This window comes from Sorangium sp. So ce295, from assembly GCF_051527405.1.
Lineage (GTDB): Bacteria > Myxococcota_A > Polyangia > Polyangiales > Polyangiaceae > Sorangium > Sorangium cellulosum_B.
The window spans coordinates 7,333,139-7,390,154 of the sequence record NZ_CP150324.1 but is presented as its reverse complement, the minus strand read 5'-3'; the positions used below and the strand labels follow the sequence as shown (position 1 = coordinate 7,390,154).

The 57,016-nt window shown below is 70.4% G+C and carries 45 protein-coding genes and 2 pseudogenes (2 of these 47 cut by a window edge); 15 read left to right on the top strand and 32 right to left on the bottom strand.

What is annotated here, in order from left to right; all coding sequences use genetic code 11:
- Positions 1 to 311 carry the 3' portion of a DUF4150 domain-containing protein gene (locus WMF11_RS28050; protein ID WP_012237562.1) on the top strand. 82 nt of this gene lie to the left of the window's left edge, so the window shows 311 of its 393 coding nt (coding positions 83-393); its start codon lies beyond the left edge, outside the window; its stop codon occupies positions 309 to 311.
- The gene (locus WMF11_RS28045) at positions 308 to 2,002 is read left to right on the top strand and encodes a hypothetical protein (protein WP_437972885.1); all 1,695 of its coding nucleotides are present in this window, start codon (positions 308 to 310) and stop codon (positions 2,000 to 2,002) included. Before WMF11_RS28050 ends, WMF11_RS28045 begins: the two co-directional genes overlap by 4 nt.
- 58 nt (positions 2,003 to 2,060) lie before the next feature.
- Here the strand turns inward: WMF11_RS28045 and WMF11_RS28040 are convergent, their stop codons facing one another.
- The 5 genes and pseudogenes from WMF11_RS28040 to WMF11_RS28020 form a co-directional block, all read right to left on the bottom strand.
- The gene (locus WMF11_RS28040) at positions 2,061 to 2,765 is read right to left on the bottom strand and encodes a CTP synthase C-terminal region-related (seleno)protein (protein ID WP_437972884.1); all 705 of its coding nucleotides are present in this window, start codon (positions 2,763 to 2,765) and stop codon (positions 2,061 to 2,063) included.
- A 7-nt stretch (positions 2,766 to 2,772) separates the two neighbouring features.
- The gene (locus WMF11_RS28035) at positions 2,773 to 3,117 is read right to left on the bottom strand and encodes a hypothetical protein (protein WP_437979424.1); all 345 of its coding nucleotides are present in this window, start codon (positions 3,115 to 3,117) and stop codon (positions 2,773 to 2,775) included.
- Positions 3,114 to 3,281 (bottom strand): hypothetical protein, encoded by a 168-nt coding sequence (locus WMF11_RS28030; RefSeq protein WP_437979423.1) that lies wholly within the window; start codon positions 3,279 to 3,281, stop codon positions 3,114 to 3,116. The genes WMF11_RS28035 and WMF11_RS28030 overlap by 4 nt, the downstream gene beginning before the upstream one ends.
- A 119-nt stretch (positions 3,282 to 3,400) precedes the next feature.
- Positions 3,401 to 3,703, bottom strand: a pseudogene (locus tag WMF11_RS28025) (DUF6055 domain-containing protein); the annotation flags it as partial.
- Positions 3,700 to 4,791: a DUF6055 domain-containing protein gene (locus WMF11_RS28020; RefSeq protein ID WP_437972883.1), complete on the bottom strand. Its 1,092-nt coding sequence runs from the start codon at positions 4,789 to 4,791 to the stop codon at positions 3,700 to 3,702. The gene WMF11_RS28020 and the pseudogene WMF11_RS28025, both read right to left, overlap by 4 nt.
- Positions 4,792 to 5,118: 327 nt before the next feature.
- Between WMF11_RS28020 and WMF11_RS28015 the strand changes: the two genes are divergently transcribed.
- Positions 5,119 to 6,039 (top strand): transposase, encoded by a 921-nt coding sequence (locus tag WMF11_RS28015; RefSeq protein ID WP_437902338.1) that lies wholly within the window; start codon positions 5,119 to 5,121, stop codon positions 6,037 to 6,039.
- A 438-nt stretch (positions 6,040 to 6,477) separates the two neighbouring features.
- Here the strand turns inward: WMF11_RS28015 and WMF11_RS28010 are convergent, their stop codons facing one another.
- Complete coding sequence (locus tag WMF11_RS28010) at positions 6,478 to 7,656, bottom strand: DUF6688 family protein (RefSeq protein WP_437972882.1); 1,179 nt, start codon at positions 7,654 to 7,656, stop codon at positions 6,478 to 6,480.
- Between the two features lie 334 nt (positions 7,657 to 7,990).
- Positions 7,991 to 9,835 (bottom strand): hypothetical protein, encoded by a 1,845-nt coding sequence (locus WMF11_RS28005; protein ID WP_437972881.1) that lies wholly within the window; start codon positions 9,833 to 9,835, stop codon positions 7,991 to 7,993.
- A 404-nt stretch (positions 9,836 to 10,239) separates the two neighbouring features.
- Here WMF11_RS28005 and WMF11_RS28000 point away from each other — a divergent pair, with 404 nt between their 5' ends.
- The gene (locus WMF11_RS28000; RefSeq protein WP_437902335.1) at positions 10,240 to 10,932 is read left to right on the top strand and encodes a hypothetical protein; all 693 of its coding nucleotides are present in this window, start codon (positions 10,240 to 10,242) and stop codon (positions 10,930 to 10,932) included.
- Positions 10,933 to 11,016: 84 nt separating this feature from the next.
- Here WMF11_RS28000 and WMF11_RS27995 read toward each other — a convergent pair.
- From WMF11_RS27995 to WMF11_RS27985, 3 genes and pseudogenes are all read right to left on the bottom strand, one after another.
- Positions 11,017 to 11,854, bottom strand: a pseudogene (locus WMF11_RS27995) (ABC transporter ATP-binding protein).
- 4 nt (positions 11,855 to 11,858) lie between these two features.
- Positions 11,859 to 12,596, bottom strand: a complete 738-nt coding sequence (locus WMF11_RS27990; protein WP_437972880.1) for an ABC transporter permease subunit — start codon at positions 12,594 to 12,596, stop codon at positions 11,859 to 11,861.
- A gap of 568 nt (positions 12,597 to 13,164) precedes the next feature.
- The gene (locus WMF11_RS27985) at positions 13,165 to 13,329 is read right to left on the bottom strand and encodes a hypothetical protein (protein ID WP_437902331.1); all 165 of its coding nucleotides are present in this window, start codon (positions 13,327 to 13,329) and stop codon (positions 13,165 to 13,167) included.
- A 2-nt stretch (positions 13,330 to 13,331) separates the two neighbouring features.
- Between WMF11_RS27985 and ssuD the strand changes: the two genes are divergently transcribed.
- Positions 13,332 to 14,471 carry an FMNH2-dependent alkanesulfonate monooxygenase gene (ssuD, locus tag WMF11_RS27980; protein ID WP_437902330.1) on the top strand — a complete coding sequence of 380 codons (1,140 nt, stop codon included), beginning with the start codon at positions 13,332 to 13,334 and terminating at the stop codon, positions 14,469 to 14,471.
- A gap of 24 nt (positions 14,472 to 14,495) precedes the next feature.
- On the opposite strand, the gene WMF11_RS27975 is transcribed toward ssuD, so the two are convergent.
- Complete coding sequence (locus WMF11_RS27975; RefSeq protein ID WP_437972879.1) at positions 14,496 to 14,702, bottom strand: hypothetical protein; 207 nt, start codon at positions 14,700 to 14,702, stop codon at positions 14,496 to 14,498.
- A gap of 280 nt (positions 14,703 to 14,982) precedes the next feature.
- On the opposite strand from WMF11_RS27975, the gene WMF11_RS27970 reads away from it, so the two are divergent.
- A complete protein-coding gene (locus WMF11_RS27970; protein WP_437972878.1) occupies positions 14,983 to 16,557 on the top strand; it encodes a hypothetical protein in 1,575 nt (524 codons plus the stop codon).
- A gap of 77 nt (positions 16,558 to 16,634) precedes the next feature.
- Here the strand turns inward: WMF11_RS27970 and WMF11_RS27965 are convergent, their stop codons facing one another.
- The 4 genes from WMF11_RS27965 to WMF11_RS27950 are packed head-to-tail and all read right to left on the bottom strand — an operon-like array spanning position 16,635 to position 23,383.
- Positions 16,635 to 18,200, bottom strand: a complete 1,566-nt coding sequence (locus tag WMF11_RS27965) for an APC family permease (protein WP_437972877.1) — start codon at positions 18,198 to 18,200, stop codon at positions 16,635 to 16,637.
- A complete protein-coding gene (uca, locus tag WMF11_RS27960) occupies positions 18,193 to 21,867 on the bottom strand; it encodes an urea carboxylase (protein ID WP_437972876.1) in 3,675 nt (1,224 codons plus the stop codon). The genes WMF11_RS27965 and uca overlap by 8 nt, the downstream gene beginning before the upstream one ends.
- Positions 21,864 to 22,538 (bottom strand): urea amidolyase associated protein UAAP2, encoded by a 675-nt coding sequence (locus WMF11_RS27955; RefSeq protein WP_437322925.1) that lies wholly within the window; start codon positions 22,536 to 22,538, stop codon positions 21,864 to 21,866. The genes uca and WMF11_RS27955 overlap by 4 nt, the downstream gene beginning before the upstream one ends.
- Positions 22,535 to 23,383, bottom strand: coding sequence for an urea amidolyase associated protein UAAP1 (locus tag WMF11_RS27950; RefSeq protein WP_437972875.1), 849 nt, complete (start codon positions 23,381 to 23,383; stop codon positions 22,535 to 22,537). The genes WMF11_RS27955 and WMF11_RS27950 overlap by 4 nt, the downstream gene beginning before the upstream one ends.
- Positions 23,384 to 23,653: 270 nt before the next feature.
- Between WMF11_RS27950 and WMF11_RS27945 the strand changes: the two genes are divergently transcribed.
- Positions 23,654 to 24,478 (top strand): TetR/AcrR family transcriptional regulator, encoded by an 825-nt coding sequence (locus WMF11_RS27945; RefSeq protein ID WP_437972874.1) that lies wholly within the window; start codon positions 23,654 to 23,656, stop codon positions 24,476 to 24,478.
- Positions 24,479 to 24,867: 389 nt separating this feature from the next.
- Here the strand turns inward: WMF11_RS27945 and WMF11_RS27940 are convergent, their stop codons facing one another.
- Positions 24,868 to 26,625 (bottom strand): cytochrome-c peroxidase, encoded by a 1,758-nt coding sequence (locus WMF11_RS27940; RefSeq protein ID WP_437902324.1) that lies wholly within the window; start codon positions 26,623 to 26,625, stop codon positions 24,868 to 24,870.
- Positions 26,626 to 27,687: 1,062 nt separating this feature from the next.
- On the bottom strand, positions 27,688 to 28,635 hold the full coding sequence (locus WMF11_RS27935) for a glycoside hydrolase family 5 protein (RefSeq protein WP_437972873.1): 948 nt from the start codon (positions 28,633 to 28,635) through the stop codon (positions 27,688 to 27,690).
- Here WMF11_RS27935 and WMF11_RS27930 point away from each other — a divergent pair.
- Positions 28,610 to 29,446, top strand: a complete 837-nt coding sequence (locus tag WMF11_RS27930) for a hypothetical protein (protein WP_437972872.1) — start codon at positions 28,610 to 28,612, stop codon at positions 29,444 to 29,446. The genes WMF11_RS27935 and WMF11_RS27930 overlap by 26 nt on opposite strands.
- 453 nt (positions 29,447 to 29,899) lie before the next feature.
- On the opposite strand, the gene upp is transcribed toward WMF11_RS27930, so the two are convergent.
- From upp to WMF11_RS27885, 9 genes are all read right to left on the bottom strand, one after another.
- Entirely contained in the window at positions 29,900 to 30,583 is a 684-nt protein-coding gene (gene upp / locus WMF11_RS27925) for a uracil phosphoribosyltransferase (RefSeq protein WP_437972871.1), read from the bottom strand.
- Between the two features lie 26 nt (positions 30,584 to 30,609).
- A complete protein-coding gene (locus WMF11_RS27920) occupies positions 30,610 to 31,812 on the bottom strand; it encodes a questin oxidase family protein (RefSeq protein WP_437972870.1) in 1,203 nt (400 codons plus the stop codon).
- Positions 31,812 to 32,258 carry a DMT family transporter gene (locus WMF11_RS27915; protein WP_437739333.1) on the bottom strand — a complete coding sequence of 149 codons (447 nt, stop codon included), beginning with the start codon at positions 32,256 to 32,258 and terminating at the stop codon, positions 31,812 to 31,814. The genes WMF11_RS27920 and WMF11_RS27915 overlap by 1 nt, the downstream gene beginning before the upstream one ends.
- 3 nt (positions 32,259 to 32,261) lie before the next feature.
- A complete protein-coding gene (locus tag WMF11_RS27910; protein ID WP_437972869.1) occupies positions 32,262 to 32,735 on the bottom strand; it encodes a DMT family transporter in 474 nt (157 codons plus the stop codon).
- A gap of 9 nt (positions 32,736 to 32,744) precedes the next feature.
- The gene (locus WMF11_RS27905; protein ID WP_437902317.1) at positions 32,745 to 33,416 is read right to left on the bottom strand and encodes an HAD family hydrolase; all 672 of its coding nucleotides are present in this window, start codon (positions 33,414 to 33,416) and stop codon (positions 32,745 to 32,747) included.
- Between the two features lie 26 nt (positions 33,417 to 33,442).
- Positions 33,443 to 34,390, bottom strand: coding sequence for a pseudouridine-5'-phosphate glycosidase (locus tag WMF11_RS27900; RefSeq protein ID WP_437902316.1), 948 nt, complete (start codon positions 34,388 to 34,390; stop codon positions 33,443 to 33,445).
- Positions 34,391 to 34,418: 28 nt separating this feature from the next.
- Entirely contained in the window at positions 34,419 to 38,531 is a 4,113-nt protein-coding gene (locus tag WMF11_RS27895; RefSeq protein ID WP_437972868.1) for an amino acid adenylation domain-containing protein, read from the bottom strand.
- A 772-nt stretch (positions 38,532 to 39,303) separates the two neighbouring features.
- Complete coding sequence (locus WMF11_RS27890; RefSeq protein WP_437541247.1) at positions 39,304 to 39,501, bottom strand: hypothetical protein; 198 nt, start codon at positions 39,499 to 39,501, stop codon at positions 39,304 to 39,306.
- Positions 39,498 to 40,472, bottom strand: a complete 975-nt coding sequence (locus WMF11_RS27885; protein WP_437972867.1) for a GAF domain-containing protein — start codon at positions 40,470 to 40,472, stop codon at positions 39,498 to 39,500. The genes WMF11_RS27890 and WMF11_RS27885 overlap by 4 nt, the downstream gene beginning before the upstream one ends.
- A gap of 749 nt (positions 40,473 to 41,221) precedes the next feature.
- Between WMF11_RS27885 and WMF11_RS27880 the strand changes: the two genes are divergently transcribed.
- Positions 41,222 to 42,016 (top strand): hypothetical protein, encoded by a 795-nt coding sequence (locus WMF11_RS27880; RefSeq protein ID WP_437972866.1) that lies wholly within the window; start codon positions 41,222 to 41,224, stop codon positions 42,014 to 42,016.
- Positions 42,017 to 42,018: 2 nt separating this feature from the next.
- On the opposite strand, the gene WMF11_RS27875 is transcribed toward WMF11_RS27880, so the two are convergent.
- Positions 42,019 to 43,752: a pectate lyase family protein gene (locus WMF11_RS27875; RefSeq protein ID WP_437972865.1), complete on the bottom strand. Its 1,734-nt coding sequence runs from the start codon at positions 43,750 to 43,752 to the stop codon at positions 42,019 to 42,021.
- Positions 43,753 to 43,888: 136 nt separating this feature from the next.
- Here WMF11_RS27875 and WMF11_RS27870 point away from each other — a divergent pair, with 136 nt between their 5' ends.
- From WMF11_RS27870 to WMF11_RS27860, 3 genes are read left to right on the top strand one after another with little or no spacing between them, the layout of a single operon-like run.
- Positions 43,889 to 44,524 (top strand): RNA polymerase sigma factor, encoded by a 636-nt coding sequence (locus WMF11_RS27870; protein ID WP_437902312.1) that lies wholly within the window; start codon positions 43,889 to 43,891, stop codon positions 44,522 to 44,524.
- Positions 44,521 to 45,819 (top strand): FecR domain-containing protein, encoded by a 1,299-nt coding sequence (locus tag WMF11_RS27865; RefSeq protein WP_437972864.1) that lies wholly within the window; start codon positions 44,521 to 44,523, stop codon positions 45,817 to 45,819. Before WMF11_RS27870 ends, WMF11_RS27865 begins: the two co-directional genes overlap by 4 nt.
- 3 nt (positions 45,820 to 45,822) lie before the next feature.
- The gene (locus WMF11_RS27860; protein WP_437972863.1) at positions 45,823 to 46,842 is read left to right on the top strand and encodes a hypothetical protein; all 1,020 of its coding nucleotides are present in this window, start codon (positions 45,823 to 45,825) and stop codon (positions 46,840 to 46,842) included.
- A 36-nt stretch (positions 46,843 to 46,878) separates the two neighbouring features.
- Here WMF11_RS27860 and WMF11_RS27855 read toward each other — a convergent pair whose 3' ends face one another.
- A complete protein-coding gene (locus tag WMF11_RS27855) occupies positions 46,879 to 48,198 on the bottom strand; it encodes a pectate lyase family protein (protein WP_437972862.1) in 1,320 nt (439 codons plus the stop codon).
- Between the two features lie 358 nt (positions 48,199 to 48,556).
- A complete protein-coding gene (locus WMF11_RS27850; protein WP_437902308.1) occupies positions 48,557 to 49,507 on the bottom strand; it encodes an STAS domain-containing protein in 951 nt (316 codons plus the stop codon).
- 343 nt (positions 49,508 to 49,850) lie between these two features.
- Between WMF11_RS27850 and WMF11_RS27845 the strand changes: the two genes are divergently transcribed.
- Positions 49,851 to 50,639 (top strand): SDR family NAD(P)-dependent oxidoreductase, encoded by a 789-nt coding sequence (locus WMF11_RS27845; protein WP_437972861.1) that lies wholly within the window; start codon positions 49,851 to 49,853, stop codon positions 50,637 to 50,639.
- 279 nt (positions 50,640 to 50,918) lie between these two features.
- On the top strand, positions 50,919 to 51,395 hold the full coding sequence (locus WMF11_RS27840; RefSeq protein WP_437902306.1) for a hypothetical protein: 477 nt from the start codon (positions 50,919 to 50,921) through the stop codon (positions 51,393 to 51,395).
- A gap of 38 nt (positions 51,396 to 51,433) precedes the next feature.
- Here the strand turns inward: WMF11_RS27840 and WMF11_RS27835 are convergent, their stop codons facing one another.
- The 3 genes from WMF11_RS27835 to WMF11_RS27825 form a co-directional block, all read right to left on the bottom strand.
- Complete coding sequence (locus WMF11_RS27835) at positions 51,434 to 52,996, bottom strand: DUF1552 domain-containing protein (RefSeq protein WP_437902305.1); 1,563 nt, start codon at positions 52,994 to 52,996, stop codon at positions 51,434 to 51,436.
- A 73-nt stretch (positions 52,997 to 53,069) separates the two neighbouring features.
- Positions 53,070 to 54,512, bottom strand: coding sequence for a DUF1592 domain-containing protein (locus WMF11_RS27830; RefSeq protein WP_437972860.1), 1,443 nt, complete (start codon positions 54,510 to 54,512; stop codon positions 53,070 to 53,072).
- Positions 54,513 to 54,842: 330 nt separating this feature from the next.
- A complete protein-coding gene (locus WMF11_RS27825; RefSeq protein WP_437972859.1) occupies positions 54,843 to 55,520 on the bottom strand; it encodes an RNA polymerase sigma factor in 678 nt (225 codons plus the stop codon).
- Positions 55,521 to 56,189: 669 nt separating this feature from the next.
- On the opposite strand from WMF11_RS27825, the gene WMF11_RS27820 reads away from it, so the two are divergent.
- Positions 56,190 to 57,016, top strand: the 5' portion of a protein-coding gene (locus WMF11_RS27820; protein ID WP_437979352.1) for a zinc-dependent alcohol dehydrogenase family protein. 169 nt of this gene lie beyond the right edge of the window; 827 of the gene's 996 nt are visible here — the first part of the coding sequence; the start codon lies at positions 56,190 to 56,192; its stop codon lies off the right edge, out of view.

The window sequence follows — 57,016 nt, the reverse complement described above, 5'->3', positions numbered from 1 at the left end:
TTCCATACCCGAACATCTCGCTCCATCCGATGAGCGTGCTCTTCGTGCCGAACGTGCTCGTCACCTGCGCGCCGGCGCACAACATGCTGACGGTCGCGCCGCTCACGATGGGGGACAACCCGGGCGTCGCGCTCGGCGTCGCGTCCGGGATGGTGATGGGCCCGTCGCGCAACGTGACCGCGGCCTTCACGGTGATCGTCGGCTGCGCGCCCATGACGCGCCTGACGAGCATCTCGATCCAGAACAGCACGAACGCGCCGGGCATGGCCATCGTACCGAGCGTCACCACCGTCCTCGTGCTCGCGCCGTGAGGGTCGCGAGCAAGGGGTCCGCCACGGATTCAGGGTCGGCGCCGGAGAAGAGCACGCTGACCGAGGCGCTCGCGAAGCTCGACGCGGCGATGCGCAGGCCGACGGGCAGCAGCGTCGATCCGGATCGGCGCCGCGTGGCGGCCCGGCTCGCGGATCTCGCTCGATGCGAGGACGACGAGCTCACGGCGTTCGCCAGGCGGCACCTGCCCGGCCGCGCGGCGGACGAGGCGGCGCTGCGCGCCGCGCGAGAGATGCTCCTGGCGATCGGCCGCGTCCTCGGTCCGGAGGGCGAGAGCGCCGAGGCGCTTGTCGTGCTGAAGGACGCGCACAGGGCGCTCGACGAGCGGCTGGCGGAGGCGAAGCGGGCCGCGGCGCAGCGCGCGGAGGACGAGGTGGCGGCGAAGCGCGCGGCGGAGGAGGCCGCCGCGACGACGGGCGCGCCGGCGCTGGTCGAGGCGCAGGGGCCGCTGTCTCGCCTGGGCGGGGGGCTGCCCTTCGTGCCGCCGACCGCGGCGAAGCATGAAGCGGAGGAGGTCACCGCGACGACGAGCGCGCCGGCGCTGGTCGAGGCGCAGGGGCCGCTGTCTCGCCTGGGCGGGGGGCTGCCCTTCGTGCCGATGGCGGCGCCGGCGGCGCCGATGCCGGCGCCGATGCCCGCGCCGATGGCGGTGCTGGGGTCAACGGCGGTGCCTGGGCCGGCGCCGCTCGGTGTGCCCGCGCCGATCGCAGCACCCGCGCTGGCACCGATGGCAGTACCTGTGGCCGCGCCCGCATCTGTGGCCGCGCCCGCACCTGTGGCCGCGCCCGCACCTGTGGCCGCGCCCGAGCCCCCTCCGGCGCCTGCGTCCACACCTGCACCCCAATCCGTCACCCAGCCCGCGATCGTGCCTGTTCCCGCGCCTGCGTCGGTTCCTCGGACGGACCCGCCGGTGAGCGGCGCGGAGTCGAAGCCCCTGAGCAAGACGCTCCCCGATTCGCCGCGGGTCATCGACTCGGCGCTGCCCTTCATCCCGGTGGCCTCCGAAGACCGCCCTCGGCCGTCCGTCGCTCGTTTCGACTCGGCGCTGCCGTTTCAGCCCGTCGCCAGCCCCGATGGACAGCCGGTGCGCGAGCCTGGTCCGGCGCCCGCGCACCACTCCCCGGCGGTGCCGCTCCACGACGAGCGTCATTCCGTTGCGGCCACGCCGAGCGCGCAGGCCGCTGCCACGGCGAGCCCGTTGCCGGTCGCTGCGTCGAGTGCGCCGCCGGTCGCCGCGCCGAGCGTGCCGCCGGTCGCCACGCCGAGCGCGCCGCTGGTCGCCGCGCCGAGCGTGCCGCCGGCCGCCGCGTCGGGCGCGCCGCCGGCCGCCGCGCCGAGCGCGCCGCTGGTCGCCGCGCCGAGCGCGCTGCCGGCCGCCACGCCGAGTGTCCCGCCCGCCTCCACGCCGGCCCCCGGGAGCGTGAGCGACCCGCTCAGCGCGCGCCCGCCACCCTCGCTCACGCTCAACCAGTACGCCGGGCTCGTCGTCGCGTGCGAGCTGTACCCCGCCTACGTGGAGAGCACGAACGCACGCTACGGGGTGCCGACCCCCGCGGCGCGCGCCTCGCTCGACGCCTTCTGGGCAGGCCGCTTCGCAGCAGATCCCGCCCTTGCCCAGCGCTGGCCCGAGCTCTGCGAGGCCGCGCGCAGGTACTTCCTGCAATCGCGCTGAACGCCGGCGCCGCACGCGCAGCGCCTCGCAGGAACACCTCGTGAAGCGGCGCCGGCGTTCAGCCGGCGGCGCTCGAGCAGGCTCGGATGAGCTCGGCCACGAGCGGCGGCAGCCGACCGGCGAGCGCGGCGCGCTCCGGCTGGAACAGCGTGGCGACGAAGAACGGATGGCCGTCGAGCTCCACGGCGCGCACGTCGCCGGCGTCGTCCTCGGCGCCGATGCGCAGCGGGCCCGAGACCAGCGCGGCCCGGAACTCCGGGTTCAGGCCGTAGCGGCACCGATATCCTTCCGTGGCCTCAGGGCGGCCGTACGCCCGCGCGATGCGGGTTCCGGCGTTGAAGCGAATCGTGCCGGTGGCCTCCACCAGCGAGCACGCAAGCGGCGCGATCACCGCGCGCTGCGCCTCCGGCGCGGTCTCCGCGTGCTCGGCGTCCGACCAGCCCAGCACATGGCGCGCGTACTCGACGACCGCGTGCTGGAAGCCCCCGCAGGTGCCGAGGAACGGGCGCCGCTGCTCGCGGGCGAAGCGGATCGCGCGCAGCGCGCCATCCATGCTCCGGTACGGGCTCGCCGGAACGCACCACAGGGCGTCGTAACGAGCCACCCGCGAGGCGTCGGTCACCTCCTCGGTCGGCACCCATTCAAAGGAGAGCGGCACGGATAGCGCCTCTCCCGCCAGCCGCAGCGCCACCGGGATGGCCCGGTGGGCCGTCACGGCGTCGTCGTGGTCACCGATGAGCCCAACATGAAGCATCGTCTGCATCGTAGCCTCAGCGCCGCCAGGTGTACGGCGGCGCGGTCGTCACCTCGGTGACCGTCGAGAGGCCCGCCCAGTCGGCGGGGACGAACCCGTAGAACGTGTTGCTCGATTTCGATGTGGCGACGAACTCGACATCCCCGAGCAGCTTTGCTGTTCCGGAGACGGACTGGCCATCGCCGAACCAGCCGAGCGGGTAGAAGGTGGTCTGCACGTTCGCCGAGCCGCTCACGTTGAACCCGCGCGCCTGGATGCCCGAGCCGTGTTGCCCGACCAGGCTGAGCGCGCCGACACGGCCGCCGGAGATCACGCCGTTGACGATGGTCGCGTGATCCTCGACGCGGACGTCGCCGCTCACCTCTCCGCCGAGGGGATGGTCGCGTAAGGACCGACGTAGACGCTCGACGGCGTGCCCGCGGGCGCGCAGCCGCCGCCGTTCGCGTGCCTCGTCGTGCCCCGCGGACACGCATCGAGCTGACCGTCCTGAAAGCCGGCGGGCCACGCTCCGACGAGCTCCACCATGTACGGATAGCGATAGATCGACGGGTACGCTGGCCCGTCCGACGGCTTCGTCCAGACCAGCTTCTGGTATTCGGCGTCGCGACCACGACCAGGTAGACGTGCCCGCCGGGGCTGACGCAGAAGTCCATTTCGCCGTCGCTCCCGCGCTGCAGAGGGCTGTAGCGCGATGTGGTCAGCTCCGGGTCCGTCGCGACGAGGCCCCAGCGCCAGCCGGAGTCGGCGCCAGCCTGCGTCACGCCCCGGAACACAACGCGCACGCTGGTCGCGTCCGATTTCGGGTGCAGGCGCACGACGTTGTAACCCCAGCGCTGCGGTGCCCAGTGATACGGCGAGACGAAGCGGCGATTCTGAGCCCAGTCCGCGTCGAGCGCCTCGAGGCGCGTGAGACGAAGCCGGCGATCGGTGCGGCCGTTCGACGTCATGTCGGCCTCGATCGAGCCGTATTTCGTCGATACACGCCGGAGGGATCGCCTCCGTCCGTGGGCGGAGGGTCCTTGTAGTCCCAGGTGATGTTGTGCATCGCCCACTCGCCGAACTCGTCGTTGAGCCGCTCGAGGTCCCAGCCACGGCTCAGCATGAGCTTCTGCCATGGGTCCCCTTGGCCGCGCGGCGCCTCGTAGGCCCACATGTCGTTGACGGCGCTGTAGCAGTGCTTGTCCTTCAGGAACTCGAAGAACTGCCAGTTGCAATAGCGATTCCGGGTGTTGCCGTAGTAGAGGTGCGGCATGTTCGGCAGCATGTCCGAGCAGTGCACGTTGTCCCGCCCTATCTGATGCGGCATCCAGTTCGCGTGGCTCTCGAAGATCCAGCAGCCGTCGCCGCCGCAATCGGGGAACGCCTGCGTCGTCGACTGCACGCCGTGCATGAACTCATGCGCGAGCCCCCACGGGTCGCGGGCGGCGTCGGGGCCGATCCACATCCCCGTGTAGTTGACGCCGTTGCGGCTCCACCCGCCGCCCCAGAGCGGGAAGCTGTTGTCGAAATGGACCGCGGCCTTCCAGTTGTCCGCTGATTTGCAGTACGGCTCGGGGAAGAAGATGGGGCTGCCGAAGTACGCGCTCCAGATGCTCTCGAGCGTGTCCGCCGCCTCCTCCGCCTGGCTCAGGTCGATGTCCGTCCCCTCGGGCCAGTAGAAGGCGAAGTGCGCCGACTCGTGGCGCAGCGGCGCGCGCGTCTCGCCGCCGTCGCGCGGCGCCCTCCAGGTGCCTGCCGTGCAGCTGGCCCCCGCGGTCTGGCAGCTCGTCGCCCACGCCGTGCTCGTCGTGCCCTGCTCGCAGGCGCCGGGGTTGCCGCTTGCAGCCCCGGTCGAGCCGCCGGTTCCCGCCGCCTCGGCCGTCGATTCACCGGTGCCGCCGGCGCTGCTGGTGCTGCCGGTGCTGGCTGCGCCTGACGTCGCCGTCCCTGAGGTCGCCGTCGTGCCGCCGCCGGACCCTGATCCCGGAGCAGGTTCCTCCGAAGCCTGACCGCACGCCGCGAGGAGCGCGGCGACGACGAGCGCGGAGCCGTTCACGAGAGGCCGGCAACTACAGACCGACCCAGGTTGAGACATGATCCAGATTGGACCCGAAGGCCCGACCCAGATCGGGGACTCGACGCAGGTCGTTCCAAGACCCGACCTAGATTTGCTCCCAAATCTTAACCTAGGTTGGGTTTGGATTAGAGGTTGGTGGAAGGGGATGGGCTGCGATGTCTGGAGGTGGTGAAAATAACATCCGAGGTGGAAGACGGCATGGCGGTCGCCACCTCTGGCGCAGTGATCGCCACGTGTGGGGCGTGGCAAGTGCTCGAAATGATTGACTACAATCTCTGGCACAGCGTTTGTTGATACGGACGGGCCATGAGCCACCCCCGCGAGATCTCGCCCGGCGCTACCTATATGATCACCCGTCGCGTCTTGCGTCGGCACCTGCTCTTGCGCCCCGACGCAGCGATCACCCAGCTCTTGGTCTACGCCCTCGCGGTCTCGGCCCGTCGCTTCCGGATCGAAGTACACGCGTTCTGCGCGATGTCAACCCATCTACACCTGGTCGTGACGGACGTGAATGGCGTCCTGCCGCGCTTCTTGCAGTTCTTTCATCGCATTGTGGCGCTCGGGACCAAGGTGCTTCGCGCGTGGGAGGGACCGGTATGGGACCACGAAGCCACGAGCGTTGTGCGCCTCCTGACGCGCGCTGCAGTCGTGGAGAAGATCGCCTACGTGCTCGCGAACCCTGTGGCCGCTGGCCTCGTCCGGCATGCGCGTGAGTGGCCGGGGGCGAAAGTCGATGTGAGAGAGCTCGGCTGCGGCGTGCTGCATGCGGCGCGTCCTGTGGCGTATCTTGATCCGGAAAATCCACAGTGGCCCGAGGAAGTGATGCTGCCTCTCGCGCTGCCACCGGCGGTCGAGCAGGACGGCATCGATGACTTTCGGCACTTGGTCGCCGCCGCGCTCAAGGAACAGGAGGCGCAGGCCCATGCGGCGCTGCAGCGGCAAGGGCGTCGCTTTCTTGGTGCTGAGCGAGTCAGCAAGATCTCCCCGTACGAGCGCGTCACGAGCTTCGAGGCGCTGGGCGAACGTAATCCGACCTTCGCCGTTGGCCGCGAGCAGGGTGATGCACGGCGAATCGCTGGTGCTGCGGTGCGGGCGTTTCGTGCGTCGTACCGCGCGGCGCTTGAACGGTGGCGCGCCGGGGTACGCGGTGTGGTGTTCCCGGCGGGAACCTGGTGGATGCGCACGTTCCACGGCGCCAGCGTGACGGACCTCAGGCTCGTGGTGTAGATACCGCATGGCGCCGTTCTCCGCGATGCGAGAAGCGCGGGAACGGGTTCGGCGCGTTGTTGTCGTGTCGTGGAGGACGTCCGTCTGGAAAAGCCGGAGCGGGCGGAGCGCTTGTCTGGCGCTGCGCGTACGCCCAAGAGTGGGGTATGCCGGGTCGAGTGCGTATGCGGCGATTGGAGCGGTGACTTTAGATAGGCTCTGACTGACAGGGCGGCGCTTATGGGTCGATAGGTGAGGCGAAGCGATTGAATCAACCCCGGTCATTTATGGATTGGGGGCGCGCAGATCCGGTGACCGACAACCCGGGTCGAGTTTCCTCTTGCGTACGCTTTCGTTCGATGGCTCAACCCGGGTGGGTCGTGCTGCGGGTCGGTCGGGTGATGATGGCTCAACCTGGGTCGGTCGGGTGGGGCGGGCCGCTGGGCCGCTGGGCCGCTCTCACCTGTACATACGGTCGATCCGCTCTTCGGGGGCGCGCGGGTCGAGCAGCAGGAGCGTTAGGTAGAACGCCCACTCCAGCGGCTTCATCGCGAGATAGACGAGATCCGCAGCCCAAGCGGCGCCGATGTATCGGCTCACGCGCAGCCCCATCCGGTCGTAGAGCTGGCGCGCCGCGCGGCCGAAGCGCGGCCAGCGCTCGTGCAGCAGATCCTCGAAGGCGTTGGCGATGGCGAGCTGGCGATTGACGAGGATCGGCGTGCCGCCCCGCCGTCCGAGCCGGATCGGGCGCACAAGCCAGGCGTGGCCGCGCGCAGCGACGGTGCACAAGTAGTGGCAATCACCGGGCAGCTTCACGATCGGGAGCTGCGACAGCGTGTACCCGCATGTGCGGGTGAAGACCTGGAGGGCGGCTGCCGGATGTCCCAGCCAGGCCGCGTGCAGGACGGCGTGAACCCCGAGCAGCAGCGGGGAAGCCGCGAGGGCGCGCCACAACGTGGGTCGGTGAATCGCGGGCCGCGGCGGGAGCGGGACTTGCGGCGGCCCCGCGCGATAGGCGGGATCGGCAGCGGCCAACGGAGCGGGCGCGCTGGCCTCGACGCCCCGCCTCAAGAGGCGAGCGCGCAGCTCGGCGGAATAGAAGACGACAGTGAACACCGGCGCTACGCACGGCAGGAGCAGCGGCGGCACGAGCAGGCCGGCCGCGACCCAGGGGCCGAAGTGCACCGCCAGCAGGACGTGGAGCGCAATTCCGACGAGCAGCGCTGCATGGACGACGAGCTCTGCAGGGCCAGGCAGCGCTTCTTTCCGGCGCCGTGACACGACATAGGCGAGCGCGGTGAGGGCGTGCAGCGCGATCAGGCCGTGGACTTCCGGCTCGGCGAGCGGCCGGAACGCCGTGGTGCCGGCGTCGCATGCCGAGACAGTGCACGTCCCGGGGGCATCATGGCTGTACGCCAGGCCCCAGGCGGGCAGGAGGAGCAGCGTGAGCACCTCGGCCGCCACCTGGAAGGGGTCGCGCCCCCGGCGTCGTATCGCGCGGTATGTCCATACGGTCAGGCCGATCCAACCGGCCAGCCCGAGCGCTCCGGCGGCGAAGATCGCGGCATCGAGTCGGACGAGCTGTCCCGCGCCGAAGAGCAGCGCCGCGAGCGCCGGAACGCCGTAGCCGGTGGCCACCAACGCGGCGAGGGCACCGTCTGTCAGTGAGAAGGGCCGCTCGGTCGGTGGCTGCTGCGGTCCGGTCGGTGACTGCTGTGGCCCGGGCGGTGACTGCTGCGGCTCGGTCGGTGGCTGCTGCGGCATGCGTCCACCATGCTAACGGCTCCAGTCCCAGGAGATCCATCCTGCGAGGTGGAGCGCGCGTGCCCATCGCCGTGACGTGGTTGGGTCCCGCGACGGCCCATGGCCCGTGGCGTGGTTGGGTCCCGCGACGCGCATCGCTCGTGACGTGGTTGCGTCCCGCGATGTCCCGCGATGGTTCCCGCGACGCGATGGACCGCGGGACGCGGCGCTAGCGCCCCGCGGGGCCGATCCGGCGGCCTTCGGTCGGAGGCTTCGGCCTGGAGGGCGTCTCCAGCACGAGCTCGCCGCCGTGGGTCAGCACGTGCCAGCGCGGATCCCGGGGTTCGGGGGGCGGGAGCCCCACCCTTCCTTTGACGTCCGGCGCAGGATTTGGACGCACGCGGAACCGCACCTGCCCGTCCCGCATCTCCATCAGCGTCAGGTCCTGGGAGACCTCCACGTCGCGCGCCAGGGGGAGCGCCGGCTGCCCTGGGCGATCCAGCGTCACATCGAGGCGTCTGCCGGCCGAGGCCGCGGGCGAGCTCGCGAGGAGCGCCGCGCCGCCGGGAGCGGGAAGCGCCGCGACGCCGTCCGGCGCCGTGATCCGGCGCCACGCCTGCGGTGCGCCGAGCGGCAGCGGGCTTCGCACGAGCGCCTGCAGCGGCTCGCGCTGCCTGGCGCTTGCGGGCGGCGCCGGCTCGAGCAGGAGCAGCGTGCCATCCTGCGCCGCGGCGATCCACTTGAGCGCCTCGGCCGGGGTCGCCTGGCTCCCTTCCGCGTGCCATGCACCTTGCGCGCCCCGCACGAAGAGGGTCGCGCCCCCGCCGCTTCCGCGGCAGATCAGCACGCCGATGCCGGCCGCGTTGTGCAGCGCGACCAGCTGCGGGCACCCCTCAGGCGCCGCGACTGGCATCACGGTGCTCGCGATGTGGTCGACGACCGCGAACGTCGGTGGCCGCCTGAGGTGCGCGGCGCAGGCGCTGCCGGGCGGTCGCGCGCTCATTGGTTCGCAGATCCCGTCGCCGAACGTCGCGATTTGTGTGCGTGTCGGCTGTGGCCGCGGCGTGGCGCTTTCGAGCAGGCAGAGCGCGCCTCCGCACGAGACGCCAGCCGCGCCCATGAGTCCGATACCGCCCACGACGCCCCCGTCGTCGCTTTTGCACCGCGGCTCCCGCCCGATCGCGGTGTCGCCGCGCCGGGGCGGCTCGGGCGCTGGCGGGGCGACGGATGAGCGGAACGAGCCGGCCTCGATGACGCGGATCGCGGGGGAGAGGTGCAGCGCGATGCCCAACGTGGGTCGGGCGTACAAGGACGCGGTATATAAGGACGCAGCAGCGGTCCTGGTCCACGCTTGGCCGTCGCGGCTCAGCACGGCGGGGCAGTTCGCATTGCCGTTCCAGATCCAGGATCCTGCGCGCTCCATCGATCGCGGCTGGAACGCAGATCGCTTCCAGGTCTGCCCGCGATCCAGCGAGAGGAACGTGTCGGGCGCCACCGGCTGCTGACCACGCGCCGGCGCCTGGACCACGGCCGCGAGCACGCCGTCGGGTCGCACGAGCACCGCGCGCACCGCCTTGCCAGGCGCGACGACGGCCGAGGTGAAGCTGCGGCCCTCGTCGGCGGAGACGCTGACGCGCTCTCCGGCCGCGGCCGCGATGAGGGCGCCGGCGGCGTCCCAGGCCGTCGCGCCAGGCACGCTGCCGCGCGGCTCGAAGCCGTCCGCCCTCAGCGCATCGCGGACGCCGGCGGCACGGTGGAGCGCGCCCTCCGGCGTGGCCGCATAGAGCGCGTCGATCTGCGGGCCGCCGACCCCAACCCAGGTGAAGCCTGCGGGCAGCTTCAGTGGGCCGACGACGCCGAGCTTCTCGTCGACCGCGAACGCTCCGCCCGCAGGGTCGGCGCCGCCTCCCTTCGCGGCGAAGATCGCCACGTGCTCGCCGAGGGCGATCTCGGTGTGCTCGCGGAACGGGTCCCGACCGGCCCTGGCCCGCTCCTGCTCTCCCAGGGGCGGCTCGACCCAGGTTGCCGGCGGGATGGCGGCGATCGGCAACGCCAGCGGAGCCGAGGGATCCACGGCCGGCGCGCTCGCGGCGCGCGCGGGCGCTTCCAGCGGGGCGGGGGGGATGGCGACCCAGGCCGGCGCGAGCGCCGCGGGGGCCGACCCGGCGGCGGGACCACACGAAGCCACGAGGAGCGGGAGGGGGAGGAGCGCGAGCCGCGAAGCCATCATGCAGGGAGGGTCACCTGGGCCACCTTTACCAGGCCCCCCGACGGGGATCACCAGGCGGGCGGTCGCCATGGGCCCCGCTGGCCATCGCCTCGGCCATCTGCTGAGCTGGACCCGTGCGCACACCGCGAACGCCGAGCCCCGCGAGCCTGTGCGCCGGACGAGCCGCAGGCGGCGCCCGCTCCTCGCCACGGCTCACCGACGTTGGGCGTGCAGGCGACGTGACGGGCGCGTGCGCCCCACGGACCACCGTGGAGCGAAGGCGCTTTGCCATCCTGGTCACGGCAGCGTGCGTCGCGGCGTGCACGCGAGAGCGCTCGTCCGGAGCGCCCGCCCAGACATCGCTCCCCATCCAAGCGTCGATCGCCGCCCCGCAACCCTCCGCGACGCCGCCGCCGGCGCCCGCACCGAGCGCCACCGTCGATGCGCCGTCGTGCACCCCGCACGACCGACCCACGAAGCTGTACTGGACGGAGGGGTGTTGCACGCCGGTCGTCGCCAAGGACGTTGTCGCGTGCCTCTCGGAGGCCGAGCGCGCCGCCGTCGGGTATGTGTCGGCCGAGCTCGTGAGCCACTGCGAGTGGGCCGAGCTGCCGGCCGACGACGCGAGAGGTCACCTGGACTGCCCGTATACCTCGGCCCTGGGCTTTGGCTATCAGTGCGAGGACAAACACCGAGATTTTCTGCGCCGCTGGTTCCAGGAAGACATGCCGAGCAGGTGTTCGCAGAAGCCGGATGCAGCATATCAACAGGAGGTCCTCGTCGAGCTCAATTTCTCCACCGTCGGCACGCGCACGACCGTCGACTACGACGCTGCCGGCACGACGGGGCCCGGCGGCAAGTCCTGGGCTTGGACCGAGACGCTCGTGTTCGAGCCCCGGGGAATCGAGCGGATGAAGCTTGTGCGCCGGACGGCCAAGGGAGACCGGCCGAAGGCATATTAGGCTGTACGATTGCCCGACGTCCGGAAATAGCTCGAAGGTGCGAACGCTCCTTCGGGGCCTGTGGCGTCGGAGCGAGGGATCCAGTCAATGGCGAGCGACCCCGAGGCCGGTGGGAGCCAAGAGGGTCGTCGCATGCAGGGCGGCGTCCACGCGCGAGGCGCGCCGTGACAGCCCTGCTTCTTCCGGGGATCTCCTGAAGATCGCGTCGAGGAGCACGCCGGCGAGGCGGCCGACCTCCGGGACCTCCCTGGCCCGTGGGCGCGGCAGATCCACCGCGACGCTCTCCACGATGCGCCCCTCGTCGAACACCAGCACGCGATCTCCGAGCAGGACCGCCTCCTCCACGTCGTGCGTCACCAGGATGGCCGTGAAGCGGCGCTGCGCCCACAGCGACTCGACGAGGCGTTGCGCCCCGATCCGCGTCAGGGCGTCGAGCGCGCCGAACGGCTCGTCGAGCAGCAGCTCCTTCGGGTCGTGGACGAGCGCGCGCGCGAGGGCGACCCGCTGCCGCTGACCTCCCGAGAGCACGCCCGGGTAGTCGTTCAGCCGATCTCCGAGCCCGACCCGGTCGAGCACGTCGCGCGCGCGCGTCGCGCCCTCTCGGCCCGCCGATGCACGTGTTCTCCAGCACCGTGCGCCAGGGCAGCAGCCGGGGCTCCTGGAAGACGACGCGCACCGCCTCGCGCGCCGCGACCTCCCTCGAGGCCAGGACGCGCGCCGCGCCGCGCGTCGGCTGCTCGAGGCCGCACAGGACGCGGAGCAGCGTGCTCTTGCCCGAGCCGCTCCGCCCGACGATCGTCACGAGCTCGCCAGGGCGGAGGTCGAGCTCGATGCCCGAGAGCGCGAGCCGGTCGCCGTACCGCTTGTCGACCTGCTCCAGCACGACACGCGCGCCGGCGGTCTGATCGCCCGAACCGCTCATTCGCTCACCTCGCCTCGAGCCGCTGCAGCGGCGGCTGCCACGGCAGGAACCGGCGCTCGAGCCACCGCGCCAGCGAGTCGGCCAGCTTGCCGAGGATGGCCCAGGGCACGATCGTGAGCACCAGGAGATCCATCTGCATGAACTCGCGGGCGTTCATCGCGACATAGCCCAGGCCCTGGCTCGCGCCGAGCGTCTCCGCGACGATGAGCACGAGCCACGAGAGCCCGAGCGCGAAGCGCAGACCCACGAGGATCGAGGGGAGCGCGCCAGGGAAGATGACCTCGCGGTAGAGCGCGAACCCCCGCACGTCATAGACCTGCGCCATCTCGATGAGCTGCGGATCCACGCTGCGCACGCCGTGGAACGTGTTCAGGTAGACGGGGAACAGCACCGTGATCGCGACGATGAAGAGCTTCGCGGTCTCGCCGAGCCCGAACCACAGGATCACGAGCGGCACGAGCGCCAGCGCGGGGATCGCCCGGAGCATCTGCAGCGGCCCGTCGATGACCAGCTGCAGCGGGCGCGAGAGCCCCGTGCCGAGGCCGAGCGCGAGCCCGACGGCCGCGCCGACGACGAGCCCGCCCACCGCCCGCAGCGCGCTCACGCCGAGGTGCGCGGGCAGATCGCCGCTCCTCGTGGCGTTCGAGGCGGCCACGAGCACCTCGACCGGCGACGGCAGCAGGCTCTTCGGGATGATCTGCAGCCGCGACAGCCCTGGGCGCCGGCGCGTCGCTGGCGGCATAGACGAAGGGCACGCCGCCCGCCTGCGCGAACACCGGCGGCGTCTCGCCGACGTGGCCGACGTCCACGGCGCCCGCGCGCATCGCCTCGAGCAGCGGAGGACCGGCCTGAAACTCGACCCACTCGGCGCGGGCGTTCCTCGCCTCGAGCGCCTTCGTCAGGGCCTCCGCGCGCTCCTTGAGGAGAAACGGCGTGCCGATCTTCTGGTACCCCAGCCGCACCACCACCGCCGCCCGCGTGTCCTCGGCCGCCTGCCCGGCGTTCGCCGCCTTCTCGCCCGTGGCGCCCGCCTCGCCGCCGTCGCGGCCGCACCCGAGCAGCAACAAGCTCGAGAGAGCTGCGCAGCCCAGCAGCGCGGAGCGGACCGTCGTGAACGAGATGTACCTGATCATGAGGGCTCTTTCGCCTCCTCTACAACCCACGTCAGCGCGTAAGGATGGTATTATGATGTAAAATTGCATCTATGGCGGATGCGTAGCGTAAACCTCGGTCCAGCAGCCGCTGTGCCAGGTCGAGGCGTGGCGCTCCGCGGGGGAGCACCCATGGAGGAGCGGTCGACTGCTGCTAAATCAGCAGTCGATCAGCAGTTGATGTTGCTGGGGGCGCAGCGGCGTCGCGGCGGCCTGCCCGGCGAGGTCCCTTGGCGCCGCGGGCTCCAGCGCGCGGCGGCGCGCGGTGCGGATCGTGCTCTCGCGCGCCTGACCCGGCGACTCACGGGCGAGGAGCTTCTCCATCGATGAACGTCTTCTGGTTTCTCCCGACGCACGGGGACGGCCGCTACCTTGGCACCGCCGAGGGCGCGCGCCCCGTCACGCTCCCTTATCTTCGTCAGATCGCGCAGGCCGCCGACGACCTCGGCTATCACGGCGTGCTGGTCCCCACCGGGCGATCGTGCGAGGACGCCTGGGCGGTCGCGTCGGCCATGATCCCGCTGACGCAGCGGCTTCGCTTCCTCGTCGCCGTGCGGCCGGGCGTCGTCTCGCCCACGTGGGCCGCCCGCATGGCGTCCACGGTCGATCGCCTGTCCGACGGCCGCCTGCTCGTCAACGTCGTGACCGGCGGCGATCCGGCCGAGTCCGAGGGGGACGGCGTCTTCCTGAAGCACGACGAGCGCTACGTCGTCACCGACGAGTTCCTCGGCATCTGGCGGCGCGTCATGGCCGGCGAGACGGTCGACTTCACGGGGCAGCACCTGCGCGTGAAGGGCGCGAAGATCCTCTTTCCGCCGCTCCAGGCGCCGCACCCGCCGCTCTACTTCGGGGGGTCGTCGCCCGCGGCGCACGCGCTCGCGGCGCGCCACGTCGACGTTTATCTGACCTGGGGAGAGCCTCCGGCCGCCGTGGCCGAGAAGATCGCGGACATGCGCCGCCGCGCGGCCGCGGAGCAGCGCACGGTGCGCTTCGGGATCCGCCTGCACGTCATCGTCCGCGAGACGGCCGAGGCGGCGTGGGCCGCCGCGAACGACCTGATCCGGCACCTCGACGACAGCACCATCGCCGCGGCGCAGCAGGCCTTCGGGCGCCTCGACTCCGAGGGGCAACGGCGCATGGCGGCGCTGCACAAGGGGCGGCGCGACGCCCTCGAGGTGAGCCCGAACCTCTGGGCCGGCGTCGGCCTCGTGCGCGGCGGCGCCGGGACGGCGCTCGTGGGCGACGCGGAGACGGTCGCGCGCCGCATGAAGGAGTACGCGGAGCTCGGGATCGAGACGTTCATCCTGTCGGGGTACCCGCACCTCGAAGAGGCCTATCGGGTCGCCGAGCTGCTCTTCCCGCGGCTCCCCGTCGAGCGGAGGACCGCAGGCGTCCGCCCGAACCTCACGGGGCCGTTCGGCGAGATCATCGCCAACGACATCGTCCCGCACCGATCGCAGAGCTGAGGCGGAAGGCCCCGCGCCGAGACGTCATTCGAGCTCCTCGGGGTCGGCGTCGTCGAGGGCGCGCCGTAGCAGATCGAGGTCGCTCATCGCCCTCTCGACGCACGACGCAAAGGCATCGAGGAGGGCCGGGTCGGGGCCCTCGATGAACGCGTTGCGCGGCCTGGCGGTCCGGGACGGGAACCGCGGCGCCCCTGCGCGGTGGCTTCGTCCGGGAATCGGCGGGGCCGTCACGATTTCGTGAAGGGCGACCGGGCCTGGCCGCATCCAGTGAGCAGAAGAGGGTTCGATGAACCCGGTCCACGCAGGTCCCGCGGCCGGGGCTTGACGGCCCCGAAGCGTCTGGACCTTCCCCCGGGCCCGCTGCCTTCGAGGACTCCCTCGAAGGCGGCTCGGCCGATCGTCACGTCGTGAGCTCCGAGCCTGCGCGTGGGTTCGAGGTCTGGAGTCCTTGACTCCATGCACGCTCGCGTCCGGCACTGTCACGCGCTCTTTTCGACACCACAGAGGTACAATGCGCAACGTCTCGTTCACCCATCGCAGCGGGTTTCTTGCTCTCTTCCTCGCGGTCTCCGCCTGCGGCACTGCGATGGAGGGCGAGGTGGACGAGGTCGAGTCGATCTCGGCCGTCCAGCAGCCCGCCGTCATCGGTGGCCGCAAGGTCGCGGCGATCTTCATCCAGTTCAAGAACGGAGCGAGTCCGGATTACACCATCGAACAGGTGTATGACCGCCTCTTTGGCAACGCGGATTCGACCGACAAGTTCTTCCGTGAAGCCTCCTACGGAAAGATGCACCTGACCGGTCACAACCACACCGACGGGGACTTTTACGGCTGGTACGAGCTCGACGTGGGGACCCCGGTCTGCGCCCAGCACGCCAACTACGTGGAGCTGGGCAGGGCGATGGCCGCGCAGGCGGGGGGCTACGTGGAGGCCAATTACCAGCACACGATGTTCTTTCTCGCCGAGGTGCCGGCGGGGTGTAGCGACGGAGCTGGAGCCCTGTTCTCCAATACGTATTTTTACCACGCCGAGGACTCTGGCACCATGGCACACGAGCTGGGGCACAACCTGGGCCTGAACCACGCCGACCTGCTGAACTGCGCCGACGCTTCTGGGAACTGGGTGTCGATGAGCCCGAGCTGCGCGCAGCCCAATCTGCCCAAGTGCGCAAACAGCGGCGAGCTCAACCCAGGGAACACGAGTTGCTGGCAGGAATACGGTGACTCGTTCAGCACGATGGGGGGGCAGTTCCTGCACTACAATGCTCCGGAGAAGGCGCGGCTCGGCTGGTTCGAGCCTGAGAACACCGCGACCGTCAGCGCGAGCGGGACCTCCATCGTCAGCGTCAAGCCGATCGAGCAGGCTTCGGACGGCGTGCAGCGGCTCGTCGTCCCCATCCCCGGCGGGGACGAGACGTACCAGGTTGAGTATCGCCAGCCGCTCGGCCTCTTCGACTCCCAGCGGTTCACGGCGGGCTCGCCGGTCGCGAGCGGAATCGTCGTGCACCGGGGCACGCTGGAGGGGACCCCGACGCGCATCGTCAACATGACGCCCTACGTGCCGATCAACGTAGCTAATTATCCCGCGAACGTCTCGCGCGAGGCGCTCCCCTGGGGTCATACGTTCGTCGATCGCGACGCGGATCTGGCCATCTCGTTGCTCGGGGTCTCGCCGTCCGAGGCGACGGTCAAGGTGACCCGCGGCACGGCGGCCGCGCCGATCCCCGCATGCGCCGACGCGCCCAGCCACTGGTACCTGAAGTGCGGCGCGACCGACACGACCTCGATGAACGCAGCGACCAAGCTCACGGAGGACGACGGCGCTCTCGTGCTCACGTACCAGGTCAGCCAGAGCATCGCGACCCAGAATGGTGGAGACGTCTGCACGCTCGTCCAGACGCACACCGCCGGTCAGTGGGATCCGTGCACCCAGTACTGGGTGCCGGCCGGCGGCACGCAGGCGTCGGGCCAGACGAAGACCCTCTCGCCCGACCTCGCAGGGTTCCGCATCACCTATCCGGCGCCCGGGAACTACAAGGCGTCCCTCAGCGCCTCGGGCGCGCTCAGCGTGACGCCCGCTCCCTGATCGCGCTCTCGCCCCTTTCGGCGCTTCCGGCGGCCTCCGCTCAGGTCCGCTCGAGCTCGCCGCCGGAACAGCCCGCCTCAGGAGGTCAGCGAGGCCGAGCGCTCTCCGGGCTGACCGATGGCAACCCGCTCTCCTCCCGGCCGCTGCGTCGCGACGAACACCCCGAGCCCGACCACGAGCGTGGCGGCGACCCCGAGCACCGGGAAGTACTCCATCCACGTCGCCTCGGCGCCGTCGGGTCGCGGCCAGGCGATGTTCGCGATGAGCGCGACCCCCCAGGCCACGGCCGCGGCGTTCAGCGCGAGACCGGCGCGGCCTAGGGAGAACACCCCGGCTGGCGCCCCGGCGAGGCCCGACCACCCGCGCAGCCGGCGGAGGAGCATCCCCGCCGTCACGACCAGGTACGAGAGGTTCACGAGCAGCACGGCCGTCTCCGTGATGAGCACGAACAGCTGCGCCTCGCCGTAGTTCACGACGAGCATGCCGCTCGCGAGCGCGCCGACAACGATCGCCGGGGCGACGGGCGTCTTCGTGCGCGGCGACACGCGCGACAGCGCCGGCGCGCACGGCAGCGCGCCGTCCCGCGCCATCGAGAAGGCCAGGCGCGAGGCGCCGGTCTGGATCGCCAGCGTGCAGACGCACACGGCCAGCGCCACGTCGACGAGGAAGACCTTGCCCAGCGCCGGGCCGAGCGCGCCGACGACCACGTAGGCCAGGCCCTCCGTGGCCAGGCGGCCGTCGGTCAGGCTCGGCGCGGCCATCAGCGCCGCGACGAGGAGCAGCGCGCCGCCCACCCCGGAGGCCACGACGGCCTTCAGGATCGCCCGCGGGACGATCCGCCGGGGGTTCTGGGTCTCCTCGGCCAGCGAGCCAGCCGAGTCGAAGCCGTACAGCACGTACGCCGGCATCAGCGCGGCCGCGAGCAGGCCCGCCACCCCCGTGCCCAGCGACGACGGCGGGCCGTAGATGGGCTCCAGCACCACGCCCGGGCCGCGCACCGCGCTCAGGAACAGCGCCACGAGCAGCAGCGCGACGCCGCCGAGCTCCGCCATCACGCCGACGTCGTTGACCCAGGCCATCACCTTGACCCCGGCCATGTTGATCGCCGTCGTCAGCACGATGAGCCCCGCGCCGAGCAGCACGGCGTTCGCGGCGCCGTCGCGCGACGTGAGCGACGGGTCGCCTCCAAGGAGCTGGAACCCGCTCCAAATGCTCGGCAAGATCGCTTGCAGCGCGATGGCCGCCGCGGCGACGCTCACGACGTCGCCGACGAGCTTCAGCCAGCCCGCGAGCCACCCCGGCGCGCCGCCCCAGACGCGGCGGCCCCACGGGTACACCGAGCCGGCGACCGGGTAGCGCGAGCCCATCTCGGCGAGGTTGAGCGCGACGGCGAGCTGGCCGAGGAAGACGACCGGCCACGTCCAGAAGAACCGGGTCCCGCCGAAGGCGTACCCGATCACGAAGAGCTGGAAGACCGTCGTGAGGATCGAGACGTACGAGAAGCCCGCGGCGAAGGCGGACAGGCTGCCCAGGTCCCGCCGGAGCTCCTGGCGGTAGCCGAGGCGGGCGAGGTCCTCGGCGTCGCCGCGGTCCTCCGCGACGGGCGCCGACGCCGGCGCGGCGGTCGAGATGGGGTCACGCATCGGCCGACACCCCCACGAGCGGCTGGCCCGCGCTGACCATCTGGCCCGGGCGGCAGCCGATCCAGCCGACCGCTCCGGCCACGTCGGCCACCACGGGGAACTCCATCTTCATCGCCTCGAGCACGGCCAGGCGCTGGCCCGCCTCGACGCGCTGCCCTTCGGCCACGTCGACCTTCCACACGCACGCGGTGAGCGGCGCCGTCACCGGCAGCACCCCGGCGGGGATGGCGTCGTCGGCGGCGGCCTGCGCGCCCTCGAGCCGGGCGCCCGCGCGGCGCACGCGGTCGAACTCGCCGTCCGCCTCCCAGCGGGCGCGCTCGGCGTCGAACGCCGCCCGCTGCCGCGCCTGCGCCGCGCGGATGGGCCCGGCGTTCTCGGCCAGGAAGCGGTGGTGCTCGCCCAGGTCGAACGTGGTCTCCTCGATGCGCACCTCGCCGCGCCCGGCCACCATGTCGGCGCGGAGCTCGAGCAGCTCCTCCGCCGACACGAGGTGGAAGCGGAGCTGGTCGAAGAAGCGCAGGAGCCAGGGCCGCTCGCGCGTCGTCTGCCGGAACGGCCGGTGGCGGCTCCAGACCGGCACCGTGCGGCCGAGGAACTGGTACCCGCCCGGCCCCTCCATGCCGTAGATGCACAGGTACGCGCCGCCGATGCCGACGGCGTTCTCGGGCGTCCACGTGCGCGCCGGGTTGTACTTGGTGGTGACCATCCGGTGGCGCGGATCGAGCGGCGTCGCGACCGGCGCGCCGAGGTACACGTCGCCGAGGCCGAGCACGAGGTAGCTCGCCGCGAGGAAGAGCTCCTGGACCGCCGCGATGTCGGGCAGCCCGTTGACCCGGCGGATGAACTCCAGGTTGCTCGGGCACCAGGGCGCGTCGTCGCGGACGGCGCGCATGTAGCGCTCGATCGCCTCGCGCGTCGCCGGGTCGTCCCAGCTGAGGGGCATGTGGACGACGCGGCTCGGGATCCGGACCTCGGCCTGGGCGGGCAGGTCGGCCTCGACCTCGCGGAGCAGGTCGAGGGCCTTGGCCACGGTGAGGCGCGCGCCGTCGACGTGCACCTGGAGGGAGCGGATGCCGGGCGTCAGGTCGACGACGCCGGGTAGGCGGAGCTCCTCGAGCCGCGCCATGAGCAGGTGCGCGCGCACGCGCAGGTCGATGTCGAGCACCGGCGGGCCGAACTCGACCAGCACGTAGCGATCGCCGCTCTGGCGGAAGACCACCGCGGGGCGGTCGTCGCGCGCCGGCACGCGCCCCAGCACGGGTTCGCCGCGCGGTCGCCGCGGCGCGGGCGCCACCGCAGCTTTCGCCGCGACCGTGGTTGGGCCGTTCGTGGCTCCGCCGCGCAGGGCCACGAGCGCCTCGCACCGCTGCGCCAGCGCATCGGCCTCGGCGGGCACGATCGACCGGAACCGCACCTTGTCCCCGGCGCTCAGCTGGCCGAGCTTCCACCGCTCGGCCGCAGCGACGGTGAGCGGGCACACGAACCCGCCCAGGCTCGGGCCGTCGGGGCCGAGGATGACAGGCATGTCGCCGGTGAGGTCGACAGCGCCGATGCCGTAGGCGTTGTCGTGGAGGTTCGACGGGTGCAGCCCGGCCTCGCCGCCGTCGGTGCGCGCCCATTTCGGCGCGGGCCCGACGAGGCGGACGCCGGTGCGGGCCGAGTGGTAGTGGACCTCCCACTCGGCCTCGTAGAGCTGCTCGATCCCGTCGCGCGTGAGGAAGTCCGGCGCGCCGTGCGGGCCGTCGAGCACGGCGAGCTCCCAGGATCTGCGGATCTCCGGCCGGGCCTCGGGCGGCAGCGCGCCGGGGTCGAGGGAGGGGTCGACCTCCTCGCCGAGGCGCAGCACGTCGCCGGGGCGGAGCGGCCTGCCGGCGTGGCCGCCGAAGCCGCCGAGGGTGAACGTGGCGCGGCTGCCGAGGTGCGCCGGCACGTCGAAGCCGCCGCGGACGAGCAGGTAGGCGCGCGCCCCCGGCCCCCGCACCGGCCCGCAGGCCACGGTGGCGCCCGGCGCGACCTCGACCGGCGTCCACGGCGCAACCTCGGTGCCGTTGACGAGCACGCGCATCGCGGCGCCCGCGGCGCAAACGACGGCGCGCCGGTGGAAGACCAGCGTGGGCCCGTGCACCTCGCACTCGAGCCCCGCGGCGCCACCCAGGTTGCCCACGACGCGGTTGCCGAGCCGGAACGACAGGTCGTCCATCGGCCCGCTCGGCGGGACGCCGACCGACCACAGGCCGAGGCGCCCGGGCCAGTCCTGCACGGTCACCGCGCCCGGCGAGGCGGTCACCTCGATCGTCGGCGGGCGGAACGGCAGCGACGCGAACGTGCCCGTGTGGTGCCGGACCCCGCGGAAATCGGGGTGATCGAGCGCGACCGCGACCCACTCGCGGTTGGTCTCGATCCCGCCGATCCGGGTCTCCTCGACGGCGGCGCGCAGCGCCGCGACGGCCGCGGCCCGGTCCGCGCCGTGCACGAGGAGCTTGGCGAGCAGCGGATCGTAGAGCGCGGAGACCTCGGTGCCGGTCTCGACCCATCCGTCGACGCGCACCCGCACGCCCCCGCCCTCGGGAGTGCGAACCTCGGTGAGCAGGCCCGCGCTCGGCAGGAAGTCCCGCGCCGGGTCCTCGGCGTAGAGGCGGGCCTCGATCGCGTGGCCGCGGAGCGCCGGGTCGCCGCCGGCGAAGAACGCGGTGTCGCCCGCGGCGATGCGCAGCATCCACTCCACGAGGTCGACGCCGGCGCAGAGCTCGGTCACGCCGTGCTCGACCTGGAGGCGCGTGTTGACCTCGAGGAAGTAGTGCTCGGCGCGGGCCGGATCGACGAGGAACTCGACCGTACCCACGTTGCGGTAGGCGACCTTCGCGGCGAGGGCGCGGGCCGACTCCGCGAGGGCGGAGCGCAGCCGCGGCGGCAGGTCGGGCGCGGGCGCCTCCTCGAGGACCTTCTGGTTGCGGCGCTGGACCGAGCAGTCGCGATCGCCGAGGACGAGCACGTTCCCGCGGCCATCGCCGGCGATCTGGACCTCGACGTGCCGGGGCGCGGCGAGGAAGCGCTCGAGGAACACCTCGCCCGAGCCGAAGTTCGAGCGGGCGAGGCGCTGGACCCGCTCGAACGCGGCCGGGAGCTCCGCCGGCCCGTCGCAGCGGGCCATGCCGATGCCGCCGCCCCCGGCGCTCGCCTTGAGCAGCACGGGGTAGCCGATGGCCGCGGCCTCGGCGGCGGCGTGGTCCGCGTCCCGGAGCACGCCGGTGCCCGGCAGGAGCGGCACGCCCGCCTCGACGGCGATCTCCCGCGCCCGGTGCTTGCTCCCGAAGGCCTCCATCTGGCCCGGCGTCGGGCCGATGAAGACGATGCCCGCGTCCTCGACGGCGCGCGCAAAGCCCTCGGATTCGCTGAGGAAACCGTAACCTGGGTGGATCGCGTCGGCGCCGGCGCGGCGGGCTGCGTCGAGCACGGCGTCGATGCGGAGGTAGCTCTCGGCGGGGGTCTGGCCGCCGAGGCGGACGGCGTGGTCGGCGAGCCGCACGTGGAGGGCGGCGCGGTCGGCGTCGGAGAACACGGCGACCGACGCGACGCCGAGGCGCTTGAGGGTGCGGAGGATCCGGCACGCGATCTCGCCGCGGTTGGCGACGAGGACGCGGCGGAAGGGCGGGGCCATGGCGCTCATGGCCGCACCACCACCGCGCGGATCGGGGTCGGGTTGAACGCGTTGCAGGGGTTGTTGATCTGCGGGCAGTTCGAGACGAGCAGCAGCAGGTCGAGCTCGGCCCGGAGATCGACGTGCTTGCCGGGCGCGGAGAGGCCGTCGACGATGCCGAGGGTGCCGTCGGCCTCGACGGGCACGTTCATGAACCAGTTGATGTTGCCGACGAGGTCGCGCTTCCCGAGGCCGTAGGGCGCGGCGGCGAGGAGGAAGTTCTCGACGCAGGCGTGCTGGTGCTTGGTGTGGTGGCCGTAGCGGACGGTGTTCGACTCGCACGAGCAGGCGCCGCCCGAGGTGTCGTGGCGGCCGCAGCTGTCGTCGGTGACGGTCATCATCACGCGGCCGCGGTTGGAGCGGAGCCGCGCGCCGGTGGTGAGGAAGATGTTGCGCTGGGCGACGATCGTGTCGGCGGCGCTGTAGCGCTCGGCGGTGTCGGCGAGGACGTAGGCGAGGAAGTCGACGGCCTGGTTGCCCTCGAGGTCGATGACGCGGAGGATCTCGCCGGCGCGGACGATCCTGGCCCACGGCGCGCGGGCCGGGACGATCTCGTCGGAGACGAGGGCGCCGGACAGGCCGGCGAGGGCGGGGTCGCGCAGGGCGGCGACCGGCTTCCCGGGGGTGGCGGCGGGGCTCATCGCGCGCCTCCTGCCCGGAGGCCGAGCGCGAGCTCCTCGGCGGTGTTCTCGAAGGCGCGGCGCGCCTCGGGGGTGGCGTTGCGCACGGGGTCGTCGTCGGCGGCGGGGCGGCCGCGCCACGCGGTCAGGCGGACCTTGCCGGCGCGGTAGGTCGGGCGCGGGTCGAGGCGGTGCGGCACGACGGCGACGCTGACGAGGACGTCCTGCTCGGCGCGGAGCAGCACGTGGGCGCCCGGCCGGGAGGAGTCGGGCAGGAAGGTGACGGCGCCGTCGGCCTCGATGCGGACGCCCTTGAAGAGGTTGATGGCCGTGGGCAGATCCCGCTCGGCGAGGCCGTGCTTGGCGAGGGCGAGGAGGAGCCGCTCGCGGCCGGCGCGGAGGGCGCCGCCGTGGGCGTCGCTGCCATGGCGGGACTCGATCTCGGCAGGGAGCGAGGTGCCGCAGAAGGTGTCGTGGCGGCCCGCGGTGTCCTCGAGGAGGGAGGCGAGGACACGCCCCATGTCCGAGAGGAGCAGGTAGCCGGGGCCGGGATAGGCCTGCCACTGGAGCTTCACGGTGTCGGGGAGGCAGAGCCGCTCGATGGGGCGATCCGCGCGGTGGAGCACGAGGGCGACGCAGGTGTCGCCCTCGAGGTCGACGAACCGGAGCCGGCTGCCGACGGGGAGCGTGCGCGCCGCGTAACCGCCGGCGCCGAGGGTCTCCTCCCAGAGGACGTCGCGCGCTTCGACGCCCGCCGGCGGATCGCCGATCGACGTGCTCGGCACGGTGGGTCGCGTCTCGACGACGCTGCCTTCCTGAGCGCGCGCGTGCTCGCGCGCGGCGTACGTTGTGGCCGTTTCAGACATTGCCCGCCTCACTTTCGATAGACAATCGAAACTACGGGCCGACTATCCGGGGCCAGGGTTTCCAGGCTGTTTCGCGAGGGTAAAATGCAGGGCGCGAGCGCTTTTTCCCGGAAGCGGTGAATTTTCTCGGTGACGGTGTGGGTGGTGGATTGGGTGATGAAGAGCGGATGGCGCAGGGGGGCGAGCGCGGAGCCGATTGACGCGCGGGAGGGCGAGGCGGCATGAGGGCGCGACGGCGATCGCGCGGCTGCGTGATGGCCACCTCGGACGATGACGATGAAGACAGAGATGGCTCCTCCTCCGAAGATCGACGGCAGGCACAGCGCCGAAGGAAGGCAGCCGGCGGAAGGGGGGCAGAACGCCGGAGGCCAGCAGAAGGCCGAGGGGAGCCCGCGCCGCATGGGCCGGCCGCGCAAGGCGCCGCAGCGGAGCGATCTCGCGCCGCGGGAGCAGATTCTGCAGGTGGCGGGCCGGCTGTTCGCCGAGCGGGGGGTGGCCGAGGTGTCGATGCTGGAGGTCGCGCAGGCGGCGGGGCTCCGGCAGTCGTCGCTGTATTACTGGTTCCGGCGCAAGGAGCTGATCGTCGCGGAGATCCTGCAGCAGGTGAACCGGCTGCCGCTGTCGTACGCGCGGAGCCTCGAGGCGACCGGCGAGACGGCGGACGTGCAGCTATGGCGCTTCGTGCGCTTCGACGTGCAGACGGTGTGCGGGTTTCCGCTGGAGATCACGGAGATCCACCGGTTCAGCGAGCGGGATCCGGCGGCGTTCGCGACGTACTGGGCCGAGCGGCGCGCGCTGACCGAGGCCGTGGCCGCGATGGTGGGGCGCGGGATGGGGGAGGGGAGGTTCCGCGAGGTGGACGCCTACCTGTGCGCGCTGACGGTGCTGGCGCAGGACGAGAGCGTGCAGAACTGGTGCCGTCCCGAGGGAGGAGGGCGCGTGCATCCGCTCGCGGCCAGCGATCCCGCGGCGCTGGGCTACGGGCCGGAGCAGATCGCGGAGCTCGTGGCGGATCAGACGGTGGGCGGGCTGCTGGTGCGGCCGTCGAGGCTGGCGGCGCTCCGGAGGAAGGCAAGGGGAGCCGACCGAGGTTGAGCAAGGGGAGCCGACCGAGGTTGAGGGGGAGCCGACCGAGGCGATCCGACCCAGATTGAGCAGGGGACCCGACCGAGGTTGAGGGAACCCAGGCGACCGACCCGGGTTGACCCAGCGGACCCGACCCAGGTTGAGCAGGCGGAGCAGGCGACCCGACCCGGGTTGACCCAGCTGATCCGACCCAGGTTGAGAGAGCGGCCCGGAGCGAGCCAACCCGGGTTGGCGACCCGACCCAGGTTGAGATTGCCCGACCCAGATTGCCCGACCCAGGTTGGGATCGCCGGATTGCCCACTCGACCCAGGTTGAGGCGACCCGACCCAGGTTGAGGCGACCGAGGCGACCCGACCCAGGTTGGGATCGCCGCCGCAGGTTGGGATCGCTGTGGCGCTCAGAGCGGGTTGAAAGGCGCAAGCCCAGGGAGGTCCTTCGGCTTGCGCCCTGCGGCGCCGACCGCCGGGACCTCCTTGATCTTCTCGCGAGCACGCCCCGTGCCGTCATCCACCACGGTCCATTCATTCCAGAAGTGGCCGTCGACGACGAACAGCTGCGGGTGATCGAACGGCGCCTCCTCGAACCGGACCCGCTCGTCCGTGAGCGTCGCCAGGAACGCCACGAGCGCCTTCTTCTCCTCTTCCGTCAGCCCGAGCGGCTGAATGTTCGGAGCGAGGTTCGTCCCGTTGGGCCCAAACCCGGTGGTGTCACCGCCCTCCCGTTCTCGCCGGCCACCGCCACGGTTGTAAAATTCGACGACTTGCCGCAGCGTCAGCGCGCCTCCGTTGTGAAAATAGGGGCCCGTCAGCTCGATGTTCCGGAGCGTCGGGACCTTGAAGGTGCCGTCGACCGCATCGCGCTCGCCCGACGCGATCGGCACCCCTGGTTCGACCTCGAACGACGCCGGGTTGATGCCGAATACGTCCGGGGCGCCCTCGCCCGCGGCGAGCAGCTTCCCTTGCCGCGCGAACGAGAACGGATGACCGAAGGGGTCGACCCCTCCGGCGCCGATGTCCTCCTCGGTCGGCCGAACGCCAATGTTGTAGTAACCCCTGTCGTACAGCGCGGCGCCGCCGTCCCCGACCGGCATTCGCGAGATCAAACCGCCCACCTGCTCCTCGCGCTGCAGGCGGGTGGCGGCGCTGGTGAACTCGGGGCCATGGTGGCAGTTGATGCACCTGCCCTTGCCCTGGAAGATCGCGAGCCCCGCGCGCTCCTCGTCGCTCAGGGCGGCGCTGTCCCCGTCGGCGAAGCGATCGAACCGGCTGTTGTCGGACACGAGCGTCGCCTCGTAGAGCTGGATGGCGAGGCCAAAGAAGAGCGAGAAGTTCGCTTCCACGAGCGACCGATCGCCGACGCGCTGATCCGACCGCCAGTACGCGTCCACGAAGGCCTCTTCGACGAGCTCTCCATAGGACGGAGCGAGCCCTTTTCCGCTCGAATCGCGGAGCTCGCCGAGGATGCTGTCCGTGGGGTCCACGATCTGGCCAGCGAGCGGCCTGCGCGGCAAGAGCTTCGCGGCGACGTCAGCGTACGTCCTCCCCTCACACGACATCTCGAAGGCGTTGATCGGCGGGCCCACGGCCTGAGACGCGAGGCTCGAGTTCTCCAGGTCGACCCTCTCGCGGACCAGGACGCCGTCGCGCACGGCGTGGACGGCGGCGTCCGGATCTCGCCTGCCGAACGGGTTCACTCCGTTGAAATGGTTGCTCGCGCGTCCGTCCCAGAAGTTGCGGAAGTTGAACACCGCGTTGATGACGGTGGGCGTCTGCCGCGGCTCGACGCGCCGCACGTTCACCCCTTGCACCTGGAAGACGTCCGGCAGCAGCGTGCAGTCGTCCTTCTCGCTCTCGGGCACGATGCCGTTGAATCGAGCGTGGAACACCCCCTGTGAAGAGATGACGTCGTCGGCATCCGCGGGGAAGTCGCGGCGAAAAGTCCAGTCGCTCGCCACGAGCGCGTAGTTCGGTCCGCCCTTCCCGTCCGACCGCGTGGCTTCGAACCGCGTGCGCCGCTCGGGATCCTGGTTGTTGATACCCGGGTTGATCTGGTTTCTCTTGCGGTGGTCGACGCCGGCGTGGAAGTGGCACGTCGCGCACGCCACGCCGTCGCTGCCGACCTGCATGTCCCAGAACAGCGCCTTTCCGAGGGCCACGGCCGTCTCCCTGCTCTTGACGTACCGGGACAGGTCGCGCGGCTCCGGGACGGCGACGCCTCGGAGCGAGCCGAGGGATGGCGGCGGAGTGGCTGGCGCGGGCGTCGCGCCGTCGTCCGGCGGATCCGCCGGCGGGTCACCGCTCCCGGGCGTGACCGGCGACGAGGACCCGCCGTCCCCGAGCGACGCAGGCCCGCCGCCACCGAGCGACGATGAGCCGCCGTCCCCGAGCGACGAAGCCCCGCCGTCCCCGAGCGACGAAGACGGTCCGGGCCTCCCGCATCCCGAGCACGGAGGCTCGCGTCCCTCGGGCCAGCATCCGGCGGTTGACGATAGACCCATCAGGACGACGAGGATCCACGCCCCGATCTCGCCCGTGCGCGGGTCTACAGAACGAGCTCTAACCATCACGAGGAAGCCTCCTTCGCTGCTGCGCGAGTGAATGACAGGCGGCGCGAGCCAGCGTCCTCGCGGGACTCCGCGGGTCGCCGGCATGGTCGTCCGTCCTGCGATGAGCGGATGTCGCGAGCGCCGACGCTCGACGGGGTTCCGCCCGGCATCGTTCGAGTCTCTTCAAGCCATCCGAACTTCAGAAAGACAGCGCGTGTCCAGGGCGCGCATCGACGCCTCGTCCTGTCTCGTCTCGGCCGGGCGTCTCCCCGTGTCGCGAGCGCATCGGCTCGCGCGGGGGATTCGAGGGAGAAGACGACCTCTGTCGAGGACCTGACGAAGTGGGATGAAGGGACAGGACATATCCCTTCCTCTTGCCGTCACCGCGCCGAGCAGGCGCGGCCGTGTGCGTCGCCGAAACCCTGACTCATCCACCGAGTTCGGGCAATGTCGTCGATGAGGAAGCGCGGGAGTGAGCCGATCGAGCGCGGATCGCTTGGTGAACGAGGCGAATGCGAGAGAGCTAGACTCTGGTCTTCGAGGAGGCCTCGAAGGAACGGAAAGCGCGCCGCGGGAGCTTCGCTGTCCGCGCCCGAGGCGACGTGGCGCCGCGCGACCGACCCGGGCGGAGCGCCCCCGTCCTCGACGGCGCCCCTCGGCGGGCTCCCCGCGTCAAGGCGCCTGGATCTTCTGCTTCACCCAGCGCCCCGACTCGGTCAGCTGGCCATCCGACCACGGGCCGCTGGCGCTCGCGCCGGGCCTGAGCGCGGCGCAGGACTCGGCCTTGTCGACGATCGACCAGTTGAGCCAGCTGATGCTGTTGCTGGCCATGAAGTCGAGCCACCGCTGCGCCTCGGCGAGATCCAGCGCGCCGTCCCCGCTGGAGGAGCAGGTGCCCCACTCGGTGACGAACAGCGCGAGGCCCGCGGACAGCGCGGTCCTCGCCTTGGCGCGCAGCCCGTCCTTGTGCGTCGAGGCATAGAAGTGGAGCGTGTAGGCGATGTTGTCGTAGCTCGTGATCGGGTTGTTGGCGGCGACGTCCACGTCCTGCGACCAGTTCGGCGACCCGACGATCACGAGGTTGTCCGAGCCGGCGCCGCGGATCTCCCGGATCACCTCCTCGGCATACGCCTTCACCTGCGCCCAGGTCTCGGAGTCGGGCTCGTTGAACACCTCGAAGATCACGGCGGGCTCATCGCCGTACTCCGTCGCCATCTCCCGGAAGAAGCGCTTCGCAGCCTCCTTGTTCCGGGGCTGGACCGCGTCGTGATCGTGCCAGTCGATGAGCACGTAGATGCCTCTGGCGATGGCGGCGTCGACGATCGCCTTGACCTTCCGCTTCTCCGCGTCCGGGTTGTTGACGTAGCCGAGCCCCGATGTGTTGGCGGTCATCGCGGCGCGGACGACGGTCGCATCCCAGTCGTTCACGAGCGTGTTGACGGCGGACGCGTTGTAGAACTTCTCTCCCTCCCAGACGCTCCAGAACATGCTCATGCCCTTGAGCTGGAGCTCTTCGCCGTGCTCGTCGACGACGCGGTTGCCCATCACCCTCAGGCGGCCGTGCCGCTCCACCGGCGTCCTCGCGAGGGGGCCCGTGCCGGTCGAGGTGGTCGAGCTCATGCCGCTCGAGGTGGTGGTCACGCTCGACGTCGAGGCATCGCCGCCACCCATGCCGCCGCCCGAGGACGCGGAGGTCGAGGTCACGCTCGACGTCGAGGCATCGCCGCCACCCATGCCGCCGCCCGAGGACGCGGAGGTCGAGGTCACGCTCGACGTCGAGGCATCGCCGCCACCCATGCCGCCGCCCGAGGACGCGGAGGTCGAGGTCACGCTCGATGTCGAGGCGCCGCCGCCTGAGGACGCCGACGTGGACGCCACGGTCGACACGTCGCCGCCGCTGCCCGAGGACGCCGCGGTCGACGTGTCGGCGCCGCCTGTGCCGCCGGCGCCGCTCGAGGACGCCGCCGTCGACGCGCCGTCGCCTCCTGCGCTGCCGCCGGCGCCGCCCGCGCCGCCGGCGCCGCTCGAGGACGCCGCGGTCGACGCGCCGTCGCCTCCTGCGCTGCTGCCGACGCCGCCCGTGCCGCCCCCCTCGTCTCCGCCGCCCGAGGACGCCGCTGTCGAGCCGCCGCCGCCCGACGATGCCGACGTGGACGCCACGGTCGACGCGCTGCCGCTGACCGAGGACGCCGACGTCGACGCATCGCCGCCGCCGGATGCCGAGTCTTCCGAAGAGCCCTCGCACCCGAGCAACACCATCGCCGGCAACGCAAGATGCAGAAAGGCGCGCGTCCACCTGGACCCGGTGAACAGCCCAGGGGTCAATTCATGGCTCATTGTATTCTCCAAGGAAGGCGTCTCGCACGATGCGCCCGCTCCGAGCGCGGGCATCAAGCGAGGATATCGACGAAGAAGGCGGCCCCCTGCATAGCAGGTCCGGCGCGACGGGTGAAGGCGAAAGTGGGAGAGTGATCGCGTCCTTGGCTCCTGGGCGCGCTATTCCTCGCGCTATTCCTCGCGCTATTCCTCGCGCTATTCCTCGCGCGATCGCGCGAGGAATAGCGCGCCCCTCGGCGCCTGATGGCGCGAGCGACCGACGGCCCTCGCCACGCGCGCCGGAGGATCTCGTCCCGCGCGCTCTCCAGCCCGCGCTCTCCAGCCCGCGCTCTCCGGGAGCGACCGACCCAGGTTGACCGGAGGCAGGCGCGGCGCGGTGTCCGCCGGGACCCGCGGCGGCCTGTCGCCGACGGCTGACCGCATCCCGGTAAGCAGCTCCAGCTCCCACCACGTCCCTCGAAGCTCGCCTCGCAGAGGCTCGACAGGAGGGTGGTTCTGTGTCTGAGCGGCGTCCGAGCATCGCGCTGCCGCGCCAGTTCCTCCGATGTCAGGCCTCGGTACCGAAGTACCGATCGCCGAAGTCGCCGATGCCTGGCATCATGTAGGCGTTCTCGTTCAGCCCCTCTTCGATGGATGAGGTGACGATCTTCACATCCGGGTAACGCTTGGTGACGGCGGCAATCCCTTCGAGGACCGCGATCAGGTTGACGAAGATGATGTTCGCCTCCGCGACGCCTCGGTCCAAGAGGACCTGGATGGCGGCGAGCGCCGTCCCTCCGGTGGCCAGCATCGGATCCAGCAGCAGGACGTGGCACCGCGCTATATCGCGGGGGAGAGACGAATAGTAAAGGCGCGGGAGCTTCGTCGTCTTGTCCCTCTGGATGAGGATCTTGCCGATGCGAACCGACCTGCAGACGGCGCGCAGCTCCGCCTCCATGCTCTCGCCTGCACGCGCGATGGAAACCCCGCAGAGCTGCGAGGCAAAGCGCCGGCCCTCGTACCTTCTGCCCACGGGCGTCTCTACCTCGCACGGCTCGAAGGGGAGAAGACCCAGGCCTGTTTCAATCAGCAGGCGGATGATCCTCCCCGAGTAAAAGACGAAATCCTCCCGGCGCGCGCCACGGTCGCGGATGATCGTGTGCAGCGCCCGCAGCTGATTCGTCTGAGGCAGCAGGTGTAGATTATCAATTTCGAGATGATTCCGGGTCTGCAACTTTCGCGCGGTTGACATGCTCGCGATCCTCCCAACGCTTGAATTCACTCCGTCGGCGGCTCTTCGAAAGACTCGGGCAGCTCCGGGGTCGTGGTGAAGCACGCGGCCGCGGCGCGGTAGATCGAGCGACCACCGGTCCTCTTCCACACCCGATGCAGCACGTACACCAACTTGGGGTTGTGCTCCTCTTCCTCTTCGATCGCTCGCGCGATGATCTGCCCCCAGCCCTCGCCCTCCAGCGGCTGCCCGGCGGAGTCGGTCGCGTCCTCGTACGTCACATGCAGCCTGGCCAGCGTGGACCTCTTCGGAAGGTCCGCGCGAGAGAAGAGGATGCAGAGCATACCTATCCAGAAGCACTTGACCACATACCTCCCCTGGTCCGCCGGAAGGCGGCGGGCGATCTGCTCCATCGCGTGCAGCGACGTGATGAGATGAAGGAGGACGAAGTCGCCAGGCTCGGCCAGGTACAGCAGGGTCACCACGTGAAAGAGCTGCTCCCAGCTCGTGGAGACGTCCTGGTCGTCGATCCAGGCCGGGGCTTCGTAGATCAGCGGGTGCCCTTCGGCAAGCAGCCTGGCGATCCGATACTGAAGCCCCGAGCGCGAGAGCTCGGGGTGTATCCCCAGAGCCGCGCCGGTTTCGGTGTCGGCGACCAGCGCCTCCACCCAGCGATGAAGCTCGTCGCGATCGTCGTCCCACGCCCCCGCGACGCGGAGCAACGAGTCGACCGCCCGCTCTCCCCTCGCGCCGCCGGCCGGAGCCGTGACCGCCCTCTCCGGATGGCACGAGACGTACGAGAACGCCATGTACGCCAGGCCTTCTATCGCCATCCGGCGGTGGTTCGCGTCGAGCGCCCACCCCAGGTGGATCGTGGCATGCGTGAAGGCGCCGACCCAGCCGGGCAGCAGCGCTGGTAAATAGCGTTTCAGCAGCCCGTCGATGCCCAGGAGCTCCTCTTGCTGGTCCAGGAACTCGCAATATGCAGAGAAGCTGGTTCGCTTCCCGAGGAGGCTATCCCAGTTGGACGCCGAGATGGCATGCTTCGACGCCCTGGGCGCTTCCAGGCCGTACCCATAGGGCGTCAGCCTCTCGTAATTGTCGTAGTATGCCTTGATCTTCGTCGGCGGCGCTCCGAGCCCGGCCAGCGCGACAACCGCGTGCTTTGCATGGTTCGTGAGGTGGCCGTTGAATTCGATGTGGTAGGTCCGGTCGTTCAGCAGCTCATTGATCAACTGCGAGTTTGTCATCACGATCTGTCCTGGTGACGAGGCGAACGCGCCACCCTGGTCATGTGAACGCCCAGGAGCACGAGGACGACGCCGAGGCATCGGGGCGCCGTGGGGGGCACGCCCTGGCTCTGGTAGTCTATCAACACAGCGGAGATCATCTGTCCGCTGATCACGAGAAGGACGGCGTTCATCGCGCCGAGCCTGGGAAATACGTAGCTGTTCACGGCCACGAAGAACGCCCCGAAGAGCCCGCCGAGGTAGGCCGTGAGCGGCGGCGCGACGGGGGCGCCGAACCCCCAGCCGCCCATGACGGAGAGGACCGCCGTCAGGAACAGGAACCCGAGGACGTGATTCCAGAGGGATGCCTTGAAGGGGCCGAGCCGCTCGCTGAGCTGCCCGTTCATCGCGCGGCTCATGCCGATGAGCACGCCGTTGAGGAGCGCGAGCAATATATAGAGGGCCATCGCTCAGCCTCGTCCAAAGATGATGAGCCCGCTGCCCACCAGAACGAGCAGCGCCACGAGGAAATCTGCGGCGACGATGCGCCTCTTCGGGGTGCGGAGCAGCCCGAAGTGATCCAGCACGATTCCGAAGAGCACCTGCCCAACGAGCATGAGGGCAATGGTGCCCGAGAGCGTGAGGCCGCTGTTCACCGTGATCGCCGCCAGCACCACGGTGAGCGCGCCCGGGATGCCACCCAGATAGAACCAGAGCGGCGCCTTCCCCCGCTCCTCCTCGTCTCCACCTCGGGGGCGAGACAGCCGCGAGTGGAGCACGACGAGGATGAACGCCGCTGCGGCCCCTAGCCCATGCGCCGCCCAGGACGCGAAGAGCGGCGTGGTGTGTCTCGCCAGGAGGCTGTTGGTGTTGATCATCAACGCGAGGAGGAGCCCCCCCCCGACCGCCAGCAACCAATCTGTGGAACGTCCGCTCATGGGCATCAGCACCGTTCAATTCGACGACAGCGCCGCTCGCAGGCACGTCAGCACGTCTTCGAACGTGTCGGCCATCCAGGTCGGGCCGGACGAGGTCAGCTCCTGCACGCCATGCACGCCGTAGGTCACCGCGACGGAGCGCATGCCGGCGGCCCTGGCCATGAGCACGTCGTGCGTCGTATCTCCCACCATCACCGCGCGCCCGGCCGGGACCCCCAATGCCTGCATGATCAGCCGCCCCATCTCGGGATCCGGCTTCGGCCGCGTCACCTGGTCGGCGCCGACGACAAGGTCGAACTGGCCACGGAGCCCGGCCGCCTCCAGCAGCGCAGCGGCGCTCGCCGAGAACTTGCTGGTCGCCACGGCCAGGGCCACTCCATCATCGCGCAGCGCCTGCAGGCCCTCCGCGACCCCAGGAAACAGCATCGAGCGCGCCTTCGGTAGGATGACCTCGCGGAACGAGACCTGGTACCAGCGGATGGCCTCGGCCACCCGCGCGTCATGCCGCGGGACGCCCATCAGCAGGCTGAACGCCTGCTCGAGCGGGAGCCCGATGGTCGCCCGCGTGGCGGAGGCATCCCGTGCCCGGAGGCCCATCGCCGCGAAGGCCGCCGAGAACGTCTCCACGATCGCGCGGGGGGAGTCGATGAGCGTTCCGTCCAGATCGAAGATGGCTGCGCGGCTCATCGTATCTTCCTTAAGGATGGAGACCATCATGAGCCTTTCCTCCGGCGGTATAGCGCGTGCGCGGCCGCGAGGCGACCGGCCACCTCCGCTGTGCTCACGAGGACTGCCATGTTTGCCTGGGCGGACCTCCCCTCGGTCGCCTCGTCGACGGCGCGCATGAGGTATTTGGTGAGCGCATTGCCGCGGATTCCGTCCCCTTCCGCGGCGGCCGTCGCCCTCGTCAATGCCGCGTCGACCTCTCGGCCGTCGATGGCGTCCTCCGCCCTGACGGGGCTGGTGATCAAGACGGAGCTCTGGTTGCCCAGGGCCCAGTGGCTCTCGACGGCGCGGGCGATCGCCTCCTCATCATCCAGCCTGTGAGGGCTGCGGATCCCGCTGGAAGCGCAGTAGAAGGCCGGGAAATCGTCGGACCTGTAGGCGATCAAGGGCACGCAGTGCGTCTCGAGGTACTCCATGGTCAAGGCCAGATCGAGAATGCTCTTCGCCCCTGCGCAAACGACCGCGACCTTCGATCGGGTGAGCTGGATCAGATCGGAGGAGATGTCCATCGTCCGCTCCGCGCCGCGGTGCACGCCTCCGATGCCCGCCGAAGCGAAGAACGGGATGCTCGCCAGCTCCGCCGCGACCAGCGAGGACGCGACGGTCGTGGCGCCCATCCCGCCCTTCGCCAGGATGACGGACATATCTCGGCTGCTGACCTTGGGGATGCTCGGCGTCGCGCCGAAGCGTTCCATGTCCGCCGCCGTCATGCCGATCATGAGCCGACCGCCGTCGATGCCGATCGTCGCCGGAACGGCGCCGGCGGCCCGGACGGCTTGCTCTACCCTCCTGGCGGTGGCGACGTTCTCCGGATAGCGCAAGCCGTGCGTGATAACGTTGGACTCCAGCGCCACCACCGGTGCGCCGTCCCGGATGGCGTCGGAGACCTCCTCGCTGAGCGAGAGCGGTACGTTGGTGTGTCGATTGGGGCTCATTGTGATCGCTACGCTCGCAGCAGAGAGGTCAATATTTGGGGGCTTTGCACAGCAGCTCCTTGCGCTTCACGATCTGCGGCAGGTAGACCTGCTCGTTCCAGTCTGCCCTCTCGACCGGCTCGAGCGCGATCGAGATCGCCTCCTCGTTGCACCGGAACGCGCTCCTTACCGCGTGGGTGATCGCCGCGACCAGATCGGCCTGCTGCTGCTCGCTGAGTGAGACGGGGAAGTGCTTGATGTTGACGTGGGGCATGCGGATGTCCTCCATGGCTTCGGTGTTGTGTTCGGGCTTCGCGTCGGCGCGAAGTTGGCGGTGAATCTGCTCGATCAGCTCGTCGATGCCCGGCTCTTTGAGCAGGCCATAATGGTCCGCGTGGAGATCGATGAAGGTCGAGGCGCTCGTCGAGCAGCTATCATGTCCCTCGATGCCCTCGAAGAACGACCGGTCGTCTCCCCGCGCCCTGAAGATCGTCACGGGCGCGCGGATGCGCCGCTCCACGAGCTCGCAGCTGGTGTACTTGAACTCATAGGTTTGATGCACGATCCGGATGACCCTCTTCACCAGCTCCGGATCGAGGCCTGTGAATCTCCTGGCGATGAACGACGCGAAGCTCTCCTCGTCTCTCGCGACCTCAAGGCACTCGGCGAGCGCGGGGTCGGTGATGCTGCCGGCGAATACCGAGAAGAGGATCGTCGCATATTCCTTGTTGTCGTAGGTGGGCTCGCTGCCCGAGGTCGAGACGCTCTTCGCCCCTACCTTCGGCGACCCGGGGGCGATCAAGAACAGGCGCTGCACCCGCTCGCCAGCACGCTCGATCTGATGAGCCGCTTCGAAGGCGACACGAGCGCCGAACGAATACCCCCACAGCGTGTAGGGCCCGGCGGGCTGAAGTCGCCGGATGACCTTGATGTCCTCTGCGGCCATCTGCTGGAGGGTGGGGTAAGGGATCTCGCCCTCGTTGATCCCGTGAGCCTGCACGCCGTACAGGGGCCGATCGGCGCCCATCTTGCGCGCGAGCAGCCTCAGGTTCATGGTGTAACCGCCGAGGCCCGGCCAGCAGTAGACGGGGTTCCCCGCGCCTCTCGTCTGTAGCCGCACGAGCCGTGATGCTGGCTCGACGCCCGCGCCGTCGACCACGAGCGCGAGCTTCTCGATGGTCGGCGACCCGAACAGGACTTGCAGCGGCAGGGAGGTCTGGAACGCCCTGTTGATCTTGCTCACCAGTCCGACGGCGATGAGCGAATTGCCTCCGGACTCGAAGAAGTCATCTTGCACAGAGACCTCGTCCTGCTTCATCTCCTTGAGCCAGAGCTGCTTGATGCGCGCCTCGGTCTCCGTTCGGGGCGCCACGAACGGCCGATCGGCGAGCTCCACCTTGACGCGGTCCAGCGCCTTGAGGTCGATCTTCCCGTTGGCTGTGAGCGGCAGCCTGTCCAGCACGATGACCTTGTTCGGAACCATGTAGTCGGGAAGGAAGCTCCCCAGGTCGTCCCGGATCATCTCCGCGGGCCCCTTCATGTGAACGACGTCCTCCTTCATCCCTTCGCTGAGCGCCTGCTCCTCGCTGATGCGCCCGCCGACGAAGAAGTAGGAGGGGCCCGGGGCCCTGCCGCAGGCTTTCAGGATGCTGTCCATGCGCTTGGCCGAGGGCAGATCGTCCCCGGTCCTGGAGCTGTACCCCGAGGACATGAACCCGAGGTTGATGTCGTTCGCCTGCAGGTGCTGGAGCTTCCTCCCGAGATCGATGTACCTCATCCAGCCCTTGGAGGTCCTGCTGATGACCGTGATGCCGAGGCTCGCCCTCTCGTAGACTTGCTGGTTGATGGCGATGACATGCCGCTTCAAGATCAGCTCGTCCGATAGCTTCTCGAGGACGCCATCTCGGTACTGGTACTGACCCGCGGTGAGGTCAGCGACCTTGCCGGGGTGCACCTGGACGAAGATCTCGACCGCGTCGTCGGGGCGCCGCTCCGCGCGCGGGACGAGCTCGAACGTGCCGATGTAGTGGTCCTCATCCGCGGAGTCCAGGTGGCTCATCGTCGCGGGGGCATGGTCGAGCTCCTTGATGTCCAGCCCATAACGGGGCAGGACCTCCTCGAACAGGCCCACCATGTGTCCCGCTTCAATCTCCAGGACTTCGTGGATGTTGTTCTTGTAGGTGGGCTCGATGGCCCGCCTCTTTCCGACGAAATGCACCCTCGCCTGCGCCGCCGTGGAGGCGAGCTTCTCTCGCAGGAGGATCAGCTGGTGGTGAACAGGATGGTGGTAGTAAACTCCCGACTTCAGGCCGCATAGATTGTCCAGCTCGAAGTACATCTGCGTCGCGTACAGCGCTCCTGGCGACGCGTAGCCGTACTTCGGCAGCAGGCGCTCCGCGCTCAGGAACTGCCCGAAGTACCGCAGAATCTCCCCGAGCTGCGCGAAGCTCAGCGCCTCCAGGCTTCGGGCGTGGGCGCCCGCGAGCCTCTGGCCGGCCCGCCGGCCGAGCAGGCGCAGGATGTCGGCCTTCGTGATGCCCTCGCCGTCGAAGAATCGATAGGTCTTGCGCGCGAACACCTGCTGTCTCTGCTCCCGGGTCGGCGTTCGGCCGGGCAGGTCGAAGACCGCCTTGCCGCGGAGCTCCTGGGGGGCCCGGCATCCCGAGTTCGACAGCTGCGCCTTGACCTGGAGCTTGCTCTCCTTCGACGCGTGGTGGGCGCCGTGATGGCCCTGGTCCATCAGGGCTGCTTCTCTCGGGTTCAGCTCGATGAAGGCGATCAGGTTCTGGAAGCCGGTGCGGGGATCGTTCTTGACGGTGACCGCCGCGTGCTTGACCCAGTCGTGCAGCTCGATGGCCAGCCTTATCTCGTCGAGCTCGACCCGGAACCCGCGCAGCTTGATCTGGTTGTCGGCCCGGCCAGCGAACTGGACGGTGCCGTCGGCGTTCCAGTACGCGAGATCGCCGGTCCTGTAGAGCTTCGCGCGCTGGCCATCCGCCTGGAACGGGTCGTCGATGAACCGCTCGGCGGTCAGGTCGGGCCGGTTCAGGTACCCTCGTGCGAGCTGGGCTCCGCCGATGTAGAGCTCGCCGATCTCGCCCGCGACCATGGGCGACCGGCGCTCGTCGAGGATATGGTACTGCGTCTCGTGCACGGGAGCGCCGATGGAGATCGTGCTGGGGCCGTCGTGAACCGTGCGGCGATCGACCGTGAACGCGGACGAGTTGATGGTGCATTCGGTCGGGCCGTACAGGTTGACCAGCTCGCACCCGGGCAGCACCTCGAGGCACCGGAGCGCGAGGCTCCTGGACAGGGCTTCTCCGCCGCTGAAGACCTGCGTGAGTGAGTCGCAGCGGTGGAGCGCTTCGGTGTCCAGGAGGGCCTGGAGCAGGGTCGGAACACACTGTAGCGTCGTCACGCGGTGCCTGATGATGGTTTCGATCAGCCGCTCCGGGTCCCGGTACACGCCAGGGCTGCCCACGACGACGGTGCTGCCGCAGGCGGGCGCCAGGATCTCCCACTGGGCCGCGTCGAAGCTCATGGGCGTCTTCTGCAGGACGACCCGCCTCCGATCCAGCCCATGGGCCGTCCGGAGCCAGCCCATCTGGTTGACGATGCTCCGATGCTCGATCATCACGCCCTTCGGCTTCCCGGTGCTGCCGGAGGTGTAGATGACGTAGGCCAGGTTGTGTGAGCGAAGGCCGGAGCCCAGGTCGCGGTTCTCGGCGCTCGCGTCCGAACGGCCGTGGGCCGCGGCGTCTTTCAGGGTGACGATCCTCGTGCCTCGCGGGGCGAGCTCGGTCAGCCTGGCCTTGAGGTCCTCTTGAGAGAAGATGACCTTCGTGCGGCTGTCCTCGATCATGTAGCGCAGTCGGTCCTCGGGGTACTCCGGCGAGAGCGGCAGGTAAGCGCTGCCAGAGAGAAGGGTCCCCCACGCGCCCACCATCAGGTCGATCGATGGCTCCACGAACAGACCGACGCAGTCGTCGGGAGCCACGCCGAGGTGCCGCAGGTACATCGCCACATCCGAGCTGCGCGCCGCGAGCTGGCGGTAGGTCAGGATCTCGTCCTCACGGACGACGGCAGCGCTGTCCGGCTGCGTCCGGACCTGCTCCCAGAGCAGGTCAGTGATGCACGACCCTGCGAAGGAGGCTGCTTCCATGGCGGCGTGTCGCGCTGGCTGCTCCCGCGCGTCAGCGACGGCGCGGGGCGAACGGATCATGGGTTGTTTCACAATCATCCTCTTGACGTGATGTCGATGGCCTCTGGATGAGCACCACGGATCATGCGCGCACGTCCCCCTCGGCACGCGGTCGGGAGCGCCGCAGGCGATCGTCGCGATATCCCACCGCGAACGTGCCCCAGCAGACTGCGTGCCATGCCGTCGCGGCGTGCTGCGGCAGCGGAGGCCTCGCAGCGACGACCGAGATACGCCCAGCTTCTCGCGCCCTCTCGATCTCGACCCGTCAGCGAGGCGACCGCCCAGCCGCGTGTTCGCGCAGCGCGTTGCGTGAGCGCGCTGCGTGGTTGGGCAGCCCGTTGCGCAAGTACACCTGGCGCGCCTGGGGGCGCGTTTCGCAGCTGCGCCGCGTGCTGCACGACCGCGCAGATCGCGAGGGCCGCTCCTCTCTCGGAGGTTGTGGAATCGAGCGAGAGACAGGCGTCCCGGCGGGGCGGCTTCTACCGGGTCCAGGTGGGCGCGAAGGAGGACTTCCTCCGGATCATGGCACCTGGCGCCTCTGCGGGACCCGGCGGTTGCCGGGCCGCTGGCCTTCCACGGGTGGCAATCTTTGCCTGAATGGCAAGGGGTGCCGGCAAGCGCTGCAGGCGGCGCCCTCGGCTCCAGCCTCGGCCGTCGCGATCATGCCAGAGGAGCACCGGCAAAGGAGCGCGTCCCTCGGCCCCTGCCGGCGCGAGGGGCCGAGGGCCCCTCCCTACGCGCGGCGGACGATGTCTTGCAGCGCGCTCTCCAGTCGGCGCTCGACGGCGGGGTCGTCGAGCGCCGGCGTGATCTCCTCGGGCACGACGCGCGCGCGCATGATGACCCGCGCATAGATGAACGCGTCGCGCGCGTTCGGAGGGTCCTTGTCGCCGAGACAGGAGCGGAGCAGCTGGTACGCTCGGCCTTTCACAGCGCCTCCGCTGTCCGCGCGCGCTCGACGGTGGTGATGATCCGTTGCACCGCGGCGATCGCGGTCTCGTGCGCCGCGAACGCGTCCCGCACGACGTGCGCTGCCCTCGCGGCGGCGCCCTCGTCGAGCGTACCCCCGAGCACGCTCTCGGCGAGCCGGACGAGCGGGCTGATCTCGACCATGTCCCGCGTGAGGGACCGCGTCGCCTGGGCGAGCTCGGACGCCGCCTCGGCCGGAGCGGAGCGCGAGAGGGCCATGGCGTCGTCGGCCAGCTCGGCCGCGATCGCGAACATGTCCCGGTAGCAGTCGACCGCCGCGCGAAGATCGTCCGGGCTCGGCGCGATCTGCGGCGCCTCCGGCAGCGTCGCCGCCGCGCGCTGCGCCTCGGCGAGCACCGGAGCGATGGCCAGGAGCGCGCGCTCCAGCGCACGCGCGGTCTGCCCGAACCGGCCGAGGCGCTCCCTCGCGGTGCGGCTCGGCGGCGGCGTGTCGCTCTCCAGCGCCTCGAGCCGCGCGCCGGCCTCGGCGGCGAGCCGATGGAGGCCCTCGACGACGCCCGGCTCGAAGGTGCGCGGGACGAGGTCGATCACGCAGAGCGAACCGACCACATGCCGGCGCACCCGCACCGGCACACCCGCGTACGCGCGGATGCCATAACGCTCCACCAGCTCCTTGGGTACGCGCTCGTCGTGCAAGGCGTCCTCGACCACGAGCGGCGCCTCGTGGCGCACGACGAGCTGGCAGAACGAGCTGCTCCGTGAGGTCGCGCAGCTGACGCCCAGGTCGGGCGGCAGGCCGCGGTGCGCGCGGAACAGCTGGATGTGTCGGACCACCAGGCTCACGAGCGCCATCGGCGCCCGGGCGAGCTCGGCCGCCCGCTCGACGCAGGCGTCCAGGATGGCGTCCGCGTCGTCGCGCAGCAGCACGTGGTGCAGCTCGGCGAGGCGCGCGGGATCGTTCAAATCGGCCATGGGGGTGTTCTTGCCGGGGCGACAGGGCGGGCTCAACCGCGAGCGCCGCCGTGCCCGCGCCCGGCCCACGACCTTACCGCAACCCGGCGCCTCGAGCTGCCCCCGCGGGCGCTTCATCGGCTCCGAGCTCCAGGAGACACGACCCCACCGGTGTCCACCTTCGAGCCGGCGGCTTCGCTGTCTCGCCGCCCCGGCGCCGCTCGCCCGCGCTCGCACCCGAAAGAAAGCCCTGGGAACAACCATGAACCAGCTCTCGGCAGCGCCGGTGCCGAGCTGGCGTCCTCCGCGGCCCCTGCGTCGACGCTCACGCTCGTCGGCCTCTCCACGGGGTTCCATGTCCCTCCACACGGGCCCCCGGGGCGTGGTCCTGGATGGATGCGTGATCTCGCCGAGACGCTCCCAGAACGTCCGAGGCGACCACACCGGCGCTGGGCCGTATCACCGCGATGCCGGTGTGCGGAGGTGATCGCGCCTCTCGAACAGGGAAAGCCATCCTTGACAGGGGCACGACAGACGATATCGTGCGCGGTCGCTCATTCGGTTTCTCGGGAGCGACGCACGAGATCAAATGGCGCTTTCATCGCGCTGCGCAGAGGGTCGTTCCTGACGAACAACGCCGTTGCCGCTGCGTCAGGCCACGGTCGCGCCTGGCCCACGATAACGGCGGGGATCCGTGCAAACGCCACGATGGCGAGTGCTCGCCGGCGCCCAGCTCGGCCGGATTGAACCCTCGACAGGAAGGTTCGCACATGAGCAAGAAGCGGTTTGCCCTGGGCCTGTCCGTGTCGGTCCTCTCGCTCTTCCACGTCGGCTGCGCAGCCGACGTGGAGGACGTCCAGCGCGCCGCGCTGGCGTCGCACGCCTGGGGCAAATACCACTGGGCACGAACGAGCAACCCCTTCACCATCAAGCTCGGCAACAACGTGTCCTCCGCGTGGGCCGAGCACCTGTCGGTCGCCGCCAGCGATTGGTCCAGGTCGTCGGTGCTCGACGCCACCGTCGCTGCCGGCGGGGGCGGCAGGCGATGCCGGCCCACCAGCGGGAGGGCCGAGGTCTGCAACGCGCGATACGGTGCCAACGGGTGGCTCGGACTGGCCACGGTCTGGGCCGACGGGGAGCACATCACCCAGGGCACGGTGAGGCTGAACGACACCTACTTCGACACGGCCAGGTACGACACGCCGGCATGGAGAGCCTCCGTGACGTGCCAGGAGATCGGGCATATCTTCGGGCTCGCGCACAACGACGAGGACTTCAGCACGACGACCGGGACGTGCATGGACTACTCGAACGATCCGGGGCAAAACCAGCACCCGGATCAGCATGACTACACGCAGCTCGAGGCCATCTACAAGCACCTCGATAGCATGACGACCGTCGGCGCTGCCGGCGCGGCGCCGCCCGCCTTGGCCGGCGTCGACCCCACCGACATGGAGCATTGGGGCGATCCGGTCGACGTGTCGCCGAGCGGGCGCGTGCATACCTTCGTCCGCGACCTCGGCCATCTTCAGGTCATCACCACCGTGACCTGGGCGCCCGAATAAGACTACTCGCGCGCGAGCGGCAGCGCCCAGGGCCCTCCGGCGCCGGCGCGAGAGATCACCTGGAGCAACGCGTCGCTCGCCCGCTCGGGCGCGTAGTCGTAGGGGGGCGTGAAGACGTCATCCGCTGGCTCCCCGTCTCCGCCCAGGTGAACGCCGCTCTCGTCGCGGTAGAGGTTCGAGCCAGGGGCGGCGAGGAGGAGCCCCCGGCCCGTCGCGTCGCTGCAGTCCGAGCGCCGCGTCGCCGCGTCGGCGTTCTCGAACACGCTCGCCTCGAGCAGCACCTGCCCCTCACAGGCGGCGCCGACCGCCCAGTCCGAGATGTTCGAGAACACATTGTTGAAGAGGTGGGCGCGCGCTCGGGATCCGGTGGCGAGGGGGGCGCGCGTCCTCACTTCATCGAAGCGACAGTGGTGCATCGTCACCTCGGCGTCGGTGATCGTGCAGGCCCAGCGCTCGCGGCCGCCGCACTCGGCCTCGTTGCTGCCGTCGAAGTGGCCGTAGGAGAAGGTGACCCCGCTCGTGCCCGCGTGGACGTCGGCGAAGGCGTCGCTGATCCGCTGGACGGTCGTGTGATCGATCCAGACCCTGGAGGCTTGCGTCAGCGTGAACGCATCGCCCGCTTCGTGCACGTTCGAGTTCAGATCGTAGAGGGCGACGTTGCGGATGATCACGTTCTCGCTCTCGTTGAGATCCATGTTCACGCCCGGCAGCGCCGCGCCGCGCCCGAGCCCGACGAGGGTCTTGTTGGAACCGAACTGGAGGACGCGATGGTTCCGCGTCGCCCCGACGAGCGGACGCTCGCAGGTCGCATCCCCGGTGAGGACCTGATAGAACGTCTTCTCGGGCTCCCCCGAGCAGGTGCTCGGACAGACCTCGATGTCCTGGACCTCCGAGCCTGTGCGGCGGAAGTCGTAGAGGCCTTCGGCCAGCAAGATCACGGCCGGGTCGTCCGAGCGGGCGAGCGTCTCGAGCTCGGTCCAGCTCGAGACAAGCACGGGCGTCGCCCCCGCGCCCCCCGTCGTGCCCTCGCCAAAGCCGATCGCCTCGACCCGTATCACCTTGCGGAGGGCGATAGGCCCCCGCGTCCCCGGCGCGGGCCCGATCCAGCGAGCCTCCGTGCTCGCGGGGAAGGCCGCCTCGGGATCGCAGCCCGGCAGATCTCCAGCGCTCCCCAGCTCGCGCGCCGCCGTCCAGCCGCTGTCGTCGTAGCCGGGCGCGGTCCAGTCTCCTTCCGGCGCGGTGCTCAGCTTCCAGTCGCTGCCGCTCCCATGGCTGCGCTCGAGCTCGTCGAGGTGGACGAGCGCCGCGGGGATCCCCGCTGCGGCGTGAACGCTCACGGCGATCACGTTCTCTCCCGGCAGCAAGGAGAGGGGCACGAAGATCGGAGCGCGCGCCGACTCGCTCGCCGCGATGAGATCCCCGTTGACGTGGACGCGGAAGGTATCGCGCGCCGAGATCGAGAGACCGGGGCCCTCGAGCGCCCCGTAGCTCGCGCTGACGAGCGGCGAACTCGCGAGCTCCTCTCCCTCTCCGAAGGCGGCCCCCGGAGGGAGCTCCGCCGCCGGCGGCTCGCCGTCGCAGGCGAGCTCCGAGAGGGTAGGAGAGCTGCCGCCGACACCCGCGTTGCCCGGGGGTCGGGTGGCCGTCTGGAGGAGCTGATCCTCACAGGAGAGCCCCCAGGCCAGGGCCGAGAGCGCGGCGACTCGGAGGAGCCGGGTGCGGCAGGAGAGGCGCATGACGAACAGGGCAAAGCTGCGGGGCGACGCCCGAGAGCGCAACCGAAATGCTCCGAGTCGCCTGCTCCGATCCAGCGTCCTGGCGGCGGGCGAATTTTTCTGGAGGCTCGGGATGCCCTTAAGTAACTAGGAGAGAGTGGCTCAACCCACGCGCTCCGCCCCGCCGCCCGGACCCACCTTGGCCCGCTTCCCCGCCGACAGGCGGTCGGACGCGAGCTTGGTCGCTGGCGCCGCCGCTGGAGAGCGGGAGGCCCTCGCCGTCATCTGGGACAGGTACTCGGGTCTCGTGCGAGGTGTGCTGTATGGGGCCCTCGGTCCCGATACCAGCCTTGAAGATCTGGTCCAGGAGGTCTTCCTGGGCCTGATGCAGGGGGCCGCGCGCATCCAGGACGGGGGGGCCCTCCGTGGCTATCTTGCGTCCATGGCGGCGCGGCAGGCAGCGCTCGAGATCCGGAAGCGCAAGATACGCCGCTGGGTGGGCCTTTCCCCGAGCGGAGAGCTCCCCGAGCGCGCCCTCGAGCGCGTCGACTTCGAGCATCGCGAGGTGCTGAGCGCCCTCCACCGTGTGCTCGACAGGCTGAGCACGCGCCGGCGCATGGCCTTCGTGCTGCGCCACGTGCAAGGCCTCGAAATGCTCGAGACGGCCGCGGCGCTCGGCGTGTCCGAGTCGACGGTGCGCCGTGAGCTCGAGAGCGCGCGCGCGTTCTTGCTCAAGGCGCGCGAGCCAGCCCTCCAGGAGTTCCTGTCCCGGTGTGAAGGACTTTGGCCATGAGCGAACCCGAACGACAGCTCGATCCCGTCGCGGCCCTCCTGCAGAGAGCCGCTCAGCTGAGCGAGCCGGAGCGCCGCGAGGCGCGCGCCGCCTTCCTGCGCCGCGTCGACGAGGCGCAGGCGCGCTCGAGCAAGGCGCGGGTGGTCGTCCGCTGGGTGGCTCCGCTCGCCCTCGCCGCGAGCGTGCTGATGGCCGTTTTCTTCTTCTGGCGAACGGAGCGAGGTCTCGATTACGTCGTCGAGGGCGCGGTGAACGAGAGCGGCTATGTGCGCGTACCCGTCGATCACCTGGCCGCCATCACCTTCTCCGATCAGACGCGGATCCGGGCCGCGGCGGGGGCGCGGCTCCGTATCGACGAGACCAGGAACGAGCGCGGCGCCCGCATCTCGGTCGAACGCGGCCGGGTCGAAGCCGAGGTCACGCACACCGGGCACAGCGAGTGGCGCTTCGTCGCGGGTCCCTTCGTGGTCCGCGTGGTGGGCACGCGCTTCGAGCTCCTCTGGGACGCTGACCGCGAGCGGCTCGAGGTGATCCTGCGCGAGGGGGCGGTCGAGGTGGAGGGCTACTCCGGCTCTGGCGCCGTGAGCGTGCGCGCAGGGCAGCGCTTCGTGGGGGACGCTCAGGCGAGGACCCTGCACGTCAGCGACACGACGGCTCAGGCCCCCGATACGGCGGCTCAGGCCCCCGACACGGCGGTGCAAGGCGCCGAGCCCGCGCCTCCCGCGGCGCAGGGGCAGCTCGCCGAGGTCGCTGCACCGCCGCCGGAGCCCGCTGCTCCCCCGGCGCCGAGCTCCGCTGAAACCCCGGCGCCCCTGGTCGCCCCGCCGGGCGCCAGACCGCCCTGGAGCAAGCTCGTTTCCCAGGGCGAGTTCCGGCGCGTCGTCCAGGAGGCCGCGGCGCGGGGCACGCAGAGCTGTCTCACCTCCTGTGATGCCGCCGATCTGAACGCCCTGGCCGACGCCGCTCGCTACGTGGGGCAGAACGAGCTCGCCGAGCAGGCCCTGCTCGCCCTGCGCGCGCGCTACGCGTCGACCGCGGGGAGCCGCGCGGCCTTCTTGCTCGGGCGCCTTCACGAGAGCCGCGGCGCCGCCGCGCGCGCCAGGACCTGGTACGAGACGGCCCTTCGCGAGGCGCCGGGCGGCGCCTTTGCCGCCGAAGCGCTCGCGGGGAAGATGCGCGCGGTCCAGAGCCTCGAAGGACCGGCCGCCGCGCGCGTGGTGGCGCAAGAGTACCTGCGCCTCTACCCGAGCGGGGTCCACGCCAAGACGGCTCGACAGCTCGCCGCTCAGCCCTGATCCATGATCCGGCGGGCGCGAACGCTCCTCGTCCTGCTCCTGCTGCTCGTCTGCCCTCGACTGGCCTGGGCGCAGCGCGTGCTCGTCGTCCGACCGGATCCGCGCGACGCCACGCTCTTCGAGGCCTTCGGGCGGCTCTCTGCCGAGCTGGAGCTCCAGTCCTTCGAGGTCATCGTGCTCGGGAGCGCCGCGCGATCGCCCGGGGCCGAGGAGCTCGAGCGAGAGGCGCAGGGGAGCCAGGCCTTTGCGGCTGTTGCGCTGCGGCGCGACGGAAGCGGCACGGCCGCCGAGGTGTGCATCGTGGATCGCGTGACCGGCAAGACGACCACGCGAAAGCTCCTCATCGATCCCTCCAGCGATGGCCCGATGCTCCTCGCCGTGCGCGCCGTCGATCTGCTGCGCGCAAGCCTCCTCGAGCTGGGTCCGGGCCAGGCTCCCGCGCGGGATGTGCTCGGCGTCGAGGCCCAGCCGCCCGCCCCCGAGGTGCTCCGCTTCTCCCGGGAGCCGCCCCGCTTTCACGTGCGCACGGGGGGGCTCGTCCTCTTCACGCCCTCGGTGGGCGGCGGCGTCGGCGCGCAGATCGGGGCGCACACCCGCCTCGACGAGCGCTTCCGTCTCGGCCTGCTCCTCGGCGGTCCCCTGTTTGGCGCCGAGTTCCGCGCAGCAGGCGGCGCCGCCCGGGTGCGCCAGGAGCTCGCGCTCCTCCGGGCCAGCTGGAACCTGGGGCAAACGGCTGCCGGTCTTCACTGGGAATGGGGGCCGCTCCTTGGCGTCGGCGCCTACCACCTCCAGGCCACCGGCCATGTCGAGCCGCCGCTCCTGGGGCGCAGCGAGGAGTTCTTCAGCTTCGCCGCGGACGCGGGGCTGAGCGTCCAGTACTTCTTTCATCCGAGCGTGGGCCTCGGCCTCGAGCTCACCTGTCTCACGCTCCTGCCGCGCCCCATCATCGCCGTCGATGACGAGCGCACCGCTCCGCTCATCGCTCAAGCCCTGGGCACGCTCAGCCTGGGGGTCTCGTTCTGAGGGAGCATGGCGAGGCGCGCGCGCGTCCTCGAGGCGTCACGGGACGAGGGAGTTGATGTACTCCTCGAGGTTCGTCCAGCCGTCGCCGTTGCGGTCGCCATTGCGATCCTCCGGGTCGTGAGGATCGAGCGAGGCGGAGACCTCCCATGCATCGGGCATCCCGTCCTGATCCGTGTCCGTGGGCGCAGAGCCCCCCGGGATGTCTCCAACGGTGTTGGGGAGGCCGAGGCTCTTCTCGTCGCTGATCGTGGCGCCATCGGTCCCGAGGGACGCGAGCTCTTCCATGACGAAATCGTCGACCGGGTCACGCCAGAGAGACGCCCCGGCGTGCTTCATCACGTGGTCGAAGGCGTCCTTCGCGCTCATCGCGGGCACGTCGGGAATCTCGACGCTCGGCGCCGCCTCCCAGGTCACCGAGCCGAAGTCCCCCTGGCCGAGCGGGCGGCCGTTCAGGACACCGTCCTTGTTGCTGTCGTACCAGTTGTCGACGGCATAGAGGTGGTACTCTGGCGTGGGGCTGTCCAGGGTGCCGCCGTTCGTCTCCGGGCCGGGGATCAGGGTATTGCCGACCATCACCCCGTCCGAGCGCCCGCTCGTGTCGCCCAGGATGTACCCCGAGGTGACCCAGTTGTAGACGACGTTGTTGACGAACTGCAGCGTCCCGCGGGCCTTCGGGTTACGGGAATTGTTGTCGATGTACAAGGACCGGATGATCGACGTGCCGGTCGTGTTGACGATGCCGCCCGTGCTGTGCGTCTGGAGCCCCTGCGCGACGATCGAATCTTGAAGCGTGATGTTGTAGAGCTCCGCCCCGCTCTCCCGGTTCAGATCGAAGGTGCCGTCGCGCCCCCAGCTCAGCGAGCAATGGTCCCAGATCACATCGTGTCCGTTGGCCATGGTGACGGTGTCCTTGCCCGAGTCGCCGATCTTGCCCATGCGAAACCGCACGTAGCGAACGATCGTGTTCGACGCGCCGGAGAAGGAGGTGCCGTTGCCGTAGACGGTGATGCCGCCGCCCGGCGCGGTTTGCCCGGCGATCGTCTGGTTGTTCTTGAACACCAGGCGGGCGTCGATCTTGATGACGCCGCCGACGTCGAAGACCACGGTGCGATTCGGCTGGCTGATGGCATCCCGCAGGGAGCCGGGCCCCGCATCGTTCAGGTTGGTGACATGGTAGACGTCGCCGCCGCGCGCGCCGGTGGCCATCCGCCCGAATCCCTCGGCGCCGGGGAAGGCCCCGAACGCGACGGCGCCCGACCCGCCCGTCCCGGCGCCGCCGCCCACACCCGCGCTCGGTGCGCCGCCGCCCGCGCCCGGGCTCGGCGCGCCGCCGGTCCCTCCAGCTCCCGTCGTCACCCCGGAGGCAGCGTCGCTGCCCGATGCCTCTCCGCCCGGCGTCGCTCCGCCCGTGCCAGCAGGATCCGTCGAGGGAGCTCCGCCGCTCCCGGAGCCGTCGTGCGGTGTCCCGGAACAGGCCCACGCGGCCGCGCCCAGAGCGAAAAGTGACAGCCAAGAGATGCTCGCCCGGCCTGGCGGGCATCGCGCCCAGGTCTTCATGCGCCAGGAGTTGATCCGGCCCCTGCTCACCTTTCAGAATTCGTCACCCGCGGCGCGGGATGGCACGCGGCGCGGGATGGCGTGCTGGGTCGCACGCGACGCCGCGAGGGTCCTGGCAGTGTTGCCACCGGGCTCAGCGGAGGCGGGCGCGCCGAGCTCAGCGCGCCTGGCTCAACGCAAACGCGATGCCGCTCTGGAGCGAGCCCATCGTGACGATGCTGCCCAGATCGACGCCGAGCGCCACGAGGATCTGCGCGACCTCCGGCCGGATGCCGGTGAGGACCATCTGCGCGCCGAGCAGGCGTACGGCCTTCGCCGTCCGGATGAGCGCGTCGGCGACCTGGGAGTCCACGTTCGATACGCCCGTGATGTCGAGGATCACCACCTTGGACTGCTCGGCGCTGACGCCCTGGAGCAGCCGCTCGAGGACCGCCGCGGCGCGGCTCGAGTCCATCGCGCCGATGAGCGGCATGATGACGGCCCGATCGCTGATGCGGAGCAGGGGGGTCGACAGCTCCTGGAGGGTAGCGGCCTGGACCCGGATCACCTCGTCCTTCAGGCGGACGCGCTCTTCCTCGGCGCGCTTGCGCTCGGTGAGGTCCGCCGTCACGGTGGCCAGCGCCATGGGCTCCCCTGTCTCCGGGTCCCTGATCAGGAAGGAGTTGTAAAGGACCGGAACCGCAGCCCCGGTCTTGAAGTGCCGGAACCTGAACTCCCCGACCCAGCGGCCGTGCTCCATCGTCGCGGGCATGATGTGCTGCTCGATGTAAGGGAGGTCGTCGGGGAAGAAGAAGCTGCCAATCGTCACCTGCGGCAGCTCGCTCGCATCGAGGCCGACGAGCTGCATCCCCGCCTCGTTGAGGTACTGGGCGACGCCGTCCATCGAGGCGATGCCGATGAAATCCGAGCTGTTCTCCGCCACGGCGGCGAGCCGCTTCTGCGCCGCCTCGATCGTGAGGAGCTGCGCCACGCGCTCGTGCAGCGCCTGGATCTCCCGCCTGTGCTCGGCCAGCTCGCGCTCGCGCTGGGCCAGCTCCTGCTCCAGGCGGACGACGCGCTCCCGCAGCGCCGAGGCGTCGCTCGGATCGAGTCGGCCATCCATGCTCATGGAGCTCCCCTCGTGCTGGCTCGTTCTCACACGCTCGCCCCTGCGCGGCGCACAGCATCACAAGACGTGTTCCTGCGAGCCGTCGTGTCCCCGAGGCGCGATGAACTATAGGCGAGAGAACGGTCCTCGATCTACTGGAAAGCCCGGCGGGACGTCCTCATCGTAGTCGTCGGCTTGCCTACACAACACCGTCGTCTTCCTTGCTGAGTCTCTGCGATGAGCCCACAGCAAGCCAGGAGAACTCATCCGCAGCCCCGGAGATGCGGTGCAGGTCCTGCCCGCCGTACGGTGTTTGGTGACCGGACGGCCCGGTCCACCTTGGAGAGGATGGTAGGGAGACGCCATGGGCACACTGAGCACTTCCAGACGAATCCTGGTCACCGGCGCGTCGCGCGGGATCGGACGCGCCGCCGCGCTCGCGCTCGGCAGGCAGGGACACACGGTCGTGCTCGCTGCGCGCGACGAGCACGCGCTGAGATCGCTCGCCCGCGAGATCGCTGATGCGGGCGGGCGGGCCGAGGTCGTCCCGATGGATGTCACGGACGACGGGAGCGTCGAGCGCGGGATCGCGCGGGTCCTCGAGGCGGGGCCGTGCGACGTCGTGATCAACAACGCAGGTTCCTGCGACCAGACGGATTTCATGGCGCAGGACATGAGCACGCGACGCGCCGAGATGGATCTCAATTACTGGGGTGCGGTGCGGGTGACGCGCGCGCTGCTGCCGTCGATGCTGGCGCGCCGCTCGGGCGTCATCGTGAACGTCTCGTCGTTGCTCGGGGTCATCGCTTCGCCGACGGCGGCCAATTATTCGGCGACGAAGGCGGCGCTCGGCGCCTGGTCGCACGCGCTCCGAGGCGAGGTGGGCCGCTTCGGCGTCAAGGTCGTCGTGTTCGTGGCGCCCCACACCGACACGGCGTGCGGCCGCGGCGCTCGCTTCGACGGCGTGGTGAGCTTGCCTGTCGAGTACACGGCGAAGGAGCTGCTCCGCGCCGTCGATCGGGCGCCCCGGCAGTTTGCGGGGAGCCCCGTCTATCGGCTTCTCGTGCGGCTCGCCGGGCTCTTTCCGGCCTTCCTCGAGGCGCGGGTCGCTGCGTCGGCGCGGGCTCAGCTGCTGCCTGGCTATGGGCCGTAGGAGCGAGCGCCCCCATCGCCCTGGCGCGGCTCGGGCGATCGTGTATCTTCGACCTCGCAGAGGTAGCGCCATGAAGGTCTTCCGGTAGCAACGCGGTCGCTTCCGCCGGGCGGGTTCTCCCCGCTGCCCGCGTTGCTCGCGCTCCGGCGCCCCGTCGCCGTCCGCACTCCGCTCCCGTCGCCTCGCCTCGCGGCGGCGGGACGGCGTGTGTTCGACCTTCGACCTCCTGCCATCGGGCGACGCTCGTACGAGACGAGCGCCGCCCGGAGAGCGTGCATCATGGCGCCCCGTCTTCCGCTTTCCATCAAGCTCACCCGTCGCGCCGTCGCGCGACGAGACCTCTTCTGCGAGCTGGTGAAGAGGGCTGTCCGGCCGTCTCAGGCCGACGCCGCCTTCGCCTTCCATGCGTTCGCGTTCAAGGCCGATGAGGACGAGTTTGCGCGCGAGCTCATGCGCCGCCGGACCGAGCTCTGGCTCTTCCGCTCGAACCAGCGCGCCTCCTGCGGCGACTTCCTGGCCGTCGACATGTCGAGCCCCTGGGCGGCGCGGCGGCGATCCTACGTGATCGAGCTCAAGCGCGGGATGCCGGTGCGCATCGGAGGCGGCGCGGTGGGCGTGCAGCTCCAGAAGGCGGCGAGCGCCGTGCAGGCGCTCGCGCAGAAGGGCGACGTGCTCGGCGTCGAGGGGGCGTACGTGACGGTGGCGGGGGACGGGGCGGAGATCATCGCGATGTTCGCGAGGGGAGCGCGGCGCTAGCCTGCTCGACGGTCAGCGGCGCGATCCTGCGGGCTCGGCTACCGCAGGATCTCCTCGAGGAGCGCGTTCTGCACGCCGCGACGATCCTCGCCGAACGACGAGACGCCCAGGCCGTAGTACTGGTTCATGATGGTGAACCACAGATCGCGGAGCTGGCGATCGTTGCCGAGGGCGTCGTAGGCGACGTGCGCGTCGTTCAAGAAGACGCCGTCGCCGCCGAGGAGCACGATGGGCAGGTCGTACCCGTCGTGGTCGTGCGAGCGCATCTCGCTCATGTGCACCATGACGCAGTGATCGAGCACCGTGCCGTCGCCCTCGGGGATCGCGTCGAGCCGCTGCGCGAGCTGCGCGCTCTTCTGGTTGAGCCAGCAGTTGATCGCCGCGTAGTCGAGGTTGCTCTGCGCGAGGATCTTGTACTGGCCGTTCTGGGTCGCGCGGTCCAGGTTGCCGGCGGCGTGCTGGGAGGAGTGGAAGTGCAGGCTGGCCTCTCTCCTGTACGCGAGCCCCACCTTGGCGCGGACGTCCTCCGGGATGCACCGATACTCGAACTCGGAGCGCATGTCGTCGTGCATGTGGGTGATCACGCGCGTCACGTCGCATTGAATCGCCATGACGATGAGGTCGATCATGACCTTCGCGTGATCTTCGTGCTTGTACGGGCCGGCTCCCGTGTTGTCGTTCTCGTTGAGCCCCTCCGCCTGGCCCGGCGGCTCGGGGACCACGCCGGGCTGGCTGATCGGGGTGCAGCCCAGGCCCGTCTGCGGGGTCATCGTCGACTGGACGCGGGTCGCGTTCTTCTCGATCTCGCGCAGCGAGTCCAGGTACTGCTGGACGATCTTGCGATCGGCGGAGCCGACCCGGTTCATGAGCGAGTTCGCGTCCGCAAGCACGCCGTCGATGACGCTCTTCTCCAGCGCCGCGCGGCGCTCCGCCTCGATCCTGGCCTCCTCGTCGCTCTGCCCTGGCATGGACCCCACCGCGCCCGCGCCGACGATCGCGTCGAACACCGCCTTCGGGTTGACCGAGCGCTTCAGCGGCTCGCGCTGGCTCTTCCAGGAGAGGACCTGGTTGTAGGCGTAGCTGCGCTGGTCGAAGAAGCCGGGCTTGACGCCGAGCCCCGTCTGCAGCGACGGGATGCGGGTCGCCTGCTCCGGGCCTGCCTTCTGGACGATGAGCTGGTCGACCGAGACGCCGTTGCCCACCCACTCGCCGAGGTCCTGCCGCGCGTCCCTCCCCATCTGATCGGCGTCCACGCAGGTCGAGAGCGCCGCGCCGAGGCGCGAGTGGGAAGGCTCGATGTAGGGGTGCTTCTCCGTGCTCCACGTGTAGTTGCCGAGGCGGCTGATCATGAGCATCTTCGACTTCACCGGCGCGAAGTGCTCGAGCACCCTCGGCAGCTTGAAATCGGCGCCCTTCAGCGTCTTTCCGAACGCCGGGGCCGTCTCCCACCAGTGATGGGGCGCCCCGTTCGGGAAGGTGCAGAGCACGAAGCGCTTCGGGGTGCCGGGCTCCCCGCCGCGCGCGGTGCGCGGCGCGAGGCTCTCGAGGAACGGCAGCGCCAGGCAGACGCCCGCGCCGCGCAACAGATTTCTGCGTGTCATCAAGCGTTTCATGTGCGCATCGCTCCTTCGTGCTTCGTCCTGTGCAGAAACAACGCGTGCGGCCTCATCGCGCCTAGTCCTTCGCTCGAAGGCGGAACGCCTCGCTGGTCACCACCTGCTTCGCCAGATCCGCGATCGTGCCGCCGCTCCAGCGCGCGGCGATCTCCTTGATCCTGGTCCTGTCCCCAACGCTCGGGCGCCGGCGCAGGGCATAGCTGAAGAGCTGCTCGGACGGGCAGGTCCCCGACCGGGCGGCCTCCACGAGCGCCGGCACGAGGCCGGAGATGTCCTCGAACGCCGCGCCCTCGTACACCCCCGTCGCGTCGATCGGGTCGCCGTTCGGGTACTGGGTCCGGTAGGCGCCGATCGGGTCGAAGTTCTCCAGGCTCAGCCCGATCGGGTCGAGCACGTCGTGGCATCCCGCGCAGTCGGGCGACGCGCGGTGCTTCTCGAGCTCCTTGCGCACGTTGGTGACGCCGCCCTCCTCCCCGTCCGCGGCGCCGAGCTCCGGGATATCCACGTTGGCGGGCGGCACCATGGGCGCGCAGAAGAGCTGCTCCAGGATCGTCTTCGCGCGGGACGTGGGAGAGGTCCGGTCGGCGCGGGACGACAGCGTCAGGAACGCTGGGAGCGTGAGGAACCCCTCGCGCACGCCCTCGGGGTCGTTCGCATAGAGCGGCTCGATCAGCCGGCTCTCCGGGTGGGGCGCGGTGAGGAACTCGGACCAAGGCCGCCCGCCGGTCGTGAAGCCGGCGAAGTACTCGTTGACCTGGTCGAGCATCGCGCTCTTCAGCTCATCGTCCCAGTTCGGGAACTGGCTCGTGTCGGCGTTGTGGCTGGGGAGCGTGCGCGTGCCGAGCCACTGCCCGTAGAAGTTCTGGAAGAAGGCGGCGCTCTTCGGGTCGGCCAGCATGCGGTCCACCTGCTGCTCGAGCTCGCCCTCGGTGGCCAGCTCATCGTCCTTCGCCGCGTCGAAGAGCTCGTCGTCCGGGAGCGAGCTCCAGAGCAGGTACGAGAGGCGCGACGCGACCTCGTAGCCGTTGAGGGCGCCCGGCGATCTCGCCGAGTCGGGGCCCAGCTCGATCCGGAGGATGAAATGCGGCGACGTGAGCACCGTCCGGACGACGTGCTGCACCGCCTCGACGGGGGACATCTCGAGGGTGGTCCGCGCGTCGTCGTACTGCGCCGCGTACCGGTCGACCTCCGCCGCCTCGAGCGGGCGCCGGAAGGCGCGCAGCCCGAAGCGCTCGATGATCTGGCGCGCACACCCGTCGCCCGCGCCCTCTGCCGGGTCGCACACGAGGATCCTGGCGCGCTGCGCCTCGTCCGAGAACGCGTCCTCGGCGAGCGTCCTGGCGGCGTCGTAATACCCCTGGACCAGGACCTGCGAGAGGTTCGAGAGCGCATTCACGTTTGCGTCGAAGCCCTTCGCGCCGAAGGCCGGGAATCCGTCCGCGGGCCGCAGGCTCGTTCCCAGCAGGTGGGCGACGGTGGAGTTGTACTCCGACGCTGTCATGTGGTGGAGGGGCATCCTGTCTACAGCGATGGCGGCACCCTGGTTCGGGGGCTGCCCTGGAGTGTCCTCCGAAGAGCCCTCGTCCCCGAGGGCGCCGGTGCACGAGATGCTCAGGAGGCATCCCCCGGCAGCGATCCATGGACTCGCGAACACTCGGTCCAGTCTGAATGTCATCGTCGGCTCCTGCGTGTGGAATCGGCAGTTATGTCTTGTGACCGGAGCGCACGTTTTTTGTGATCAAATCGACCGGGTGCGGGCATGGCCGTGAAGATCGCGGTGGGTCGTATGAATCCAGGGTTGGCGGCGAGCGCCCGCTCGCCAGCCCTCGGCTCATCCATGGCGACCTCCTCGGATCTTGGCGTGGTGGCGCTGCACCGCGTCGGAGAACGCCTGTCGAGCGGCCCTCAGCCGCGCATACACGGTGTTGATGTTCACCCCGATCCCCTCCGCGATCTCCGACGCCGGAAGCTCTTCCAGCTCGGCGAGGAGGAGCACCACGCGCTTCTCCTCGTCGAGCGACGCCAGGAGGTCGTGCACCACGCGCGCGGCCTCCGCCCTCTTCATGACCTCGTAGGGGCTGAGGTCGCTGGGCCCCGCGAGCTGCTCGGGATCCACGATCTCTCCTGTCCCGCGGTGGGCCGGGCTCTGGCGGCGCTGCGACCTCCGGTGCGCCTGCACGACGTTGACCACGATCCCGAAAACCCATGTCTTCAGCGACGAGCGTCCCCGGAACTCCGGGAGCCGCCGGTGCACGACGGCGAACACCTCCTGACATACGTCCTCGTGCGCGGAGACGTCCGCGACGAGGCGGCGCACGGTCCGAAAGACCAAGGGAAAGAGCTCCTCGTACACCTCCGCGAAGTCGAGCGGCGCGGCCTGCACGCCGGCCGCGGAGACCGCGCCGGCGGGCGGAGGCGTCGACGGAGCGGCCGCCGCGCGCGCGGTCACGGGCTGCACCTCGCCGCCGGTAGCATCGGAGCTCCCTTCGAGAGGAGTTGCAATCCGCATGGAACATCTCCCCCGTCCCTGGCTCAACCTCTCGAGAGTGCAGCATGGATGGCCCTCTCAGCGGGCCCGGACTTCAACAGGACAGCGCCGCGCGTCAGGGGCGGCGAGAGGGAGATATTTCTGACAAAGCGATGCTATATCAACACATGAACCGCAGCTGGTATCGCTGCTGTACAAAGGTTGCCACTGGCCAGGACTGCGATTCCAGCCGCGGACAAATTGATTGAGCTCACCGTCACTCGCTTCCGCGACGACCGAGCGAATCGATGCCGACGTCGATCGGGACATCGAGGTCTCGGCGCGCGTGGCGACCCCTTCAGCGGGGAAGCGAAAGGATACCCGCTGGCGCAGATTGTGAACGCTCACACGCGCAGTGTCAACTGCTATCGGCGGGACCGTGGGTATCCTCGATCGCGAGGGAGGGCACGGCTGGCGGGGCTCGTCAGGAGCGCCGCTGCCGGTCCGAGGGGCGAGGCTCGGCGTGCATTGCTATCGAAACGAGGCAGCCAGGCTGGACACGCGCGAGAGCATCCGGGAGGAGGGGTGGGAGATCCCGGCCCGTACAGCGGTCCCGGCGTGGACGGCGACACCCTCTTCGCCGGGGAGGCGATCTCCTGGGCTCACGTGCAGGACGGGGGGCGCGGGCCGCAATACACTCGGCGCGGAGCCATGCGCGCCCTCGTCCTGAGAGCCCCGAAGAGCCCGCTCGTGCTGGAGGATCGGCCCGCTCCGCGGCCTGGGCCCGGCGAGGTGCTGCTCCGCGTGCGCGCCTGCGCCGTCTGCCGCACCGATCTGCACGTGGTCGACGGCGAGCTGCCGGACGCCAGGCTGCCGCTCGTGCCCGGGCACCAGATCGTGGGCGAGGTCCTCGAGGAGGCGCCCGCGCCCGGCGACGGGCCGCGGTTCGCGAGGGGCGCACGCGTCGGCGTGCCCTGGCTCGGCTGGACATGCGGTGTGTGCGTGTATTGCCGCGCAGGACGGGAGAACCTCTGCGATCGGGCGCGCTTTACCGGGTACCAGATCGACGGCGGGTATGCGGAGCTCGCGGTCGCGGACGCGCGCTTCTGCTTCCCGATTCCCGACGGCTTCCCGGACCTCTCGGCCGCGCCGCTGCTCTGCGCCGGGCTCATCGGGTACAGGACGCTGCGTCTGGCGGGGGACGCGGAGCGGATTGGCATCTACGGGTTCGGCGCCGCCGCCCACCTCGTGGCGCAGGTCGCCCGCTTCGAGGGCCGGCGCGTCTTCGGGTTCGTGCGGCCGGGGGACGACGCTGCGCGCGCGTTCGCGCTGTCGATGGGGGCCGAGTGGGCGGGCGCTTCCTTCGACGCGCCGCCCGAGGAGCTCGACGCGGCGCTGATCTTCGCCCCGGCCGGCGAGCTGGTGCCGGCCGCGCTGCGCGCCGTACGCAAGGGCGGCGCCGTTGTCTGCGGGGGAATCCACATGAGCGACATCCCCTCGTTCCCTTATTCGATCCTGTGGGGCGAGCGGGTGCTGCG

What these genes read in the sequence shown, in the direction of transcription:
- WMF11_RS28040 (WP_437972884.1), bottom strand. Translation starts at nt 2,765, where the DNA reads ATGCAGACGATGCTTCATGTTGGGCTCATCGGTGACCACGACGACGCC.
- WMF11_RS28030 (WP_437979423.1), bottom strand. Translation starts at nt 3,281, where the DNA reads ATGGTGGAGCTCGTCGGAGCGTGGCCCGCCGGCTTTCAGGACGGTCAG.
- WMF11_RS28015 (WP_437902338.1), top strand. Translation starts at nt 5,119, where the DNA reads ATGAGCCACCCCCGCGAGATCTCGCCCGGCGCTACCTATATGATCACC.
- WMF11_RS27990 (WP_437972880.1), bottom strand. Translation starts at nt 12,596, where the DNA reads ATGCCGCCAGCGACGCGCCGGCGCCCAGGGCTGTCGCGGCTGCAGATC.
- WMF11_RS27985 (WP_437902331.1), bottom strand. Translation starts at nt 13,329, where the DNA reads ATGGAGAAGCTCCTCGCCCGTGAGTCGCCGGGTCAGGCGCGCGAGAGC.
- ssuD (WP_437902330.1), top strand. Translation starts at nt 13,332, where the DNA reads ATGAACGTCTTCTGGTTTCTCCCGACGCACGGGGACGGCCGCTACCTT.
- WMF11_RS27970 (WP_437972878.1), top strand. Translation starts at nt 14,983, where the DNA reads ATGCGCAACGTCTCGTTCACCCATCGCAGCGGGTTTCTTGCTCTCTTC.
- WMF11_RS27965 (WP_437972877.1), bottom strand. Translation starts at nt 18,200, where the DNA reads ATGCGTGACCCCATCTCGACCGCCGCGCCGGCGTCGGCGCCCGTCGCG.
- uca (WP_437972876.1), bottom strand. Translation starts at nt 21,867, where the DNA reads ATGAGCGCCATGGCCCCGCCCTTCCGCCGCGTCCTCGTCGCCAACCGC.
- WMF11_RS27955 (WP_437322925.1), bottom strand. Translation starts at nt 22,538, where the DNA reads ATGAGCCCCGCCGCCACCCCCGGGAAGCCGGTCGCCGCCCTGCGCGAC.
- WMF11_RS27950 (WP_437972875.1), bottom strand. Translation starts at nt 23,383, where the DNA reads ATGTCTGAAACGGCCACAACGTACGCCGCGCGCGAGCACGCGCGCGCT.
- WMF11_RS27945 (WP_437972874.1), top strand. Translation starts at nt 23,654, where the DNA reads ATGACGATGAAGACAGAGATGGCTCCTCCTCCGAAGATCGACGGCAGG.
- WMF11_RS27935 (WP_437972873.1), bottom strand. Translation starts at nt 28,635, where the DNA reads ATGAGCTCGACCACCTCGACCGGCACGGGCCCCCTCGCGAGGACGCCG.
- upp (WP_437972871.1), bottom strand. Translation starts at nt 30,583, where the DNA reads ATGTCAACCGCGCGAAAGTTGCAGACCCGGAATCATCTCGAAATTGAT.
- WMF11_RS27920 (WP_437972870.1), bottom strand. Translation starts at nt 31,812, where the DNA reads ATGACAAACTCGCAGTTGATCAATGAGCTGCTGAACGACCGGACCTAC.
- WMF11_RS27915 (WP_437739333.1), bottom strand. Translation starts at nt 32,258, where the DNA reads ATGGCCCTCTATATATTGCTCGCGCTCCTCAACGGCGTGCTCATCGGC.
- WMF11_RS27910 (WP_437972869.1), bottom strand. Translation starts at nt 32,735, where the DNA reads ATGCCCATGAGCGGACGTTCCACAGATTGGTTGCTGGCGGTCGGGGGG.
- WMF11_RS27905 (WP_437902317.1), bottom strand. Translation starts at nt 33,416, where the DNA reads ATGAGCCGCGCAGCCATCTTCGATCTGGACGGAACGCTCATCGACTCC.
- WMF11_RS27900 (WP_437902316.1), bottom strand. Translation starts at nt 34,390, where the DNA reads ATGAGCCCCAATCGACACACCAACGTACCGCTCTCGCTCAGCGAGGAG.
- WMF11_RS27895 (WP_437972868.1), bottom strand. Translation starts at nt 38,531, where the DNA reads ATGGAAGCAGCCTCCTTCGCAGGGTCGTGCATCACTGACCTGCTCTGG.
- WMF11_RS27885 (WP_437972867.1), bottom strand. Translation starts at nt 40,472, where the DNA reads ATGGCCGATTTGAACGATCCCGCGCGCCTCGCCGAGCTGCACCACGTG.
- WMF11_RS27880 (WP_437972866.1), top strand. Translation starts at nt 41,222, where the DNA reads ATGAGCAAGAAGCGGTTTGCCCTGGGCCTGTCCGTGTCGGTCCTCTCG.
- WMF11_RS27875 (WP_437972865.1), bottom strand. Translation starts at nt 43,752, where the DNA reads ATGCGCCTCTCCTGCCGCACCCGGCTCCTCCGAGTCGCCGCGCTCTCG.
- WMF11_RS27865 (WP_437972864.1), top strand. Translation starts at nt 44,521, where the DNA reads ATGAGCGAACCCGAACGACAGCTCGATCCCGTCGCGGCCCTCCTGCAG.
- WMF11_RS27860 (WP_437972863.1), top strand. Translation starts at nt 45,823, where the DNA reads ATGATCCGGCGGGCGCGAACGCTCCTCGTCCTGCTCCTGCTGCTCGTC.
- WMF11_RS27850 (WP_437902308.1), bottom strand. Translation starts at nt 49,507, where the DNA reads ATGAGCATGGATGGCCGACTCGATCCGAGCGACGCCTCGGCGCTGCGG.
- WMF11_RS27845 (WP_437972861.1), top strand. Translation starts at nt 49,851, where the DNA reads ATGGGCACACTGAGCACTTCCAGACGAATCCTGGTCACCGGCGCGTCG.
- WMF11_RS27840 (WP_437902306.1), top strand. Translation starts at nt 50,919, where the DNA reads ATGGCGCCCCGTCTTCCGCTTTCCATCAAGCTCACCCGTCGCGCCGTC.
- WMF11_RS27835 (WP_437902305.1), bottom strand. Translation starts at nt 52,996, where the DNA reads ATGACACGCAGAAATCTGTTGCGCGGCGCGGGCGTCTGCCTGGCGCTG.
- WMF11_RS27830 (WP_437972860.1), bottom strand. Translation starts at nt 54,512, where the DNA reads ATGACAGCGTCGGAGTACAACTCCACCGTCGCCCACCTGCTGGGAACG.
- WMF11_RS27825 (WP_437972859.1), bottom strand. Translation starts at nt 55,520, where the DNA reads ATGCGGATTGCAACTCCTCTCGAAGGGAGCTCCGATGCTACCGGCGGC.